The 56,348-nt window shown below is 60.6% G+C and carries 50 protein-coding genes and 1 pseudogene; 21 read left to right on the top strand and 30 right to left on the bottom strand.

Annotated elements, in window-relative coordinates; translation table 11 throughout:
- Positions 1-39 precede the first annotated feature (39 nt).
- Positions 40-2,061, top strand: a complete 2,022-nt coding sequence (locus SYN60AY4M2_RS00840) for an SH3 domain-containing protein (protein ID WP_240527656.1) — start codon at positions 40-42, stop codon at positions 2,059-2,061.
- Between the two features lie 63 nt (positions 2,062-2,124).
- Positions 2,125-3,087 (top strand): CbiQ family ECF transporter T component, encoded by a 963-nt coding sequence (locus tag SYN60AY4M2_RS00835; RefSeq protein ID WP_011430339.1) that lies wholly within the window; start codon positions 2,125-2,127, stop codon positions 3,085-3,087.
- Here the strand turns inward: SYN60AY4M2_RS00835 and SYN60AY4M2_RS00830 are convergent.
- The 4 genes from SYN60AY4M2_RS00830 to SYN60AY4M2_RS00815 all read right to left on the bottom strand — a co-directional run bounded on the left by SYN60AY4M2_RS00830 (position 3,025) and on the right by SYN60AY4M2_RS00815 (position 9,736).
- Positions 3,025-5,952, bottom strand: a complete 2,928-nt coding sequence (locus SYN60AY4M2_RS00830; protein WP_099812101.1) for a GAF domain-containing protein — start codon at positions 5,950-5,952, stop codon at positions 3,025-3,027. The two genes, SYN60AY4M2_RS00835 and SYN60AY4M2_RS00830, sit on opposite strands and share 63 nt — an antisense overlap.
- A gap of 156 nt (positions 5,953-6,108) precedes the next feature.
- Positions 6,109-6,729, bottom strand: a complete 621-nt coding sequence (locus SYN60AY4M2_RS00825; protein WP_240527366.1) for an NADPH-dependent FMN reductase — start codon at positions 6,727-6,729, stop codon at positions 6,109-6,111.
- A 53-nt stretch (positions 6,730-6,782) separates the two neighbouring features.
- A complete protein-coding gene (locus SYN60AY4M2_RS00820; RefSeq protein WP_099812100.1) occupies positions 6,783-9,059 on the bottom strand; it encodes a fused MFS/spermidine synthase in 2,277 nt (758 codons plus the stop codon).
- A gap of 119 nt (positions 9,060-9,178) precedes the next feature.
- Entirely contained in the window at positions 9,179-9,736 is a 558-nt protein-coding gene (locus SYN60AY4M2_RS00815) for a hypothetical protein (RefSeq protein WP_228375204.1), read from the bottom strand.
- A gap of 464 nt (positions 9,737-10,200) precedes the next feature.
- On the opposite strand from SYN60AY4M2_RS00815, the gene fba reads away from it, so the two are divergent.
- Entirely contained in the window at positions 10,201-11,280 is a 1,080-nt protein-coding gene (gene fba / locus SYN60AY4M2_RS00810) for a class II fructose-bisphosphate aldolase (protein ID WP_011430345.1), read from the top strand.
- A gap of 109 nt (positions 11,281-11,389) precedes the next feature.
- Here fba and SYN60AY4M2_RS00805 read toward each other — a convergent pair whose 3' ends face one another.
- From SYN60AY4M2_RS00805 to cobM, 4 genes are all read right to left on the bottom strand, one after another.
- Positions 11,390-11,623 carry a hypothetical protein gene (locus SYN60AY4M2_RS00805; RefSeq protein WP_011430346.1) on the bottom strand — a complete coding sequence of 78 codons (234 nt, stop codon included), beginning with the start codon at positions 11,621-11,623 and terminating at the stop codon, positions 11,390-11,392.
- Positions 11,624-11,663: 40 nt separating this feature from the next.
- Positions 11,664-11,870 (bottom strand): hypothetical protein, encoded by a 207-nt coding sequence (locus tag SYN60AY4M2_RS00800; protein ID WP_099834884.1) that lies wholly within the window; start codon positions 11,868-11,870, stop codon positions 11,664-11,666.
- A gap of 333 nt (positions 11,871-12,203) precedes the next feature.
- Positions 12,204-12,692 carry a Fe-S cluster assembly sulfur transfer protein SufU gene (gene sufU / locus SYN60AY4M2_RS00795; protein WP_011430348.1) on the bottom strand — a complete coding sequence of 163 codons (489 nt, stop codon included), beginning with the start codon at positions 12,690-12,692 and terminating at the stop codon, positions 12,204-12,206.
- Positions 12,693-13,057: 365 nt separating this feature from the next.
- A complete protein-coding gene (cobM, locus tag SYN60AY4M2_RS00790; protein ID WP_099812099.1) occupies positions 13,058-13,852 on the bottom strand; it encodes a precorrin-4 C(11)-methyltransferase in 795 nt (264 codons plus the stop codon).
- 163 nt (positions 13,853-14,015) lie between these two features.
- Between cobM and SYN60AY4M2_RS00785 the strand changes: the two genes are divergently transcribed.
- The gene (locus tag SYN60AY4M2_RS00785; protein ID WP_168173614.1) at positions 14,016-14,528 is read left to right on the top strand and encodes an MATE family efflux transporter; all 513 of its coding nucleotides are present in this window, start codon (positions 14,016-14,018) and stop codon (positions 14,526-14,528) included.
- Positions 14,525-15,436, top strand: coding sequence for an MATE family efflux transporter (locus SYN60AY4M2_RS00780; protein ID WP_041438348.1), 912 nt, complete (start codon positions 14,525-14,527; stop codon positions 15,434-15,436). Before SYN60AY4M2_RS00785 ends, SYN60AY4M2_RS00780 begins: the two co-directional genes overlap by 4 nt.
- Here SYN60AY4M2_RS00780 and ispD read toward each other — a convergent pair.
- The 5 genes from ispD to SYN60AY4M2_RS00755 form a co-directional block, all read right to left on the bottom strand.
- Positions 15,433-16,140, bottom strand: coding sequence for a 2-C-methyl-D-erythritol 4-phosphate cytidylyltransferase (ispD, locus tag SYN60AY4M2_RS00775; RefSeq protein ID WP_099813180.1), 708 nt, complete (start codon positions 16,138-16,140; stop codon positions 15,433-15,435). The genes SYN60AY4M2_RS00780 and ispD overlap by 4 nt on opposite strands.
- A gap of 45 nt (positions 16,141-16,185) precedes the next feature.
- Complete coding sequence (locus SYN60AY4M2_RS00770) at positions 16,186-17,556, bottom strand: ammonium transporter (RefSeq protein WP_240527655.1); 1,371 nt, start codon at positions 17,554-17,556, stop codon at positions 16,186-16,188.
- A 303-nt stretch (positions 17,557-17,859) separates the two neighbouring features.
- Positions 17,860-19,266, bottom strand: a complete 1,407-nt coding sequence (locus SYN60AY4M2_RS00765; RefSeq protein WP_099812096.1) for an ammonium transporter — start codon at positions 19,264-19,266, stop codon at positions 17,860-17,862.
- A gap of 151 nt (positions 19,267-19,417) precedes the next feature.
- On the bottom strand, positions 19,418-19,756 hold the full coding sequence (locus tag SYN60AY4M2_RS00760) for a P-II family nitrogen regulator (protein WP_011430352.1): 339 nt from the start codon (positions 19,754-19,756) through the stop codon (positions 19,418-19,420).
- 151 nt (positions 19,757-19,907) lie between these two features.
- A complete protein-coding gene (locus tag SYN60AY4M2_RS00755; protein ID WP_099812095.1) occupies positions 19,908-21,323 on the bottom strand; it encodes an IctB family putative bicarbonate transporter in 1,416 nt (471 codons plus the stop codon).
- 640 nt (positions 21,324-21,963) lie between these two features.
- On the opposite strand from SYN60AY4M2_RS00755, the gene holA reads away from it, so the two are divergent.
- Complete coding sequence (gene holA, locus SYN60AY4M2_RS00745) at positions 21,964-22,941, top strand: DNA polymerase III subunit delta (protein ID WP_011430355.1); 978 nt, start codon at positions 21,964-21,966, stop codon at positions 22,939-22,941.
- Between the two features lie 86 nt (positions 22,942-23,027).
- Here holA and SYN60AY4M2_RS00740 read toward each other — a convergent pair whose 3' ends face one another.
- The 3 genes from SYN60AY4M2_RS00740 to SYN60AY4M2_RS00730 all read right to left on the bottom strand — a co-directional run bounded on the left by SYN60AY4M2_RS00740 (position 23,028) and on the right by SYN60AY4M2_RS00730 (position 26,498).
- Positions 23,028-23,639 (bottom strand): heme-copper oxidase subunit III, encoded by a 612-nt coding sequence (locus SYN60AY4M2_RS00740; RefSeq protein WP_011430356.1) that lies wholly within the window; start codon positions 23,637-23,639, stop codon positions 23,028-23,030.
- A gap of 116 nt (positions 23,640-23,755) precedes the next feature.
- Complete coding sequence (ctaD, locus tag SYN60AY4M2_RS00735) at positions 23,756-25,465, bottom strand: cytochrome c oxidase subunit I (RefSeq protein ID WP_099812094.1); 1,710 nt, start codon at positions 25,463-25,465, stop codon at positions 23,756-23,758.
- A gap of 19 nt (positions 25,466-25,484) precedes the next feature.
- Positions 25,485-26,498, bottom strand: a complete 1,014-nt coding sequence (locus tag SYN60AY4M2_RS00730) for a cytochrome c oxidase subunit II (RefSeq protein WP_099812093.1) — start codon at positions 26,496-26,498, stop codon at positions 25,485-25,487.
- 546 nt (positions 26,499-27,044) lie between these two features.
- Between SYN60AY4M2_RS00730 and SYN60AY4M2_RS00725 the strand changes: the two genes are divergently transcribed.
- The gene (locus SYN60AY4M2_RS00725; RefSeq protein ID WP_099812092.1) at positions 27,045-27,980 is read left to right on the top strand and encodes a COX15/CtaA family protein; all 936 of its coding nucleotides are present in this window, start codon (positions 27,045-27,047) and stop codon (positions 27,978-27,980) included.
- Between the two features lie 52 nt (positions 27,981-28,032).
- Positions 28,033-29,028, top strand: coding sequence for a heme o synthase (locus tag SYN60AY4M2_RS00720; protein WP_099813179.1), 996 nt, complete (start codon positions 28,033-28,035; stop codon positions 29,026-29,028).
- 463 nt (positions 29,029-29,491) lie between these two features.
- Here the strand turns inward: SYN60AY4M2_RS00720 and SYN60AY4M2_RS14690 are convergent, their stop codons facing one another.
- Positions 29,492-29,707, bottom strand: a complete 216-nt coding sequence (locus SYN60AY4M2_RS14690) for a hypothetical protein (protein ID WP_346426060.1) — start codon at positions 29,705-29,707, stop codon at positions 29,492-29,494.
- A gap of 354 nt (positions 29,708-30,061) precedes the next feature.
- On the opposite strand from SYN60AY4M2_RS14690, the pseudogene SYN60AY4M2_RS00710 reads away from it, so the two are divergent.
- Both SYN60AY4M2_RS00710 and SYN60AY4M2_RS00705 read left to right on the top strand, forming a co-directional pair.
- Positions 30,062-30,194, top strand: a pseudogene (locus tag SYN60AY4M2_RS00710) (IS200/IS605 family transposase); the annotation flags it as partial.
- Between the two features lie 291 nt (positions 30,195-30,485).
- A complete protein-coding gene (locus SYN60AY4M2_RS00705; RefSeq protein ID WP_099812091.1) occupies positions 30,486-32,036 on the top strand; it encodes a TolC family protein in 1,551 nt (516 codons plus the stop codon).
- 242 nt (positions 32,037-32,278) lie between these two features.
- Here SYN60AY4M2_RS00705 and rpsD read toward each other — a convergent pair whose 3' ends face one another.
- The 3 genes from rpsD to SYN60AY4M2_RS00690 form a co-directional block, all read right to left on the bottom strand.
- A complete protein-coding gene (gene rpsD / locus SYN60AY4M2_RS00700) occupies positions 32,279-32,890 on the bottom strand; it encodes a 30S ribosomal protein S4 (protein WP_011430362.1) in 612 nt (203 codons plus the stop codon).
- Between the two features lie 164 nt (positions 32,891-33,054).
- Positions 33,055-34,191: a GDP-mannose 4,6-dehydratase gene (gene gmd / locus SYN60AY4M2_RS00695; RefSeq protein WP_011430363.1), complete on the bottom strand. Its 1,137-nt coding sequence runs from the start codon at positions 34,189-34,191 to the stop codon at positions 33,055-33,057.
- Positions 34,192-34,337: 146 nt separating this feature from the next.
- Entirely contained in the window at positions 34,338-35,699 is a 1,362-nt protein-coding gene (locus SYN60AY4M2_RS00690) for a nicotinate phosphoribosyltransferase (protein WP_011430364.1), read from the bottom strand.
- A gap of 152 nt (positions 35,700-35,851) precedes the next feature.
- Between SYN60AY4M2_RS00690 and SYN60AY4M2_RS00685 the strand changes: the two genes are divergently transcribed.
- Together SYN60AY4M2_RS00685 and SYN60AY4M2_RS00680 are read left to right on the top strand one after the other, a co-directional pair.
- Positions 35,852-36,928: an isochorismatase gene (locus SYN60AY4M2_RS00685; protein WP_099812090.1), complete on the top strand. Its 1,077-nt coding sequence runs from the start codon at positions 35,852-35,854 to the stop codon at positions 36,926-36,928.
- Between the two features lie 53 nt (positions 36,929-36,981).
- Entirely contained in the window at positions 36,982-38,241 is a 1,260-nt protein-coding gene (locus SYN60AY4M2_RS00680) for an ATP phosphoribosyltransferase regulatory subunit (RefSeq protein WP_240527654.1), read from the top strand.
- Here SYN60AY4M2_RS00680 and gyrB read toward each other — a convergent pair.
- From gyrB to SYN60AY4M2_RS00665, 3 genes are all read right to left on the bottom strand, one after another.
- Complete coding sequence (gene gyrB, locus SYN60AY4M2_RS00675) at positions 38,192-40,120, bottom strand: DNA topoisomerase (ATP-hydrolyzing) subunit B (RefSeq protein WP_011430367.1); 1,929 nt, start codon at positions 40,118-40,120, stop codon at positions 38,192-38,194. The two genes, SYN60AY4M2_RS00680 and gyrB, sit on opposite strands and share 50 nt — an antisense overlap.
- Before the next feature lie 181 nt (positions 40,121-40,301).
- Positions 40,302-40,862, bottom strand: a complete 561-nt coding sequence (gene rimM / locus SYN60AY4M2_RS00670; RefSeq protein ID WP_011430368.1) for a ribosome maturation factor RimM — start codon at positions 40,860-40,862, stop codon at positions 40,302-40,304.
- Between the two features lie 11 nt (positions 40,863-40,873).
- Positions 40,874-41,842 carry an SPFH domain-containing protein gene (locus SYN60AY4M2_RS00665; RefSeq protein ID WP_099812089.1) on the bottom strand — a complete coding sequence of 323 codons (969 nt, stop codon included), beginning with the start codon at positions 41,840-41,842 and terminating at the stop codon, positions 40,874-40,876.
- A 204-nt stretch (positions 41,843-42,046) separates the two neighbouring features.
- On the opposite strand from SYN60AY4M2_RS00665, the gene SYN60AY4M2_RS00660 reads away from it, so the two are divergent.
- The 3 genes from SYN60AY4M2_RS00660 to SYN60AY4M2_RS00650 all read left to right on the top strand — a co-directional run bounded on the left by SYN60AY4M2_RS00660 (position 42,047) and on the right by SYN60AY4M2_RS00650 (position 44,945).
- Entirely contained in the window at positions 42,047-43,039 is a 993-nt protein-coding gene (locus SYN60AY4M2_RS00660; protein ID WP_011430371.1) for an NAD(P)/FAD-dependent oxidoreductase, read from the top strand.
- A 79-nt stretch (positions 43,040-43,118) separates the two neighbouring features.
- Positions 43,119-44,207, top strand: a complete 1,089-nt coding sequence (locus SYN60AY4M2_RS00655) for a polysaccharide deacetylase family protein (RefSeq protein ID WP_099813177.1) — start codon at positions 43,119-43,121, stop codon at positions 44,205-44,207.
- A gap of 120 nt (positions 44,208-44,327) precedes the next feature.
- The gene (locus SYN60AY4M2_RS00650; RefSeq protein ID WP_228375208.1) at positions 44,328-44,945 is read left to right on the top strand and encodes a hypothetical protein; all 618 of its coding nucleotides are present in this window, start codon (positions 44,328-44,330) and stop codon (positions 44,943-44,945) included.
- Positions 44,946-45,111: 166 nt separating this feature from the next.
- Here SYN60AY4M2_RS00650 and SYN60AY4M2_RS00645 read toward each other — a convergent pair whose 3' ends face one another.
- Positions 45,112-45,996 (bottom strand): M23 family metallopeptidase, encoded by an 885-nt coding sequence (locus SYN60AY4M2_RS00645; protein ID WP_228375209.1) that lies wholly within the window; start codon positions 45,994-45,996, stop codon positions 45,112-45,114.
- A 253-nt stretch (positions 45,997-46,249) separates the two neighbouring features.
- Here SYN60AY4M2_RS00645 and SYN60AY4M2_RS00640 point away from each other — a divergent pair, with 253 nt between their 5' ends.
- On the top strand, positions 46,250-47,125 hold the full coding sequence (locus SYN60AY4M2_RS00640; protein ID WP_011430375.1) for a carotenoid biosynthesis protein: 876 nt from the start codon (positions 46,250-46,252) through the stop codon (positions 47,123-47,125).
- A gap of 5 nt (positions 47,126-47,130) precedes the next feature.
- Here SYN60AY4M2_RS00640 and lspA read toward each other — a convergent pair whose 3' ends face one another.
- From lspA to cysC, 3 genes are all read right to left on the bottom strand, one after another.
- Complete coding sequence (gene lspA, locus SYN60AY4M2_RS00635; protein ID WP_011430376.1) at positions 47,131-47,601, bottom strand: signal peptidase II; 471 nt, start codon at positions 47,599-47,601, stop codon at positions 47,131-47,133.
- 237 nt (positions 47,602-47,838) lie between these two features.
- Positions 47,839-48,063: a hypothetical protein gene (locus SYN60AY4M2_RS00630; protein ID WP_011430377.1), complete on the bottom strand. Its 225-nt coding sequence runs from the start codon at positions 48,061-48,063 to the stop codon at positions 47,839-47,841.
- A 77-nt stretch (positions 48,064-48,140) separates the two neighbouring features.
- Entirely contained in the window at positions 48,141-48,671 is a 531-nt protein-coding gene (gene cysC, locus SYN60AY4M2_RS00625; RefSeq protein ID WP_011430378.1) for an adenylyl-sulfate kinase, read from the bottom strand.
- Between the two features lie 90 nt (positions 48,672-48,761).
- Between cysC and SYN60AY4M2_RS00620 the strand changes: the two genes are divergently transcribed.
- Positions 48,762-50,018, top strand: a complete 1,257-nt coding sequence (locus tag SYN60AY4M2_RS00620) for an aspartate aminotransferase family protein (RefSeq protein ID WP_099812087.1) — start codon at positions 48,762-48,764, stop codon at positions 50,016-50,018.
- Here SYN60AY4M2_RS00620 and SYN60AY4M2_RS00615 read toward each other — a convergent pair.
- Positions 50,015-50,428: a hypothetical protein gene (locus tag SYN60AY4M2_RS00615; RefSeq protein WP_011430380.1), complete on the bottom strand. Its 414-nt coding sequence runs from the start codon at positions 50,426-50,428 to the stop codon at positions 50,015-50,017. The genes SYN60AY4M2_RS00620 and SYN60AY4M2_RS00615 overlap by 4 nt on opposite strands.
- Positions 50,429-50,579: 151 nt before the next feature.
- On the opposite strand from SYN60AY4M2_RS00615, the gene SYN60AY4M2_RS00610 reads away from it, so the two are divergent.
- Together SYN60AY4M2_RS00610 and SYN60AY4M2_RS00605 are read left to right on the top strand one after the other, a co-directional pair.
- Positions 50,580-51,407 carry a creatininase family protein gene (locus SYN60AY4M2_RS00610; RefSeq protein WP_228375212.1) on the top strand — a complete coding sequence of 276 codons (828 nt, stop codon included), beginning with the start codon at positions 50,580-50,582 and terminating at the stop codon, positions 51,405-51,407.
- Positions 51,408-51,533: 126 nt separating this feature from the next.
- Entirely contained in the window at positions 51,534-52,196 is a 663-nt protein-coding gene (locus tag SYN60AY4M2_RS00605) for a Uma2 family endonuclease (RefSeq protein ID WP_099812086.1), read from the top strand.
- A 5-nt stretch (positions 52,197-52,201) separates the two neighbouring features.
- On the opposite strand, the gene SYN60AY4M2_RS00600 is transcribed toward SYN60AY4M2_RS00605, so the two are convergent.
- The gene (locus tag SYN60AY4M2_RS00600; RefSeq protein WP_099812085.1) at positions 52,202-52,840 is read right to left on the bottom strand and encodes a Crp/Fnr family transcriptional regulator; all 639 of its coding nucleotides are present in this window, start codon (positions 52,838-52,840) and stop codon (positions 52,202-52,204) included.
- 257 nt (positions 52,841-53,097) lie between these two features.
- Between SYN60AY4M2_RS00600 and atpC the strand changes: the two genes are divergently transcribed.
- A complete protein-coding gene (atpC, locus tag SYN60AY4M2_RS00595) occupies positions 53,098-53,505 on the top strand; it encodes an ATP synthase F1 subunit epsilon (RefSeq protein WP_011430385.1) in 408 nt (135 codons plus the stop codon).
- Positions 53,506-53,587: 82 nt separating this feature from the next.
- Positions 53,588-54,094 carry a heavy metal-responsive transcriptional regulator gene (locus SYN60AY4M2_RS00590; protein ID WP_206336901.1) on the top strand — a complete coding sequence of 169 codons (507 nt, stop codon included), beginning with the start codon at positions 53,588-53,590 and terminating at the stop codon, positions 54,092-54,094.
- On the opposite strand, the gene glmS is transcribed toward SYN60AY4M2_RS00590, so the two are convergent.
- Positions 54,055-55,902, bottom strand: coding sequence for a glutamine--fructose-6-phosphate transaminase (isomerizing) (gene glmS, locus SYN60AY4M2_RS00585; RefSeq protein ID WP_099812084.1), 1,848 nt, complete (start codon positions 55,900-55,902; stop codon positions 54,055-54,057). The two genes, SYN60AY4M2_RS00590 and glmS, sit on opposite strands and share 40 nt — an antisense overlap.
- Between the last annotated feature and the right edge of the window lie 446 nt (positions 55,903-56,348).

The raw sequence follows: 56,348 nt of genomic DNA, 5'->3' as shown, positions 1-56,348 counted from the left end.
GCCGAGGAAAAGGACTACAGTTAAGTCGATAGGGGTCAGGTGTCCAAAGACGCCTTGACGCGAGCAGGAAAGCGGACAAAAGCCATGACGGTGCGGGTGCCCCTCGACTACTACCGGGTTTTGATGCTGTCACCACGGGCGGACGAGCATCAGATCGAGCAGGCCTACCGAGAGCGGCTCGATCCTAAGCCGGGCGAGCGCTCTTGGCTGCTGGGGTTTTCGCCGCAGGCCGTGGAAGCTCGCGCTCAGCTTATTCAAGAGGCAGCCTCGGTGTTGCTTAACCCAGAGGCGCGACAAAACTACGACGAACACCTGACACCGGCGGATCCCACCCTGACGGTGGAAGAGCCCCTCTTGCCAGGAGTGCTGTGTTTGTATTGCGAAGTCGGAGAGTACCAAGCGGCCTTAGATTTGGCTCAACAGATGCTGGAGCAGGGCCACCCTGCCCGTTCTGACGCCATTTTGGCGCGGGCCATCGCCCGGTTGGAGCTGGGCCGGGAAGCCTGGCAACAGGGATCCTACGAAGAGGCGGCGCGCTCTCTGCAGGCGGGCCTGGCGGAGCTGGAGGAGTATCAGGCTTTTCCGCAGCTGCAAGCAGAGCTCCGCCTTGATCTGGGCAAGCTGCGTCCCTACCGCATTTTGCAGCTCCTCAGCCTTGAGACTAGCGCCCCCGCCCAAATCGGCAAAGAGGCGCTTGCCGATCCTGTCCTGGCGCGGCAGCAAGGGCTTGCCCTCCTGAAAGCCATGCTGGACGAGCGGGGTGGCATTGAAGGAAGTGGGCAGGATGGCTCTGGCCTCAGCACAGAAGATTTCTTGCGCTTCATCCAGCGGGTGCGCCGTCACCTTACTCTCCAAGAACAGCAGGAGCTGTTTGAGCGAGAGGCCGAGCGTCCCTCGCTGGTGGCCGCCTACTTGGCCGTGCAGGTGTTGCTGGCAGCAGGCTATCTGGAAAAACGTCCGGCCTTGGTGCGGCGTGCCCGCGGCTACTTGGCCCGCCTGGCCCAGCGGCAGGATGTCCATCTGGAGCAGGCCATCTGCAGCCTGTTGCTGGGGCAGACCGAGGAGGCGCTTGACCATCTGCGCTCCAGCCAAGAAACAGAGGCCCTGCAGTTTATCGAAGAACACTCCGCCGGCTCCCCTGACCATCTGCCGGGTCTGTGCCGCTTCACAGAAAGGTGGTTTCAAGAGGAGGTGTTCCCAGAGTTTCGCGGCCTGGAAACTGCCCAAGCAACCTTGCAAGCTTACTTCGACAACCCCCAGGTTCAGGCTTACCTGGACGAGATGCCCAGTCGCGAGAGCTCGCCGGCGGGGACGCTATCTCCCCCATCTTTCCACCCCGCACCCCATTTGCCTGCTATGGTGGGTGGCCCACGCCTAACTGAGCAAACACAAGAATCGCCTCGCCCGCCCGCCCCCTTTCCGCGGGGAGGGACAGCGCCTCCTCCAGAGCCCCCGCGTATGTCCGATTTGCCCGCCTACCGGCGCGGCGAGGGGCCGGCCAAGCCCCCCTTCGAGGAAGGGATCCCACACGCCCACGAGTGGGGATCGCAGGAGGTGGAGCGTTACCGCCGCAGCCGCCTGGGATCCCGCCGTGGTCGGGGTGAGCGCCCTGCCATTCCCCTCGGCATCGGCTTGGCCGGAGTGGTCGGCGTGGGCATCCTCTCCCTGCTGGTGATCTGGCAGATGCTGAGGAGGCTGTTCACGCCGCCAGCGCCGCCGCTGGAGCAGCCCCAGGTGCAACTGGAGCAGCCGCCGGTTGCCATCGACGCTCCGGGCCAGCCAGAACCCACGCCTGAGCCTGAATTGACCGGCCCTCTGGCCGAGTGGCGGGGTGTGCGACAGGTGCGGGTGATTGCCAATGAGGGCATTAACATTCGCCAGCAGCCCAGCCTGACTGGGGCTATCGTCGGGGCCGCCCCGCGCCAAGCTTTGCTGCGGGTGGTAGAGGTGCAGGCTGGCGAAGGACAGGTGCCTGTCTGGTTGCGCGTTGAGCGAGAGGGGGCCCCAGGGGGATGGGTCGCTGCCCAATCCGGCTCAACCCGTCTGGTGGAGCGACTCTAAGCCTTTCCTGCTGCCAGCTTCCGTTCTCCTTTTGGGGGATAACCTGTCTCCCGTTTGCCTGCAGTGGATATTCTGCGCAATGCCCCGCTGGGAATCTACCTGGAAGAGCCGCGCACCTGGCTGCACCGCCTCGATCCGCGCGTGAAGCTGGCCTGGCTGCTCAGCTTTCTGCTCAGCCCAATTTTGGCTGGCAATGGCTGGCGCCTGGCCGTGGTGGCGGTTCTGTTGTTCTTGACGGTGGCAGCCCGCCTGCCGCGTCGGGTCTGGTCGGGCCAGCTCTCGCTGGTGTTAGCCCTCAGCCTGCTCACTTTTGGGATCACCAGCTTCGCTCCCGATGGGTTGGGGGTTTTCCCGCAGCCGCAGCGGCAGGACGCGCAGGTGGTGGGCTATGGGCTCATCCCCGGCTATGACGGGGGGGTGGAAGAGGGATCCCGCGCAGCAGCCAAGCGGGCCTGGCGGGAGCAAACCCGTGCCTGGCCGACTCCCTACCGCTACCGCTTGCTGCAGGTTTCCCTAGGGGAGCGAACCTTTCAGGTGTCCCGCCGTTCCCTGTCGGTGGCTTTGCGGCTGGGCACCCTCATCTTTACGCTGCTCTACGCCACCAATTTGTTTTTGCTGACCACAGCCCCAGAAGAGATCACAGAGGGGATCGGCCACCTGGTGCAGCCTCTAAAACGCTGGGGATGGCCAGTTGCGGAGGTGATCCTCACTCTCACCTTGGCGCTGCGCTTTCTGCCGCTGGTGATGGAGGAGGTGCAAAACCTGGTGCGGGCGGTGCGCACCCGCGATGTCCGCTGGGGATCCCTCAGCTTCCGGGGCGGGATCCAAACCCTGCTGGCTCTGGTGGAGCGCTTTTTTGAAAACCTGCTCCTGCGGGCAGAGCAGACAGCCATGGCCATGCAGGCGCGTGGGCTGACCGGCCCCGACCACCCCTTGCGCTGGCACCGCCTACACCTGCGGCAGCTAGATCGCGGGGCGCTGGCCCTGCTGCCCCTGTTTTGGCTGCTGAGGGCCTTGTCCCCCTGAGGCTACGGCCGGGGGACGCAGTTCCTTGCCAGCCAGCGGCAGGAGCAGCCGGGCAACGGAGCGCCCATCCCCAGAGGAATAGAAGGAGAGCTGCCCTCCCATCCGCTGCAGTAGCCGTTGGCACAGGCCAAGTTCCAGGCCGGGGCTCGCCGAGAGCGGCGATTGGAAGAGGGGATCGGCGTAGATGACCTGTTGCGGATCCCATTGCAAGGCCGTCAGCAGGTGGGGATCGAAGCTGCCCTGATCCACCACCAGCAGCTCTGCATAGCCCTCTGTGGCTTGGCTCCACAGATCCAGCCGCCCCCCCTCCGGGCTGCGCAAGGCAGCGGCCAGCAGCACTTCCCAGAGGATCATCTCCAATCGCCCGACATCGCCCTGGACGACGAGGCTGAGGTCGCCGTGGGCGCGCGGCCACAGCTTGCGTTTTTGGGTCAGGCCCTCCACTCGGCGCAGGCTTTTGCGCACCAAGGTTGCTAGGGGCACCGACAGCAACTGCGGCTGCACCTGCCACGTTTCCGTCTGCAACAGCGGCTCGGCGAAGACGGCCAGATCCCGCAGCTCCCTGCCGATTTCCACCACCTTTTGCCAGCGGGTGGCCTCATCTCCCCGGATGCCCGGCACTTGGCCAAGGCGGCGCAGGCCGTCCAGCAGGGCATTTTGCAGATCCAGCAGGCGGCGGTGCTTGTACCAATTCAACTCGCTGAGCACCTCCTGCCGCTCCTGCAAAGTTTGCACCCAAAGCAAGCGCCGCAGCGTCCAGCCACAGGTTTGGGCCATCAACGTCACAGCCGCCTGCTCCTCTGCCTCCCAGACTCTGTCCGCCTCTGCTCCCAGGATCAAAACCCCCAGGGGCTCCGGCAGCGAGGGATCCGTCTCCCCCAAGGGCACCAGCAGCCAGGATCCCAGGCCCACCGAGTTTAACCAGGCGCGGCTGGCAGCCGGGATCTGGTCTTGGGCAAGCGGGAGGGGACCCCTCGCCTGCAGCGCAGCGGCCAGCAAGGGATCCTGCCGATTGATCTCAGTGGGGCCGCTGGGGCAGAACTCGGGGGCAGCGGCAAAGGGCGGCTGCAAGCAGGCCCGGCTCTCCCCCGGCTGCCAACTGACCACCAGCGCCAAAGGGATCTGGAGGAGTTGGGCCGCCTGTTGGGCGATGGTGGCGTAGAGAGCCTCAGGGGTGGCCAGGTTTTGCAAAGTCAGACAAGTGGCGATCAGGCCGCTGAGCAAGTGCTCTTGCCGTTCCTGCCGTTGCTGAGACCGAAGTTGCCGCAGGAGCAATCCCACTTGTTGGGCAGTCCCGCGCAGCAGTTGCCGTTCTTCTCGGCTCCAAGCCCTTGGCCGCGGGTGGAGCACTAGGATCAGCCCTTCGGGGGTGGCAGTGCCGCTGGCGCCGGTATGAGTCAGCATGAGGGAGCGCACCCCCAAAGGGGCCAGTTCTTGCCGCCAGGAGAGCAGGCGCAGATCCTGGTCGTAGTTTTCCGCCGCCACCACCTCGCTGCGCAGCAGATCCTGCCAGTCTTGCTCGCTTAAGGAGCTGAACTGCGGCGGCAGAGCCTGCTTGCCCTCGCTGCGGTACTCGGAGAAGAGGCGGGGGTTCGGCCTATCGGGATCCACTGTCAGGACGGCCACCGCACTGGCTTGCAGACGCTGGCCCAGGCCGACGACGGCTTGCTGGAGAGCCTGCGGCAGCTCCGCCGGGTTGTAAAGCGAACGGCCCACCTGCTGCACAAACTCTTGCTCGTCGGCCAACTGGCGGATGCGGCGATCCAGATTTTCCAGGGGGGCGGCTAAGGCCAGCCCATTGGCGGCGGCGGCCACCAACTGGCGCTCCACAGCTTGCCAGGTGCGGGGCACATCCGATTGCACCCAAATGAACCCCAGCAGATCTTTCTCCAGCAAGATGGGGGCGGCCAAGGCCGCCTGGGCCCGCAACTGCTGCATCAGCTTGAGGGGGATCTCGGAGCGGGTCGTCCCTGTGCCGCCTACCACCACCTGGCCATCGGCGAGGGTGTAGTACATATCTCCCAACTCCCGCAGCGAAAGGCCGCCATCTCCTGGCGACGCTGCTCCTGCTTTGGCCTCTTTGGACATGGGGGCAGGAGTAGGTGGCTGGCTGGGTCTAGAGGCGCTTCCATGGGGAACAAACCGCCCCCGGCTGCGCTCGTGCCAGTACACCTGGATATGGACGGCGCCCAGGCAAGTCTGCAGCTCCTGCCTCACCAGGCTGACCCGTTCCTGCAGGGATCCCGCCTGGCATATCGCCGTTCCCAGCCTCAGGAGCGAATCCTCAAGGCGTTTTTCGCTCTGCTGCCTCCAGGCATTTTCCAGCTCCTGCAAAGAGGCGGCCAACTGGCCCAGCAAAATCCCCAGGAGCGCTTTCTCTTCCTCGCGGGTGGTAACCCCCCACATCTGGGATCCCAGCATCAGGATCCCCAGGCAGCGCCGCCGCCCTGCTGCTGAAAAGGGGTAGATGAAGCAGCCTTGGATCCCGCCCAGGCGCCTGGCTTCCCGCTGCCAAAGGCCCATGCGCGGCTCCTGGGAAAGATCGGGCACGCTGATGGGCCGCTGCTCGATCACCACCTGCTCCAAGATCTCCCCCGGCTGCAGGGGATGCACCCCTCGCAAGAGAGTTGGCTCCTCCACAAGGCTAAACCCTCCCTGACCCAGCAACTGGTGATTTTGATAGTCATAAAAGGCCAGCCAGATCAGCGGCGCCCCAAACACCGCCTTGACATACTCCAGCGTGAGCTGAATGAGGGCATTGGCATCGCTCTGCTCCCGCATCTGTTGCAAGGTTGCCTGTAGGGCAACTAGGGGAGAGATGGCCCCAGCTCCACTGGAAGAATAGGGGGAAGGAGGTTGAACCATGGCCCGACGTGGGTTATGCAGGTTTCTGCAGAGGGAAAGCGGCCGCAGCTTTCTCTTGGCCCACCTTAGCCATGCCGTTACTTGGGCGTCAGCCCCTCTCCCAGGAAAGGGGAAGCCCCTCTTGAAAATGGGGCTGCTGGGGAACCTAGGCCCTTTTCAAGGAGCTGGGAGCCGGGACCCGCGCAGTTTGGAGGTGTTGGTGACCAAGCTCTGCACAAAGCGTTGCAAGCGCTGGCGTAGGTTTTCGTCCTTGAGGTTGCCCTGCTCATCGAAGGCGCTCCAAGCCCGACCAATGGCAATCTGCTCCGGGATCGCCCAGCCATGCACCCACCGCACAATTAAACGCATCTGGTTGAGGGTATTGCTGTTGCTCTCACCGCCCAAAACGCTGATCAGCCCGAAGACCTTGCCCTCTAAGTGTTCAAAGCTCAAGAGATCGAGAGCATTCTTCAGGCTGCCGCTGATGCCGCCGTGGTACTCAGGGCTAGCCAGGATGATCCCATCGGCCCGCTTCATTGTTGCCCGCAAAACCTCCACGTCGGGATAGTCCGGGTAGGATTCCGAACCATCGGCAAAGGGCAACTTCATTTGCCGCAGGTCGAGGATGTGCAAGAGAAGCCTCAACCTCTCAAACTCGCGCCGCACCACCTCTAGCGCCTGATAAGTCAAAGAATTGGGCCGCAAGCTGCCGCCGATGGCCACGAAACAAGCTCCAGAGGCTTCAGCCATGACGGCTTGCCAATCGACAGTAGGGGCTTGCAGGGTTGAAGGAGACATAAGCCAGGCTCCTGAGCAGACATTAGTTATGCTTCAAACAATCATAACTCATACTAAATCTGCATTGTAAAGATTTCTTTAGCCGTCTTGCTGAATAAGGCTGACGCATTGCCGAAGCGTCGCGCAGCGATAACAGCCGGATTCTGCTTCGGAGCTGGGATCTGGATATCTCCCAGCAGGGGAAGCTGGGGCCAGCGGATTACATGTAGCAGGTTGGAAAAATCATCTCGCCAGAGGGGATCCCCAGCTTGGGGCAAAAGGGGCTGCCAGGGATCCCAGTCTTGCCGGCCACCAGGGCTTTTGGCCATCAGCACCCAGTGGGAAGGGGCTAGCCCTGCCCGGCGCTGGGCGGCGGTGAGCTCTTTATGGGCTTGCTGCCAGGCGGGAAGCCGCAATGCTCTTGCCAAGGCGGCCAGCACTGGCGCCAAGTCCAGGTGGCGGTTGGTGATGTTAAAGAGCAGCCAGCCCTGGGGCTTGAGCTTGCGGAGGTAGAGGGTCAGGGCCTCCTGGGTAAGCAGATGCACCGGCACGGCGTCGGAGCTGAAGGCATCTATCACCATCAGGTCGTAGCTGCCATCGGGGATCCCTTGCAGGCGGAGCCGGGCATCGCCCAAGATCACCCGCACCTGCGCCCGCCGGCTGGCCCAATCGAGATAGGGGAAGTAGCGGCCCGCCCAGTCGGCCACGGTGGGATCCAACTCGAAAAACGTCCACTCATCCCCTGGCTCGGCGTAGGCGGCCAAGGTGCCGATCCCCAGCCCCAGCACCGCCACCTGGGCCGGAGAAGAGGGCGGCTGCGCCCGCCACCGCTGGAACACCTGACCCACCGGCCCCTCGCGGGAAAAATAGGTGAGCGGCTCCAGGGCCTTTTGGGGATCCAGGTTTTGGCTGCCGTGCAGGGTGGTGCCGTGGAGCAGGCTGCGGAAGGATCCGTCCTCAGCGTGGTATTCCACAATCCGGTGGAGGCCAAAGGCGCTGCGCTCCTCGGCCACCACCTGGAGCCCCGGCGGCAGCCAGGTTTGTCCTAGCAGCAACACTAGACCCATCCCTGTTCCCACCCAGCGCCTTCTGCTGCCTTCTCCTACAGACCCCAGAAGGGCCATCCCCAGAGCCAAGCCCCCAGCGGCTCCAAGGCGAAAGAGCGCCTGAGGACGAAAGCCCAACAGCAACAAAGGCAAGAGCAACCCCAGCCCTAGCGACAGGCCCAGCCGCCCTCCCCGTGCCGCTAAGGCCGCCAGCGACACCCCCAAGAGCAGGGGGTACTCCAGTAAGGTCTCAAACATCTGCGGCGCCAGCAAAGCGGAGAACAGCCCTCCCAAGCTGCCTCCCACAGCCAGCCACAGGTAAAACTGCGTCAACTGCTGGGCGGGTGGACGGGATCTGGCCAACTGACTGTGACAGGCCCAGCTCACCAGGCCAAAAGCCCCCAGATGTAGCGGCAACACCCAAAACCAAGGTCTCGCCCAGCCCAGAACCTGGGCCCCTAGCGCTCCACAGGCCAGCAGAGCCGTTGTCCCTAAAGCCAAGTCATTGGGGTAGAGGCCGCCGAAGGCCAGTATGAAGGTCATGAGGTAAAGGCTCAGGGGAACGGCCCACAGCAGGGGCACCGCCGCCACGTCGGTGGTCAAGAGGGTGGTGGCCGCCACCAACAGGCCCGCCGGCAAAAAGGCCCAGCCGGCCCAGCGCCAACGCTCCCGCCAGGAGACGGGGGGGATCTCCTCCACGGGATCTCCCCTCGGGAAAGTCACCTCCCGCCCGTTCAGCATGAGCCCCACCCCACCCAGCAGCACCAGCGCTGCGACCAGAGCGTAGGATCCCGTCCACAGGTGGGTTTGCCCCGACAGAGACAACCGCGGCTCCAAGAGCAGCGGATAGCCCAGCAGCCCCGCTAGGCTGCCGGCATTGCTGGCCACGTAGAGCCCGTAGGGATCCCTTTTCGCCTCTCCCAGCGCCCGCTGCAGCAACGGCGTCGTCCCCGACAGGAGAAGCAAGGGTACTCCCGCCCTTGCTGTCAAGTCAGCCAACAGAGCTAGGGAAGGGAAGACCCCTTCCAGTTGGCCAGGGATCCCAAACTGAAAGGGCAAAAACTTCAGCCCCGCCAGCAGGAGGATCCCGTGCAGCAGCACGCCCCAGCCGGGAGCGAGCCCTCGCCCCAGCCGGTCTGCCCACAGGTAGCCCAGCAGCAAAGCGAGCTGGAAAAAGACCAGGCAGGTATTCCAAACCAGGGGGGATCCCCCCCAGAGCGGCAGCAGCAATTTGCCCACCAACAACTGCCCCCAAAAAAGGCAAAAGGCGCTGCCGAACAACGTGAGGCCAACCAGCAAAACCACAGCCGTGCCCCCAACCCCTGGCTGTCAGTTCTAAGAAGCTTGGATGCCGGTGCTGGATTCAGGGGCGGATCCCAGCAGCCGCGAACCTCCGCCCGCCCAAGGGAAGTTGCAAACCCAGCTCAGCGGCTCATCACCTGTAGGGGAAAGCGTTCGGCCAACTCCCCTTCCACCTTGGGTAGCCATTCTTCTTGGAACACCCACACCTGGCCCTGCTGCACGCGGCCATCCGGGTTTTGTGTTAGCTCCAGCCAATAGACAAACTGATCCCCCCGCAGCACCACGCCTTGGGTGGCCAGGGCAAGACTGTAGCCGGGATTGTTGGCCAAGGCTTCAGGGGCCGGGTAGCGGATCACCTCCACCGCCCGATCCAAATCGGCGGCGATCTCCGGCCCGTAGATCTCGCGAATGGCTTGGAAAAGATCCTCTGCCGTCAGCCCTTGCGGGCGAAAGAAGGTCATGCGCTCCGAGCGAATCGTCTCCCGATCCAGCGGGTTGATGATCCGGCCCGGCGGGGCCACCGAGGCCAAAAAGGTAAATCGGGATCCATCCGGCTCCACGCGGTGAATGTTCAAGGTTTCGCCCGGGCGGGGCCGCAGCACAGGATTATTTCTCACCCAGGCCGCCGCTTGATCCGGCGATTGCCCAGGGATCCCCCATGCCGCCGATGGAAGGCCCACCACTGCCCAGCAGGCTATGGCCAAACCGATTGCGTCAGCGGGACGGAGTCCTTTCGCGTCGTCGGGACGCAGTCTTCTACCCCGGCCCGACAAAGTCCTTCCCCAGCTCGCGCCCAGGATTGGCCACGGATTACAATGCACCTTCTCAATCCTCCGGACAAACAAGACAAAATGCAAAACGAAAGGCGAAAATAATGTCCACAAAAAGCTAGAAGTTAACAGGCGGGCGTAGACAAGGCGACGTTTACCTCGGAGCGCACCCCGCTCTACCCATGTCTAGTGTATCTGGAGAGCGCAGCGGGATCGTTGCGCCTCAGCGCGAGCATTGCGGCCAATAGTGGCAAGGAGGCTTTGGCGAAATCCCCAAATCTCCGGGGTCACATCCCGCAAAACGTAAAAGATACCTTAAGATTAACGGTAAGCAAATCTCACACGCATCAGGTCAGCACCTCAGGAGGTAACCGATGGCTCTCGTTCCCATGCGGATCCTGCTGGATCATGCCGCCGAACATGACTACGGCATTCCGGCTTTCAACGTTAACAACATGGAGCAGATTCAAGCAATCATGCAAGCTGCCCATGAAACCAACAGTCCAGTCATCCTGCAAGCCTCTCGAGGGGCGCGCAAGTATGCGGGCGAGCACTTTTTGCGCCACCTGATCCTGGCGGCAGTGGAAACCTATCCCCACATTCCCGTCGCCATGCACCAAGACCACGGCAACAGCCCCGCCACCTGCTACTCCGCCATCCGCAACGGCTTCACCAGCGTCATGATGGATGGCTCCCTCAAAGAAGACGCCAAAACGCCGGCCAGCTATGAGTACAACGTGGCCGTTACTGCCGAGGTGGTGAAGGTGGCCCACGCTGTCGGCGTGAGCGTGGAAGGAGAACTGGGCTGCCTGGGATCCCTGGAGACAGGCCGCGGGGAAGCAGAAGATGGCCACGGCGCTGAAGGGGCCCTCAGCCACGACCAACTGCTCACCGATCCGGATCAAGCCGTGGACTTTGTGGAGCAAACCCAAGTGGATGCGCTGGCTGTGGCCATCGGCACCAGCCACGGCGCCTACAAGTTCTCCCGCAAGCCCACGGGCGACATTCTCGACATGGAGCGCATCGCCGAGATCCACCGCCGCCTGCCCAACACCCACCTGGTGATGCACGGTTCCTCGTCGGTGCCCAAGGAGCTCATCGACATCATCAACCAGTACGGCGGCTCCATTCCCGAAACCTACGGTGTGCCGCTGGAAGAAATTCAGCGGGGCATCAAAAACGGAGTGCGCAAAGTTAACATCGACACCGACAACCGTCTGGCCATCACGGCTGCGGTGCGCCGCGCCCTGGCCGAGAATCCGAAGGACTTTGATCCCCGCTCTTTCCTCAAGCCTTCTATCAAGGAAATGCAAAAAGTGTGCGCCGAGCGCTACATCGCCTTCGGCTGTGCCGGCCACGGCACCAAAGTCCCGGTGGTTACCCTGGACGAGATGGCGGCCAAGTATGCTTCTGGCGCTTTGGCGGCTCAGGTGAAGAAGACGGTTGCGGTCTAGCCCTCACACCCAGCCGCTGCAGCCCAAAGGTTCTAACTCAATATCGACAGGTGAGGGGATCCTTTGTGGATCCCCTTTTGCTTTGGAGGAACTTGATGCGTTTTGCCGGTCAGGCAGCTTTTGCTACAGAAGGTTTGTCCGCTTCGACTTGCTGGTTCAGCAACGCCAAAGTCAGGCGATCCAGCATTTCCAAGTCGGCCTCAGAGTAGCGCCGCTGAAAGAGCAGCTCGTTGATGAGGTTTTCTTGCTGCAAACTGAGAAAGCCGCTGCGGAAAACTTGCTCCACGATTGCTTCGATACTAAGGGCCGGAGCAACAGGGAGAGAATTCAAAGAGGCATTCATGGTCGTTTCCGTTTGAGAGGGTTCGTTCGAGAGTTCCCGATTACTTGTGCCGAGGAACGAGATAGCGCTGCTCGATCTGCTCCCTCCAGGAACGGGCGACCTCAGTCTGCAGCTTGTCTACAGCAGAAGCATCGTCCTGCCACTTGAGGGAAACCCCCAGTAGCTCCCCCATGGGAAAGTGCTCGCTCAGCAACGCCGCCAAGCGGTAAGTACGGTAATCTAGCGTTAGATCTACACCAGCTTGCATCTGTATTTCCTCCGCATTTCCAACGTTTACGTCCCCATCATAGCCCAAATATCCGTAAAAAAACGGAAAACACCGAGAATCCACGTACGCGATTTCTAGGATTTTTCTACGCCATTTGGCGGATAGCGGCGGGGATCCCACGGAGCTGTGGGGTGAGTTCAGGGATCCCAGCTCAGCAGAGCCGCGGTTGCGGCGGCCAGGGTGGCGGCGTTGAAGGGCTTGCTGGTGAGGTCATTGGCTCCCAGCCGAGCAAAGAGGCAGCCCGGGCATCCCTGATCCCAGGAGTTCTCTGGATTACAGGGATCCCCTCCATTGCCGCCCGGAGGTCGGAACCTAGTCGGCGTCTTCGTTGCTCACAAAACCTGGGTTGTCCGGGGATCCACTGGGTGCGGGCGATTCCAGGGCGTGTTTGAGGGCATGCCAGGCCAGGTTGGCGCACTTGATGCGTACCGGGAACTGGGCAACTCCCTTCATGGCATTGAGGGAGCGGTACTCCCGCGGAAACTCTTCGCCGCCGCGCATCATGGCCTGGAAGCGCTCGACCAACTGCAGCGCTTCGGGGATGGTGCGCCCGCGCACGGCATCGGCCATAAGATCGGCAGAAGCCAGGGCAATGGCGCAGCCCTCTCCCTCAAATTTGATATCGGCAATCCGCTCCTGGCCGGGATCCAATTGCAAGGTGAGGTCGATGGTGTCGCCACAGGAGGGGTTATGGCCGCGTTGGCGACGATGAACCGGATCGACCCTGCCGAAGTTGCGGGGCTTTCTGTAGCGTTCCAGGATGACTTGCTGATAAAGTCCGCGCAGGTTGTCGAGAGGCATTGTCGTTCCCGCTTGGTCGCTGCTTGGGCCAGAGCCCTATCCCCACCCTCCAGGGGCTACGGCTCCTTCCGGCCAATCTGGCTAGGCCCAAGCTAACTAACTTAATCTTAACCCTGTTCTCTGGGCTGCAACGGCGGGGCAAGGCAGGGCCTCCTCATCTCCCAGATCAAGCGGGTGGATTTCGACGGCTGCCCCGCCCAGTTCTGCCGGAACCTGCTCCCTCCACCGGCAGCAGGGTAGGTCTTGGGCGGGGGCTGGCGGCCTTTTTCGCTGACCAGCAGGGCAACACGCCCAGGTGCCCAAAGTAGCTGCGACAGGCCGGGGGCCTCCAAGGCAAGTCCTAAAAAAGCCAGTTGCAGTAGAGTCTAACGGTGCCGTTTGGGACGGAAGAGGTGGGCGTGGTCAGGGCTGTAGAGCCGCGAGCGGGCCGAGCCGGCTCCTGCCAAGCCCCGTAGGGCGGGACTGATGAGGTAGAGCACGGTGCGCTCTAGGCCGGCTTGCCGGGTGAGGGCCGCCATCTCCGCCAGGGATCCCAGCCAGATCCGCTCGTCCGGCCAGCCCAGACGGTAGCAGATGGCCACAGGGGTATCGGCGGGATAGTGGGTCATTAGATCCGCCTGGGCCTGTTCCACATGGCGGGCGCTCAGATACAGACACAAAGAGGCGCGGTGGGCCGCCAGGCTGGCCAGGGCTTCTGCTTCCGGCACGCGCGTCCGACCGCTGGCGCGGGTGAGGATGACCGTCTGCACCAGCTCCGGCACCGTTAGCTCCACCTGCAAACGGGCGGCTGCCAGTTGAAAGGCGCTCACCCCCGGCACGATCTCAAAGGGGATCCCGGCCTCCGCCAGCCGAATCAGCAACTCGTGCAGAGCGCCGTAAAGAGACGGATCCCCATCCTGCAGCCGCACCACCCGCCGCCCCGCCTTAACCCGCTCCACCATCTGGGGCAGCAGCGTTTCCAAGGTGAGGGAGCGCGTGTCGATGGCCTCCACGTCGGGGCGACAATGGGCCAGCAGCCCCTCCGGCATCAAAGAGCCGGTATAGAATACTACATCTGCTTCTGAGAGTACTCTCTGGCCGCGCAGGGTAATCAGCTCGGGATCCCCAGGGCCGGCGCCGACAATGTGCACCGGCCAGTAGGACGAAGTCGGTTGGCTCATCGGGTTTCTTCCCATCCTAGCAGCAGAGGGCTACCCCCGAGGATGGGATCCCCTGCAGGCTCTGTCCCTTGACCTGGCCTGTATTATGTGTAGTACAATAGAATACAGGCTGCCTGGGCAGAGGGTTGCGCGCTTTTGCGTGCCACGGGCGAGCAGGGAGGACATGGGAGTTGTAGCGCAGCGGCTGGATGCCCGCGGGATCCCAGGGGTGGATCATGGGGTTGTGCTGAGGTTGGCGATGCCCTTGGCGCTCAGCGCTGGCATTCAGGCGCTGATGGGCATAACCGACACCTGGTTTATCGGCCAGATCTCCAGCCAAGCCTTGGCCGGGATGAACGCCGCTTGGTTGCCCACCCAAGTGGCCTTGACCCCTTTCATGAGTCTGGGGCGAGCAGTGCAAACCTTGGTGGCGCAAACCTACGCCGGCGGAGATCCGAAGGGGGCCTCTTGCTATGCCTGGTCGGGAGTTGAGCTGGGGTTGGGCCTATTGCCCCTTTGTGGCCTCTTGTCGCTGTTGGGGAGCTTGCTGTATTCAGGGCTGCCCCTGCCGGCGGGGGTGGCGGAGCAAGCGGCAGATTATTGGCAAGTTCGCGTTTGGGGGGGATCCGCTCTCTTGGGCAGCTTTGCCTTGGCGGGTTTTTTTAACGGCATTGGTTGCACCTGGATCACCCTGTGAGTGGCTGGAGCGTGCTGTTCAACGGCATCCTCAATGCCCTGTTCATTTTCGGCCTGGGCTGGGGGATTGCCGGAGCCGCCTGGGGCACGATCCTGTCGGAATACGGGGAGCTGGCCCTTTACCTGCTGCTGTTTCTCTCGGCCTGGATCCAGCGCGACTACGCTACGCGGCAAACCTGGCTTTTGGCTCACAAGTCCCTGCGGCCCTTGCTGCGGCTGGGCCTGCCCATGGGGATCTACGCTTTGGCGGACATGAGCTCTTTCACGGTGTTTCAGTTGCTGCTGGGCCAGTTGGGGGCTGTGGAGGGGGCAACGGCCCACCTGTGTCTGATGTTGTCTCGCTTTGCCTATTTGCCGGCCCTCGGCTTGGAACAGGCGGCAACCGTCCTGGTGGGCCAGGCCGTTGGCGCCGGGCAGCCGGCTTGGGCGATGCGCTTGGGGAATGCGGTGATAGCCTGGACGGTCGGCTACATGGCCGTGATCGGCGGCGGGCTGGCGCTTTTTAGAGAAGCCTTGCTCGGCCTGTTCGTGGCCGGGACAGATGCCAACGCCGCGGCGATTGTGGAGTTGGGGGGGAGGCTTTTGCAGATCATCGCGGTTTCGTTTCTCTTCGATGGCATCAACTTCTCTGCCGCGGGATCCCTGCGCGGCGCGGGAGACGTGCGGGCCCCCATGGCGATCATGCTCGGGATGAGCTGGCTCTTTTTCTTGCCTTTGGCGCAGATGCTGATCTTTTCCCACAGTTGGATCCCCTTCCTGCCGGGGTTGGGATGGGGGGCTGTGGGGGGCTGGTTGGCCATGCTGATCTATGTCGCCGGCTTGGCCGGCCTGTTGCTCAGCCGCTGGCGCAGTCGGGTGTGGCAAAAGGCGGCTCTGCGTCAGGGCCATCGCCATAGTGAGTTGAGCTAGCGCGCCAGCTCAAGGCGCTGCTGGAGAATTTGCTCGGCCAGCACCAGATCCCAGGGGGTGGTTAACTTCAGGTTAGACTCCTCCCCTTCCACGATGTAAACCGGCCAACCCAGCTTCTCGAATAGGGCTGCGTCATCGGTTACCTGCCACCCCTGGGCCAGCGCCTCCCGATGGGCTTGCCACAACAGCGACAGGCGAAACCCCTGCGGCGTTTGGGCTGCCCACAGCCGGCTGCGCTCCGGTGTCGATTGGATTTGGATCCCCTTGGGGCCGGTCTCGGTGACCTTGATCGTGTCCTTGACAGGGATCGCCGCAATCAAGCCGTCCACCTGCTCCAAGGCAGCGCTGCAGCGATCGAACAATTCAGGGGTGGCCAAGCAGCGGGCCCCATCGTGAATCAATACCCGCTCCACCGTTCCCCGCCCATAGAGATACTCCACCCCCCTGTAAACCGACTCCTGCCGCGTCGCCCCCCCTTGCAGAAGCTGCACCGGCGTGGCCAGCTCGATGGACGCCAGGATCTGCTCTATGGCCGGCCAGTCGCCGGGCTGAGAGAGAATGCCGATCCACTCGATGGAACGGGCCCGATCCGCCGCCTGCAACGTCCAAGTCAAGATAGGCTGGCCCAAAAGGGGCAGCAACAGCTTGTTGACCGCCGCCCCCATCCGCTTGCCGCTGCCAGCCGCCGGGATCAACAGGTGCATGGGATCCAAAAGCGCATCCAACCGGATCCCAGTGTACTGCTCAACTCAACCTTCCAACTCTCCCGAAGCAGTGACAAAGTCAGGGTAGGCAATGTTGCCGTGCTCGCCAATATCCAAGCCGGCCAACTCTTCTTCTGCCGAGACGCGCAGACCGATGGTGCCCTTCAAAATCAAAAACAAAGCCAGACAACAGATAAAAGACCATCCTCCCAGGGCAATAACCCCCAGAATCTGTACCGGCAACACCGCCCAAGTCACCCCCGCTTCCGCATGGGCAAACCACGGGATCCCTGCAGCAATGACCCCCCAAGCGCCGCACACCCCATGTACCGACACCGCCCCCACCGGGTCATCCACCTTCAAGGTGCCCTCGATAAACAGCACCGACAACACCACCAACACCCCGGCCACCGAGCCGATAAGGATTGCCCCCAAAGGATGAACAGTGTTGCAAGGAGCAGTAATGCCCACCAGCCCCGCCAGTGTCCCATTGGCTGCAAACGTCATGTCCGGCTTGGTAAAAATGGCCCAGGAAGTACAGAGAGCGCCGATGGCTCCTGCCGCCCCGGCCAAATAGGTATTGAAAGCAATCCAGCCAATATCAGGAATCGCTGCCGTTGTAGAGCCGGCATTAAAGCCAATCCAGCCCAGCCACAGGATCAACGCCCCCAACATGCCCAAGGGTAAGCTATGCCCGGGAATAGCCCGCGGCTCCCCATTGGGACCATACTTGCCCAAGCGCGGCCCCAACACCAAAGTTCCCGCAAAAGCTGCAGCCCCACCCACCAAGTGCACCACCCCCGACCCGGCAAAGTCAATGTAGCCCAGGTTTTCCAGCCAGCCGGCTGTACCACCGTTGTAGTCGGCAAACAGGCCATTCCAGGCCCAGCCCCCGGAAATCGGGTAGATCGCCCCAGAGATGACGATGGAGTAAATCAAATAAGCCAAAAAGCGGGTGCGTTCCGCCATTGCCCCGGAGACAATGGTGGCAGCGGTGGCGGCAAACACCAGTTGGAAACAGAAGAACGTGAAAGGCCAAGCATCGTTTTGACTGCCGGCTTCAGCTCCCTGTTGCCAGTTGAAAAAAAACCAGTTGGTGCCCAAAAAACCGGCCACATGGGATCCGAACATCAGCCCAAACCCCAAAAACCAAAAAGCGCAGGCCCCGAAGCAGAAGTCCATCAGGTTCTTCAGGACAATGTTGGTAGCATTTTTAGCCCGCGTGAAGCCTGCCTCCACCATGGCAAAGCCCGCCTGCATGAAAAACACCAGCGCCCCGGCCACCGTTGTCCAGACGATGTCGGCGTGGTATTGCTGAGTTTTCAGTAAGGTTTGTAGCTCAGCCCAAGCCTCGGGTGGGAGAGCCTGTTCCAGAGCCGTGAGATCCGTCTGGGCCAGAGCAGGCGGGGCAACCAAACTTCCCAACCCCAGCAAAGCTCCAATCCCCAGCAGGACTTTCCCCCCTGTCCTCAAACCCAAAAGGATCCCCTGCCGAAGACGAGAGAAAACAGTCTCACCTATCTGACTTTTCATCTCGATTCCAAGTCCCACACCTCGATTTTGAGCTATTTCTCCCCTCCTACCCGTAACCACCTACACCAATGCCACCAAATACATCAACAAGCCACAAAAGAGAGGGCCAGACCTGACCCCCTCTCTTGATTTTCAGTCCTGTGTCGCTCAGATCCGACAGCCTCCCGTCGAACCGAGCGCAAAAGCTCAAGCTCCCTCCACCTCGGTGGCAGCAGTAACGAAGTCGGGGTAGGCTATGTTGCCGTGCTCGCCCACATCCAAGCCGGCCAGCTCCTCTTCAGCGCTGGTGCGCAGGCCAACGGTTGCCTTGAGGATCAAAAACAGGATCAAGCAGGTGATAAAGGGCCAGAAGAAATAGGCCAAAGCCCCCACCACCTGCACCCCAAATTGCGCCCAGGTCACCCCTGAATCGGCGTGGGCAAACCAAGGGATCCCGGCTGCCAAGAGTCCCCAAATGCCGCAGGTACCGTGTACCGAGATGGCCCCCACCGGGTCGTCAACCTTCAGCACCGTATCCAAAATCACCACCGAAATCACCACCAGAATCCCGGCCACCGAGCCGATGATCAGAGCACCCAAAGGATGGACGCTATCGCAAGGGGCAGTGATCCCCACCAAGCCGGCCAGGACACCGTTGGCGGCAAAGGTCATATCCGGCTTGCCAAAATGAACCCAAGAGGTGAACATCGCCCCAATTGCTCCAGCCGAAGCTGCCAGCAGCGTATTCATGGCAATCCAGCCAATATCGACAGAGGCTGCAGTGGTGGAACCGGCATTAAACCCGATCCAGCCCAAGGCGAGGATAAACACCCCCAACATCCCCAGCGGCAGGTTGTGGCCGGGAATAGCCCGCGGCTCTCCATTGGGGCCGTACTTGCCAATGCGAGGGCCGAGCACAATGGCGCCTGCCAAGGCCGCAGCGCCGCCTACCAAATGCACCACCCCCGATCCAGCGAAATCAATGTAGCCCAGGTTTTCCAACCAGCCCTTGGTGCCGCCGTTGTAGTCGCCGAACAGCCCGTTCCAGGCCCAACCCCCAGAGATGGGGTAGATTAGCCCAGAAATAACGATGGAGTAGATCAAGTAGGCCAAGAACTTGGTGCGCTCTGCCATCGCTCCGGAAACAATGGTGGCGGCGGTAGCGGCAAACACCATCTGGAAGACAAAGAAAGTAAAGGGCCAGCCATCTGCCTCGTAAGCCTGCTGCCAGCCAAAAGCAAACCAGTCAGTGCCGAAGAAGCCAGTACTTTTGCCGAACATGAGGCCAAACCCGATGAACCAGAAGGCGCAACAGCCCATGCAGAAGTCCATCAAGTTCTTCATCATGATGTTGGCGGCGTTCTTGGCGCGGGTAAAGCCCGTCTCCACCATGGCGAACCCCGCCTGCATGAAGAACACCAAGGCTGCTGCCACGATCGTCCAAACAATGTCAGCGTGTTTCTGAACTGCCTCGGCCTCTTGAGCAAAGGCAGTTCCCTGGCCGAATAGAAAGACCAGCGCAGCCATTAGAGCAGCAGTCAGACTCCACCTGGCCGGTCGCCAGAGCCACTGGGGCACCTGGCTCTTGAGCTTTTGGATCATTGTTGTACTCATGCTTTTGGACTCACCTAAAGGGACAGTACTTCTCAAAAGACGTTACCCGGAAAGTGGGGCAAGAACACCTCATCAGAGATACAGCAAAAGAGACATGCAGCAAACCCCCACAAGGCTCAGGACGGGTAGCCCAAACCCCAAAGATCCCTCCTTACAGGGCATCTTGGTTGAGTTCGCCAGTGCGGATGCGGATGGTTTTTTCGACGGGGCTGATGAAAATCTTGCCGTCCCCAATTTCGCCGGTGCGAGCCGCTGCAATCAGCTTCTCCACCACCGTATCCACCAGGTCATCTTCGACCACGATCTCCACTTTCAGCTTTTGTAGGAACTCTACCGTGTACTCGGATCCCCGGTAACGCTCGGTTTGTCCCTTTTGCCGGCCAAAACCCCGTACTTCACTTACGGTCATGCCGACAATCCCGGCATTGACCAAAGCAATTTTGACCTCATCCAACTTAAATGGCCGGATCACCGCCTCGATTTTTTTCATGTGCCTCCTGCACCCTGAACAGTTCCGCTAATTTCTAACACTACCAACACCTGTGAATTGTAAAAACGGATACATTTTTTATCTCCTACTGAAGATGCTTACCACTCTGGGTTGGCTCCCGTCAAGACTGGAAGGTCAAGCTTAAGCTACCCTAACGGGAGGAAGTCTCCGATGGGGTCTCACCAACATCCACGGGCGGCTGAGGGCTAAGAGAGGCCAAGCTGGCTGTAATGAGCGCTACCGCAAGCCACCACAGCATTTGTACCTGGGGACGATACCAGATGGTATCCACCAAGCCGTGGACCATCATGCCGGTGCAAGCAGCCAAGCCCGCTGCCACCCACAGACCCTGGGGATCCCGCAAGTTGAGCAAAGTTTTCCAGCATCTCCAGCCGTGATCCCAGAGCACCAAGAGGAACCAGGCGAAAGTTAAGGAGCCGATGAAGCCAGTCTCCACGGTGAGCTGCAGCGGCACCGAATAGGCTCCGAGGGCGCTGAAGTTGCCTCGTTGGTAGAGGGGATAGACGCGGTTAAAGGCAACATTGCCGGGGCCGATCCCCAAGATGGGAAAGTCGCGGATCATGTCCAAGACCGCCGCCCAGACATTGAGGCGAAAGTTGTTGCTGGTGTCTAGCCGCCCCCAAAAAAGGCTCTGCACCCGCAGCCGCAGGGAGCGTACCGTCAGGATCCCAAGCAACAGAGCAGCCCCCCCTCCACTCAACAGAACCGGCAAGGCCCAACGCCGCCAACGAGCCGGCAAATCGACAGAATGCCACTGTGCCAACAGCACGGCCATCAGGGTGAGCATGGCCAGCCCCCCAATCCAGGCGCCACGACTGTAGGTGAGCAACAGGCAAATCAGGTTCACCGCCGTCGTAAACCCGGCCAGGAGTTTCGCCCCCCAACTGGGCCAAATCCAAGTGGCGGCCAGCCCCAGAGGAATGACCGGGATCAAGTAGCCCCCATACAGATTTGGATTGCGCAGATAGCTGTACACCCGCGTCAGACCCGCCAAACCCGACTCCGGATCCACCCAGGTGGCCAGCTCGGCAGCCCCGTAAAAGTATTGCCGCAGGCCATAGACCCCCATCGCCAAGCTGACCAAAAGCAGGGATCCGACGATCCAATCCCGAAACTGCAGTTGGCGAAGCAGACGCTGCAGCAGCAGATAGCCGGCCAGGTAGAGCGTCAACTTCAGCCAGCCCTCCCGCGCTGCATAGGGAACCGGCGAAAGGATCGTGGCCAGGGTGGCAATTCCCCAAAACAGGCCTAGGGGCAGATGGACGGGCAGCCAAGTTGGGGTTTCCACCAGCCAGCCCAAGACCACAAGCGCCGCCATGGCCAGCAAAATCAGACCTAGGATGCCGGTGGAGCTTTGCGCCGAAAAGACCCAATACAGCAGCACCAGGCCCAAACCGATCCAGTCAGAGGTTTGCACCAGTAGGCTGCTTTTGCCCCAACTCCGCAGGGATCCCGACACTCGGCTTAAAAGGCTGCCCTGCCACCAGGACTCGATAGGAAAATCCCGCAGCAGCAGGCCGCGCCACAGTCGCGTTGCTCGTTCCATGGCTCCTTCCAGCGCCCTGGGCACTTGTGCTTCAGGCCTATCTTCCGAGTTTATCTCCCCAGCGAACAGGGGCAAGGGCGGGAAGGCAAGCGGGATCCCCCTTCTAGAACTCGCAGACTCATTGCTAGAGTTAGCTGCCTCGCCGACCTCGAAGCGCCCTTTAGGCAAACGAGGCTAGCGGGTGGGGCTGGGATTTCCCAACCTCTTCAGAGTTGAAAGGGGAAACCCCTGCTCCCAACTGGCCTGCATTGAAGACTTGGGGATTACAATAATGAATTTGCACACGAATAGGCCGGCCTAAACCCAGAGCAGATCCCAGGCAGCGGGCTAAAACCTGCACCTTGAACTCCAGTTCGCCAATGGTGTCCATACGCTTGCAGCCCTCCCTCCAACCCCGTCTCTAAGCCCAGCTTAGGAGAAGATTGATGATAGTTCTTCAGTGGGAACACAGAATTTGCCAAGCTAGATCATGCAAAGCTGGCGTTTTTTTAGAGAGAAAAGAAGCTGAAACTTGGCCAGGCTTTCTCCGGAAGATCCCGGATAAAGACCCGGAACCTGCCGCTGATTAACGTAAGCAAAATAACGCCTAGAGAAACTACGGAAAAAAGCTGGAGACCAAGCTGAGGGGACTTGGGGGAGTATGCCTGTCTACCTTTACTGGGGAGATGACACCTATCGGCTGATGCAGGCGGTGCACCAGTTGCGGGAGCAAGTGCTGGATCCCGACTGGGCCGCTTTTAACTACGATCGCCTGCCGCCGGAGTCCACACTGGCCGGACTTAACCTGGCCATGACCCCGCCCCTGGGATCCAACGCTCGCCTGGTTTGGCTGGAAGAGACGACGCTCACCCAGGATTGTCCGGAAGAGTGGGTAAGGGAACTGGAGCGGACGTTAGCCTCTTTACCCCCCACCACCCATTTGTTGTTGACCACCCGCAACAAGCCCGATGGACGGCTCAAATCCACCAAGCTCCTCAAGCAAGTGGCCCTTGCCCGCGAGTTTCCCCAACTGGCCCCCTGGGATGAAGAGGGTATCCTGAGGCAGGTATACAGCGAGGCCCGGCAGCGGGATCTCAAGCTCAGCCCAGAGGCAGCCCAGAAGTTGGCGGAAGCCGTGGGCAACGACTCCCGCCGCTTGGCGATGGAACTGGAAAAGCTGGCTTTGTTTACGGTCAACCAACGGGATCCCATCTCCCCTGAGCAAATCGAGGCTTTGGTGCCCGCCAGCGCCTACAACAGCTTTCAACTGGCCGCCTCCCTGCGCCAGGGCAACTTGGATCAGGCCCTGCGCATCCTGGCCCATCTTTTGGATCACAACGAGCCGGCCCTGAAGATCCTGGCGGTGTTGGTGGGGCAATTTCGCACCTGGCTGTGGGTAAAGCTATTGCTGGAGGAGGGAGAACGGGATCCCAAAGTCATCGCCCAAAAAGCAGAGATTGCCAATCCCAACCGGGTTTATTTTCTCCAAAAAGAGGTGGGATCCCTAAAAAGCTCGGCGCTGCTGCAGGTGATGCAGCAACTTTTACAACTGGAGTATCAGCTCAAGCAAGGTCAACCGGAGCGAGAAGTGTTTCAAGAGGCTCTGATCCAGATTGTGGCCATTCTCCAGAAATCCTGAGCCTTTTCGTTCAGGGACAGTTCTAGCAACGGGCAGCCTACCCACCGGGATCAGATCCTTCACCAGGGAGGATCCCTCTTCGGAACTCAGAGTAGGTAGAGCAGGATAAACAGCACAATCCAAACCCCATCCACAAAGTGCCAGTAGATCTCAGCAGCCTCGACGCCAAAGTAGTGTTGGGCGCTGTAGTGACCCGGCTTCAGGGATCGCCAAAGCACCGCCAAAATAAACAGCAGCCCCGCCGCCACATGTAGCCCGTGAAACCCGGTCAAGACATAGAAGGTGCTGGCAAACAAGTTGGTGGTAAGGCCAAACTCCAGGTGGCTGTACTCGTAGAGCTGCCCGGCCAAGAAAATCGCACCCATCAGGGCAGTGAGGGCAAACCACAGCCGTAGCCCCTTGACGTTATTGGCCTGGATGGCGGGCTTGGCCTGGTGGATAACCAAGCTGCTGGCGAGCAAAATCGCCGTGTTGATCCCAGGCAAGAGCAATTCCCGCTCCGGCGTCCCTTCCGGCGGCCAGACGGGGGCCGTGAGGCTGTAAGCCAAGTAAGCCATGAACAGGCCCAAGAATAAGCAGCCTTCCGCCACCAAGAACATCAGCAGACCAAAAATGCGATGATCTGGGTGCTCAGCGTGAGCGGTGTGGGCCTGAGTGTGGCCGGCTATCAAGGCATCAGCAGCAAGGGATCCTTGCATATTCTTCTCCACTCAAAAAATAAACCAATCGAACCTTAGAATTCCTGAGACCGTGTGGCCAGCCCAGCCGGGATCAAGACTGGAATGCCCGGTGAGTAGAAGATGGAGACCCCCTGCTAAGAAGAAGTCGTAGGCTCTGCTTCCGCCAACGCCAGCTCCCGCAAGCTCTGCAACTGGGCGGCAAAGTAATCCAAAGTCTCCTTGCTGTGCAGGCCGTAGTCGTAGGGGCCGGTCAGCAGAATGGGATCCCCGTAGAAGTTGTGGGCAGGCGGCGGGGAAGAAGTCGCCCACTCCAGGGTTAGAGCCTGCCAGGGGTTGTCGCCGGCCTTGGGCCCGGCCACCCAGGAGTAGATGGCGTTCACCAAGAAGGGCAGCGTGGAAATGGCTAGAACAAAAGCCCCCACGGAGCTAATCCAGTTGAGGTCGGCAAATTGCGGGTCGTACTGGGCCACGCGGCGGGGCATGCCCATCAGGCCCAGCTTGTGCATCGGCAAAAAGCACATGTTGAAGCCGACAAAGGTCAACACAAAATGCACCCGCCCCCAGAACTCGTTCAGCAGCCGCCCGGTCATCTTGGGGAACCAGTGGTAGAGGCCGGCATAGATGCCAAAGACGCTGCCGCCAAACAACACGTAGTGTAGGTGGGCCACCACAAAGTAGGTGTCGTGGACGTAGATATCCAGGGGAACTGAAGCGAGGATAATGCCGCTCAACCCCCCAATGACAAACATCGAGATAAAGCCAAGGCTAAACAGCATGGCCGACCGGAAGTGGATTTTGCCGCCCCACAAAGTGGCTAGCCAACTAAACACCTTGATCCCCGTGGGAACAGCAACGGACATAGTAGCAATCATGAAGAACACCCGCATCCAGTCCGGGGTGCCGCTGGTAAACATGTGGTGCGCCCAGACGATCAACCCCAAAAAGCAAATAGCCAAGCTGGAATAGGCGATGGCCTTGTAGGCAAAGATAGGCTTGCGGGCATGCACCGGCAAAATCTCGGAGATGATACCGAAGACCGGCAAGATCATGATGTAAACCGCCGGGTGGGAGTAAAACCAGAACATGTGCTGGTACACCACCGGATCCCCGCCACCGCTGGGGTTAAAAAAGGACGTGCCCGCCAACAGGTCAAAACTCAGCAAGATCAACGCGCCAGCCAAAACCGGTGTTGCAATGAGGGTGAGAACAGACGCTGCTAGCATGGCCCAGCAAAACAGCGGCATGTCCTGCATCCTCATGCCGGGCATGCGCATTTTCAGGATGGTGGTGATGAAGTTAACTGCGCCTAGGATTGAAGACGTCCCCGCCAGCAAGATACTCAGCATCCAGAGCTCTTCCCCCACCTTGCCGCTAACTAAACTCAGAGGCGGGTAGGAAGTCCAGCCAGCAGATGGGGGTTCTAGAAACAAGCTAGCCAAGAGCAAGATCCCAGTAGGCGGAACCAGCCAAAAGGCCACTGCATTGAGCTTGGGAAAGGCCATGTCCCGTGCCCCAATCATCAGCGGCACGAGGTAATTGCCGAAGCCCCCCACCAAAGCCGGCACGATCCACAAAAAGATCATGATCGTGGCGTGCAGGGTAAAAGCGCCATTGTACCGCTCAAAGCCAAGAAAGTCCGCCTCTGGGGTAGCCAGTTCGGCTCGTACTGCTACAGCCAGCGCTCCCCCCACCAAGTAGAAGAAAAAGGTGGTCACCAAATACTGGATCCCGATGACCTTGTGATCCGTAGAGAAGGTCAAGAAGCGCCACCAAGGTTCTGCAGGCGGATCCAGGCTGCCCCTGGGGGCAGCAACGAGGCTAGGATTGCCCTGTAGCTGAGTCATTGCAAAAAAGCTCCTAGTTTCAGCCTGTTCCCGTTCGCGTCAGCAGGACGGAGTCCTTGTGGAGTTTGAGAGAGGTCAAATCCGCAGGCGAGACCCCCAAACGCTGGTGGTGGACTTGGGCAAAAGCCGAAGCAGCCGCAGGGGAATCAGCCGGAGGGTGATGGTGAGTGGGGGGAGAGTCTGCAGCAAGAGCTAGGGCACTGCTATCGCCGCGAGCGGCTAAAAGTTGCTCCTGCTGCCAGCGCTCGAAGTCTTCTGGTCTTTCCACAATCAATTGCGTAGCCATCACCCCGTGGTAGGGGCCGCACAGCTCCGCGCAGATGATGGGGTAAGTCCCCAACTGGGTAGGCACAAACTCCAGGTGGGTCTCTCGGCCTGGAATGAGATCCTGCTTTAGGCGAAATTGCGGCACCCAGAAGGCATGGTTGACATCAAGGGCCGTCATATTCAAGCGCACCCGCCTGTTGAGGGGAAGGTGCAGCTCACTAGTCACCAAGCCCGATTCATAGGTAAACAGCCAACCGTATTGCATGCCCTGCACCTGAACGACCAGATCCGGCTGGCCCATCTCTTTCCCAGGTAGCACCACAGGGGTATAGGCATAGCCCGGCTCCCCTGCCTTGGCTTCCTCGGAAGAGCCCATCCCCATGGCCGCGTGCATATGCCCGCCCACATTGGTGCCTCCGTAAATAGCCTGGTAGACATCTATGCTGGCTAGGCCCAACCAAAGGATGATCAGAGCCGGCACTGCTGTCCACACGATCTCCAACAGCACATTGCCGTGACTGGGATCCCCGTCGCCGTGCTCCCCCCGTCGCTTGCGGTAGCGGATGACACAGTAGAGGAGCACCCCTTCCACCACTAGAAAGATGCCGGTGGCGATGGTGATGGTGCTGTTGAAGAGGCTATCGAAGAGGGGAGCTGAGTTGGCTGCCGCTTCGGGGAGGAGATGGTGATTCTGGCCATACCAGAGGCTGGCCAGGGTCAGCAGAACCCCAATACCCACCAAAATGATGTTACTGAGCGCACTCACGACTGCTCTTCCCCACTGCAAATGCAAGGCACGCCCGCCCTAGACAAAATCTGCTCTGCGAACAGAGCCGAAGCGGGCCACACCCATCCTTCATATCCATTTAGGTCACGGGAGCTGGAGAGGATTGCCCAGGCTTAGGGATCTCTTCAGAATCTTCATCGCTGGGAATTGGTAGAGGGGAGCGGCTTGATTGGCAGGATCGACAGAGCTTCTGGAAGATGAACGATGCATGCAGAGGAGGCGTGGCTCAGCACAAAGAAATTCTTAAAAAGCCTTCGCCAGCCGCAAGTCTGCATTTAGGATCCGTTACAGGGGAGTCAGTCTCCTTGTCTGCCTATAGCTAGATGCTGAGCCAGTTAGACCTCAAAGACCTATTGAATTAAGTTCGCTAACTGAAATGGATAGCTTAAGTATCGATCTCGATTATTTTTTATGCAGATTATTCCGAGCTTGGATTGACTTGCAATAACTTTTTCAACGGCGATGGACTCTTCGATTTCCCAATCTCACGCTCATCCCTTGCCGTCTAGGGAGCTTTCCCTGCGCATGGGGCAAGCCTTGCTGGGTTTAGCAGCGGCCACTTGGCTGTTGATGGGACTGGGCAGTGCCACTCGAGTCATGAATGCTGGCTTATCCTGTCCAGATTGGCCCCTCTGCTATGGAGAGCTTGTCCCCACTGAGCAGATGAACCTGCAGGTGTTTCTGGAGTGGTTTCACCGCCTGGTGGCTGCTGGGGTGGGCTTGGCCACCCTGCTGCTAACGGGGTTTGCCTGGCTGAAGCGCAAGGCCTTGCCCGCTTGGCTGCCCTGGGGCCTGAGCTGGGCTTTTGTCTTGGTCGTGGGCCAAGGGATCCTGGGCGGGCTGACGGTAACGGAGCTGTTGCGCTTTGACATTGTGACGGCTCACCTGGGCACGGGCCTGCTGTTTTTTGCCACGCTGCTCACCTTGGGATTGCTGGCCCTGCCAAGCGTCGCTCCTTCGGAGGAGGGGAGAGCTTCTGTTGGCTACTTGCCCTGGCTCGGCTTGGGGGCAGTGCTGCTGGTGTACGTCCAGAGCCTTCTCGGAGCTTTGGTGGCTTCCCAATGGGCGTTGCACCAGTGCTTAGCTGCTGGCGAGCTGTGCGGGGTGATGAACGGTCACTTGCTGGGGGTGGCTCCGGCCACACTGGCGGTGTTGGTGGTGGCGGTGGCCACAAGTTGGCGACGCCGGCAGCTCCCGCGGATTCTCAAGCTGCTGGGCCATGGTTCGGTGGGCCTTTTGCTGGCGCAAGTAGGGGTTGGCGTTCTTACCTATCGCTACCGGCTGCAGGTGGAGCCCTTGACGGTAGCCCACCAGATGATTGGGGCAGCTTTGCTGGGGTGCTTGCTGGGCTTTACGGTGCTGGCCTGGCGTACGAGCAACAGCCTTGAAAGCCAGGAGGAAGGAAGCTCTCCCCGGAGCCCTCGGAGGGTAGCCGCGGCCGCAGAAATCAACGGCAAGTAGTTCCATGGCAGATATCCTTCAAACCTACCGTCCAGATCCTTGTCAGAACACGGTGACAGGGATCCCTTTTGGCCATCACCAAAGTCTTGCGCAGGTTTTGCGCAGCTATAGCCAGTTGGTGAAGCCGAAGATCATCGCCCTCTTGCTGATGACCACGGCTGGAGCCATGTGGATGGCGGGCAATACGGATCCTTTCAAGTTTGGCGTCACCCTCTTGGGGGGGGGGATGGCGGCGGCAGCAGCCAATGTCATCAACATGGTGTACGACGCCGATATTGATCGGATGATGGAGCGAACCCGCCATCGTCCTTTGCCTTCTGGCCGCATTCGGGCACGCCATGCCCTGAGGTTTGCCGGGATCCTGGCTGTGATGTCCTTTGGCTTGCTGGCCTGTTTTACCAATTTGCTGGCTGCCAGCTTGGCCATGGCGGGGATCCTGGTGTATGTAGGGGTCTATACCCACTGGCTGAAGCGTTCCAGCCCCCAGAACATCGTCATCGGCGGAGCAGCGGGGGCGATCCCCCCTTTAGTGGGCTGGGCAGCGGCTACGGGCGAGCTGAGCTGGGCTGCTTGGGTGATGTTTGCCCTCATCTTTTTGTGGACCCCGCCCCACTTCTGGGCCCTAGCGATTTTAAAGCGAGAAGACTATGCCCGCGCCGGGGTGCCGATGCTGCCGGTGGTGGCCGGAGAAAGGCCGACTGCCGCCCAGATTCTTCTCTACGCCCTGTTGCTGGTGCCGGTCAGTCTACTGCTGGTTTACCCTTTGCACGTGCTGGGATCCTTTTACTTGAGCGCGGCGACCCTGCTGGGATCCCTTCTAATTTGGAAGGCGGTGCAGTTGCTCCAGGAGCCGCACAGCCGGGAGCGGGCAGCCTCCCTCTTCACCTTTGCCAACCTCTACTTGCTGCTGTTGTGCGGTGCCATGGGGTTGGACAGGTGGTCGCTGACCCACACCCTTTGGGATCAAGCCCTTGCCTCTCTCCAGGGTGTCTATGCCAGCCTGGGGGCGCTGGCCAACCACCTTGGGGCAATGGGATCCCTGGGTTGACGACTTAACCAATTGACATCCTCCCCGGCCTGAAGGCGGGGGATTCTTACACGGTCGTCGCAAAGGCGTTGTCAAAGCGCCTCTAGACAGTTCCTGAAGGCAAAGCCCCAAGGTTCTGCTGACTTTCTTAAGCAGGTTGGCGGCAGCATTCGCCTCAGCGTTGACCAACCACCCCTTTGCCGTTTGGTACAGGCCCCGCTTGACACGCTTTCCAGAGGGTCTCCACCCGTCGGGTTTTTCACCATAATTAGGTAGCTCATCTCCATCTAGGAAGCTTGCCTGAGAGCTGTACGCTTCCTCTACCTCAATAAACTCCATGCCATAATGCCGACATAATTGCGCAATACGCTCCTTGAACCGACCTGTTGGAATGAAAACAAAGTTTTGGTTATTGACCTTCCCTAAACCGCATTCTTTGTTCCAACCAAAGACTATTCTCCCAATTGAGTGGTGCAAACAGAAGTCAATGATCTTGCCCGCAGCTTTGTGGATTGCATTCTCCGGTTTCCGTAATTCGACGAAGCTTTTGCAACCAAAACCCCCGCAGCTTGTGAGTCTTGAGCCTAGCCAGCTCCTTGTTGTACCCCTGGTTAAAGGACTTGACTTTGCGGCCACCAATGATGAAGCTATGTCCTAAGTTGCTAACGCACGTAAGCCAGTTGTTGACTCCGTGGTCAATTGCTAGAGCTTTTCTCGGATCCAGCGATTTGGGCTGGGCAGGCTTGGCATAGACCCACTCCAGCTACAGACTTACAGGTCTGTTGTGCGGCGGAGACATACATTGCGATGAAGTGCTTGTTTTGGGTTCTCACCATCTCAGCGCAAAGCGCACCATAGCTTGCCCATCGCTTCGTTTTGAAATAGACTTGTCTCGCATAGTACAAAGCACAGTTGTACACCTTATTAGACTGTTGACACAAGTACTCTGGTAGGGGGACTAGCTTCCTGTTCCTGACTCGAACCTGCTGACAGCCGTACTCCATCATTGTTGGCAAGCGGCATGACAACCGCAGTCTGACATGGGCAAGCGATAATGCGAGAGGAAAGTCAACGGTACAATCACTACAACCATGGTGTGGGGCTAGCGGTTGTTTATCTTATTTTTTGGCCAAAGAGTAAGGAAAGAGGTCTTGGTAGGAGAAGTCAGGGACAGGTTGTTTGAGCTATGAAACTATATCAACGACCCCCATCATGGGTAAGCGACCAAAGTCGCTAGCGGGCTTTTCCGGCGCGCACTCAAGTGCGGGGCTACCAAGCTATCCTTTTGTGTCTCGAGACCTGTTGGGGCTGGTAAAGAGGGGCCCTGATGGCGCAGAAGATTTTCCTGCGGGCTGTCTGAAGGTTCGGCTTCCTGCCACCGGCCCAAACAGAGCGGCAATCAAGCCTGTGGAAAACCGTCTTATCTTCGTCCCTTCCTTTGCGATACTGCTAGAGGTGATGTTGAGAGTGATAACGCGATGGCGATGCAGCATCTAGCCAGGGGCCAGCTTCGACGTCCTCAACGACAGCCAAGCTCGGCGGGATCCCGGTCGTCCCTTAGCCGGTTTGCCCCCTGCGGCCTCCTGTTCAGCCTGCTCTGGGCTGTGCCTGCCTTTGCCCAAGAAACGAAAGCGCCTGATCCTGCCGCCTTGGTTCTCCCAGATAGCCGAGCCATCCGCACCCCCAACCTGCCTCCCACCCTGTCGATCCCGCCCGAGGCCCGCCCTGCCACTCCTGCCCCGGTCTCGCAGGGGGCTGCTAGGGCCGAAGAACTGGTGGTGCCTCAATCCCCTTTGGAGGTGCGCATCGAGCGGACGGAGGGCTTGTCCTTACAAGAAGCCCTGGAGATTGCTGTTGCCCAAAACCCAGCGGTGCAGCAGGCAAGGCTGGCTGTAGAACGGGCTGAGGCTGGGGTTGCCCTGGCGCAGGCAGCTTTTGCCCCCACCCTCTCCACTCGAGCCAGTTACCAATACAGCGAACCTCCCTCGCCTGGTGGCAGGCCAAGCCGCGAAGTTCACACTCTCTCAGCTAGCGTGGTGCGGGTGGACTACACCGCTTTCGACAACGGGATCAGAGAACAAAACCTAAGACTGGCCCAAGAAGCTCTGCGCGTCGCCCAACTGCAACTGGAGCAAACCCTGCAGACAGTGAAACAAGCTGTGGCCAACGCCTACTACGATCTGCAGAGCGCCGATGCCCGAGTGGCCATCAGCCAGGCTGCCGTTGCAAGTTCTGAAGCCACCCTGCGGGATGCCCAAGCCCGAGAGCGGGCTGGGGTGGGTACCCGCTTCGAGATTCTCCAGGCGGAGACCGAATTGGCCAACAATCGACAAACCCTACTGGTGGCCCAAAACACCCAACAACTGAGCCGCCGCCGCCTGGCCGAGCTGCTGAACTTTCCCAGTCCCACTGATGTGCTGGCCAGGGATCCCATCGAGCCTGTGGGAGAGTGGGACCTGAGCCTAGAAGAGACTATTGTTGCCGCTTTTGCCCAAAGGCAAGAGCTGGAGCGCCAACGCCGAGAGTTGGAACAAGCCCAAGCTCGTGTGCGCCTGGCGCAAGCCAGCAACGGTCCCCAGATTGGTTTGTTCGCCACCCTCGATGCGGTTAACGATTTCAAGGCCAGCCGCGACAGCTTCGATATCGGCTACTCGGTCGGCGCCAATTTCAGTTTGACTTGGCTGGACGGGGGTAAGGCGGCCGCCCAGGCTCGCCAAGCCGAGATCGACGGGCAGGTGGCCGTGAACAATTTCATCGGCAGCCGTAACGAAATCCGGCGCAGTGTGGAAGAGGCTTTCCTCACGCTCAGCTCCAGCCGCGAACAGATCGACTCAGCCAAGGTAGCGATTGCCTCGGCAGAGGAGAGCCTGCGCCTGGCGCGGCTGCGCCTTCAGGCCGGGGTGGGCACGCAAACAGAGGTGATCAACGCCGAAACTGCCCTCACCACCGTCCGTGGCAACCTCTCCAATGCTGTAATCGCCTACAACCGCGCCCTGGTACAACTGCAGCGGGCCGTCGGCAGGCTTTGATCTCTGCTCGGTTCTTTCTCCCTCACCCCCAACCCCTCTCCCTCTGGGAGAGGGGAGCTAGGGCAGCTCGTTCGCGACAGCGTTGCGTAGTAATAAGGATGTGGAGAAACGTTTCGAAATAGCCATGGTGCCAAGTACCGCTGGCGCCAGCAGAAGAAACGCGACGAACTGAGAAAAATCGCCCCCTCTGGGCTTAGCCCCTGAGGTTTCCTCACGATCCGCAATGACGGCAAAAGAGAGGCCTAGAGTTTACGGGAATAGAACTCGACAACCAGCAGCTCGTTCACTGGTGCGCAGATCTGCTCTCGGGGAGGCAGTTCTTTGATACGCCCGCGCAGCTTCTCTTTGTCAAATTCCAGGTAATCGGGCAGGAACAGCCCCGGATACTCAGCGTAGGCGGCCACCAATTTGCGAGAAGACTCCTTGTTCCTTACCGTGATCACATCCCCAACTTTGCAGCCATAGCTGGGGATGGTGACTTTGCGGCCGTTGACTTCGATGTGGCCGTGGCTTACCAACTGCCGAGCCGCCGGAATGGTTGGAGCCATGCCGAGGCGAAAGACGATGCAATCCAGCCGCATCTCCAGCATTTGCAGCAAGGCTAGCCCGGTGGATCCCTTGGAGCGCCGCGCCTTGCGCATGTAGCGGAGCATCTGGCGCTCGCTCACCCCGTAGTTGAGGCGCACCTTCTGCTTCTCTTCTAGGCGGATGGCATACTCGGATTTTTTCTTGCGCTCGGCCCCGTGCATACCAGGTGGATTGGTATTTTTGGGGCGCTTGCGCGTCAAACCGGGCAGATCAAGTCCCCCGAAGCGACGAATGATCTTGAGGCGGGGACCTGTGTAGCGGGACATGCGGGCGTTTCTCCGAAATCGGCAAAGATACTCAGCAGAAGAGCACAGGCGAAAACATTGGCCGTGCGCCAAAAGAATTGGCGATCTCCTATATTAAGGTCTTAGCCCGGCCTTTAAGCAAGGGGTGAGAGCCGTTTTTTAGCTGACTTTGGGGAGCGGTGCCATTAGTCGTAGCGAACCCCCAGTTGGGTGCGGATGAAGGCGCGATCCTCGCTCAGCAGGCCGTTGAGGGTGCGCCGCTCCCCCAGGATGGGATCCGGGTCCAAGCCGATGGCCTCCAGATCCGCCAGCACCATCAGCTCCACCAGTTGGGCAAAGGTCACCTTGGGCTGCCACCCCAGTACCCGCTTGGCCTTGGAGGCGTCCCCCAAGAGCAGATCCACCTCCGTGGGGCGGTAGTAGCGGGGATCGATCTCGATCAGCACGCGATCTTTGTAGAGTCCCTGTTCTTCCAGTCCGGATCCCCGCCAGGTAATGGGCATGCCCACCAAAGCAAAAGCGCGTTCGGCAAACTCCCGCACGCTGTGGGTTTCGCCAGTAGCCAGCACGTAGTCGTCCGGCTGGGGTTGTTGCAGCATCATCCACATCCCCTCGACGTAGTCCTTGGCGTAGCCCCAGTCCCGCTTGGCATCCAGGTTGCCCAGGTAGAGCTTGTCCTGCTTGCCGGCCACGATGCGGCTGACGGCGCGGGTGATCTTGCGGGTAACAAAGGTTTCTCCTCGCCGTGGGCTCTCGTGGTTGAACAAAATGCCGTTGCAGGCAAAGAGGTTGTAGGCTTCGCGGTAGTTGACTGTTTGCCAGTAGGCGTACACCTTGGCGCAGGCGTAGGGGCTGCGGGGGTAGAAGGGGGTGGTCTCCTTTTGCGGGATCTCCTGCACCAGGCCGAACATCTCCGAGGATCCCGCCTGGTAAAACTTCACCCGGATCCCCGTGCGCTGCTGGTAGTCGCGGATGGCCTCCAGGAGGCGTAGGGTGCCCATAGCCACCGCATCGACGGTGTATTCTGGCGCCTCAAAGCTGACCCGCACGTGGGATTGGGCCCCCAGGTTATACACCTCCGTCGGCTGCACCTGTTCCAGGATCTTGCGCAGGGTGGTGCCATCGGTGAGATCCCCATAGTGGAGAAACAGCCGGGCGTTGGGATCGTGGGCATCCACATAGATGTGGTCGATGCGGTCGGTATTGAAGGTGCTGGCGCGGCGGACAATGCCGTGGACTTCATAGTTTTTTTGCAACAGCAGCTCGGCCAGGTAAGAGCCATCCTGGCCGGTGATGCCGGTAATTAAGGCACGTTGGGTCATAGAGCTGGAGGCGAAAACAAGCACTTGTAAGACTTCAGCCAGAGCGGGGACTTCAGCGCCTTGCCAAGCACAAACTCGCAAAGCTGAAACCCCAAAGCCAGAATATTATAGAGCAGCGGGAACCCCTTCTCTGGGGTTCTGCTTGCTTAGGAAGAGCCCAGGTGACGATCCTTAACCTGCTGCAGGGCAGGGGTCAGGGCCATAGGCCAGGGAGCCGGCTGGCGCAGTTGCCGCACTGCCTGGGGCAGGCGCAGGACCGAGGCACGGCTGGTGCGGGCAATCGCCTCCAGATCCGGCAGGGGCTCCAACAGCACACCCTTGCGCAGGATCGGGCGCAGCAGCGGCTGGTAGCCAGGGGGCGGGCTCTCGTCGGCCTGGCCGAGCAAGTCCCCTGTGGGACCGCGGAAGATCTGCTTGCGCCCCGGCAGGGTGGCTTTGGCAAAGGAGGCCTTGGCCACTGGGATCCCGTTAATCTCCACCAATTTGTACACTCCGTTCACGCCCTCGCCGGTCACCAGCCGCGTCCCCACTCCATAGCCGCTGATAGGGGCTTGGGAGCGGTGCAGCCGTTCGATCTCGTACTCGTCCAAATCGCCGCTGACAAAGACCGGCGCCCCCTGGGGCAGGATGGCCTTGACCTGGTGGGAGAGGGCCTCCAGGTCCCCGGAGTCGATGCGCACGCCGCCGATCTCGCCTTGGGATCCCAGTTGATCCGGATGGGTGGCTGCAAAGAGCTGGGCCGCTGTGCGCGCTCCCTGGATGGGATCGTAGGTATCGATGAGCAGAACCGCCTGGGGAAAGTAGCGCCGGAAGGCTTGAAAAGCGCGGGTCTCATCGCCGGAGAGGGCGGCAATGGCCATCACCAGAGAATGGGCCATCGTGCCTGCCGGCTTGCGCCCCAGCTTGAGAGCTGCCAAGACGTTGGAGGTGGCGTTGAACCCCGCCGCCAGCGCTGCCCGCGCTGCCCACAGGCCCGCCTGGGGGCTAAAGGCTCGCCGCGTGCCGAACTCCAACAAAATGGCCTCATCCCCGGCAGCATCCCGCATGCGGGCCGCCTTGGTGGCAATCAGGGTTTGGTAGTTGAAGGTGGTCAGCAAGTAGGTTTCCACCAGTTGCGCCTGCCACAGAGGAGCCTCTACCCGCAGCAGCGGCTCGTTGGCGAAAACGGCCGTTCCTTCCGGCACTGCCCACACATCCCCCTCGAAGCGGCAGCTAGCCAGCAGCTCCCAGAAGCGTTGCGGTGCCTCGGCAAAAATGCCCGTCTCCCGCAGCGCCTGCAAGGCTTGCGGCGGAAAGTGCAACTGCTGCAGGTATTCCACCGCTTGGGCCAGCCCCATGGCGATGAGGTAGCCATAGTCGCTAGGCAAGCGCCGCACAAACAGCTCAAAGGCCGCCGGCTGATTCTCCAGCCCCTCCCCCACATAGCAGGCAGCCATTGTGAACTGGTAGAGATCCGTCAACAGGCCGTAGTCCTGGGGCTGCAGGGAGGAGAAGTCTGAATTCACCATGGAAACCTCAAGGGACAAGCCGCTGAAAAGCTAGGGGAGCGGGCAAAGAAGTCCTTGCCAAAGTTGGAGCTACTATGGTAACAGGTTTGGCCTGCCAGGGATCCCGGCGAGGTGGCCCCAGCGATAAGAGCTTGACTGCACTCTAAAAAGCCATGAACACCACTGTCCAGGGAGTAACGACTCAAGCTCCGCCGACACTTCCCTTGCCTGTTCATTTTGATCCCGAGCGGGTGGGGGAGATTTGGCGGGTGCCCTACCAACAGCGGGCCCTAGAGGCGGAGCAGTGGGCCCAAGAGCACCGCATCCCATCGGCAGAATCCGACCAGGTGCGGGTAGGCTTGTTGCTCATCGATGTGCAAAATACCTTCTGCATTCCTGGCTTTGAGCTGTTTGTGGGTGGTTCTAGCGGCCTGGGGGCGGTGGAGGATAACCGGCGTCTGTGTCAATTTATCTACCGCCACCTCGCCCACATCACCCAGATCGTGGCTACCCTGGACACCCACACCGCCATGCAGATCTTCCACCCCATCTTCTGGGTGGACGCCCAGGGATCCCATCCCGAGCCAGCTACAGCCATTTCTGCCGCCGAGATCCGCTCCGGGCGCTGGCGGGTCAACCCCGCGGTGGCCGCCAACCTCACCCAAGGGGATCTGACGCGGCTGCAGGTCTACGCCCTCCACTATGCCGAGCAATTGGAGAAAGGGGGGAAATATCCTCTCATTGTCTGGCCCTACCATTCCATGCTAGGTGGGATTGGCCATGCCCTGGTGCCGGCGGTGGAGGAGGCGATCTTCTTCCACACCATTGCCCGCTGCAGCCAGCCCAGCTTGCAGCTCAAGGGGGCCAACCCCCTGACGGAAAACTACTCCGCCCTCAGCCCGGAAGTCTTGACCGGCCCGGAAGGGGATCCCATCGACGAGAAAAATGAATCCCTTATCGGCCACCTACTGGAATTCGATGCCCTGATCGTGGCTGGCCAAGCCAAAAGCCACTGCGTCGCCTGGACGGTAAGCGACCTGCTGCAGGAGATCCAGTCCAGGGATCCCGCCCTGGCCAAGAAGATTTACCTTCTGGAAGATTGCACCTCGCCGGTGGTGATCCCCGGCGTAGTCGATTTTAGCGAGCAGGCGGAGGCGGCCTTTGCCCGCTTTGCCGCCGCGGGGATGCACCGGGTGCGCTCCACCGATCCCCTCTGGACGTGGCCTGGCTTTCCGTGGCGGAAGACTTGATCTCCTCTACCCCAGTGCTAGGATGCGGCAGGACAGGCTGTGGGAGTTTGCCTGTGGACGATCGTCCTGGCGGTGCAGATTTGCTTTGGGAAACCAGTTCCCTGCGCTCTCCCACTGGCGCCCGCGACTTTTTGCCGCGGGAAGTCCAGCGGCGGGAAAGGCTAGAGGCGCAGCTAACCCAGGTTTTTCGCCGTTACGGCTACCAACGTATCATCACGCCCACCCTGGAACGGCTGGAGACGCTACTGGCTGGGGGATCCATCCGCGCCGAGGCAGTGCTGCAGTTGCGGGACGGGGAAGGGACAATGCTGGGGTTGCGCCCGGAATTCACCGCTTCCATCGTGCGGGCAGCAGCCACGCGTCTGGCCAGCGGGCCCCTGCCGCTGCGGCTTTACTACCACGGCAACGTGTTCCGCAATAGCCGGCGGGAGGAGGGCTCCTACAGCAGCCAGGAGTTTTTCCAGTCAGGGGTGGAGCTCATCGGCGCGGGCGGATGGCTAGCCGACGCTGAGATCTTGCTGCTTTTAGCCGATTGCGTGCGCGCTGTTGGCCTCAGCAACTGGACATTGCTGTTGGGAGATGTGAGCCTGACTGAGAGCCTGCTTAACTCTGTTACTCCCAAGGCCCAGGCGGCGGTGCGCCGTGCCATTGCCCAGCTTGACTACGTTTACCTAGAAGCGGCTCCGCTGCCAGAGGCGGCCCGCCAGATTGGCCTGCAGATTCTGGGATTGCGTGGCCAGCCGGAACAGGTTCTACCTCAGCTGGCCCAGCTTCCTGTGTCGCCGGAGCGGCTGCGAGATCTGCGGCAGTTGTGCCAGATCCTAGAGGCCCATCAGGTGCGGGTGGTGCTGGATCTTAGCTTGCTGCAGACTCTAGCCTACTACACCGGCATTGTCTTCCAAGCAGTGGTGGGGGGAGAAATCATCGCCTTAGGCGGGCGCTACGACCGGCTCTATGCCCTCTATAGCCCACAGCAACTGGAGCAGCCAGGGATCGGCTTTACCCTCCTGCCGGATACCCTGCTGCGGCTTTTGCCCCCCACTCCCCAGGACGAGGCAACGGGGTGCAAGCGGTTGGTGGTGCCGCTGGTGCCGGCAGGGATCCCGGCAGCCCTAGCCTTGGCTGCCCGCTGGCGGGAGTCAGAGGCGGTGGAGCTGGAATTGCTGGACCGCTCCCCCGAAGAGATCGAGGCCTACGCCCGCCAGTGCCGGATCCCCGAGATTGCCTGGGTGCAGGCCGATGGCAGCTACCACATCTCCCCCGTCAAATATCCAGAGCCGCCAGATCCAACTGGGCACTGTGGGCCTCGATGAACTCCCGACGCGGCCCGACGGCATCCCCCATCAGGATGGTGAAAATGCGATCGGCTTCGGCTGCGTCTTCGATGGTGATCTGCTTGAGGACGCGCGTTGCCGGGTTCATGGTGGTTTCCCAAAGCTGCTCCGGCATCATTTCCCCCAAGCCCTTGAAGCGCTGGATGGTGTACTTGGTGTTGGCCGGCAGGCTGCGCAGGACTTGCTCTTTCTCGGCCTCGTTGTAGCAGTAGCGCACGTTGTTGCGGCCCCACTCGATCTTGTAAAGCGGCGGACAGGCAATGTAGACGTAGCCCTGCTCCAAAAGCGCCTTCTGATAGCGGTAAAAGAAGGTGAGCAGCAGGGTGCGGATGTGGCTGCCGTCCACGTCGGCGTCGGTCATGAGGATGATGCGGTGGTAGCGCAGTTGGCTGGGATCGAACTCCTCGCCCTTGACCCCCAGGCCCAGCGCTGTGATCATGGCCTGAATCTCGGCGTTTTTGTAGATCTTGGCGGGATCCGCCTTCTCGATGTTGAGGATCTTGCCCCGCAAAGGCAGCACCGCCTGAAACTGGCGATCCCGTCCCTGCTTGGCGCTGCCCCCTGCCGAGTCGCCCTCCACCAAGTACACCTCCGACTCCGCCGGATCCCGGCAACTGCAGTCGGCCAGTTTCCCCGGCAGGGTGGAAGATTCCAGGGCAGACTTACGGCGCACCAGCTCCCGGGCCCGACGGGCCGCCTCGGCCGCGTTGAAGGACTGGATGGCCTTCTCGACGATCCCCCTGGCCACGTTGGGGTTGAACTCTAGGTATTCTGTAAGGGCTTCCGAGACAAGGGTCTGGACAATGCCCCGCACCTCGGTGTTGCCCAGCTTGGTTTTGGTCTGCCCCTCAAACTCAGGGTTGGGCACCTTGACTGCAAGGATGGCGGTCAGCCCCTCCCGCACATTTTCTCCCGCCAGGTTGCTGTCGGAGTCCTTGAGTTTGTTGAGCTTGCGGGCTTGGCTGTTGATGGTGAGGGTAAGGGCGGTCTTCAATCCCTCCAAGTGGGTGCCCCCCTCAGTGGTGCGGATGTTGTTGGCAAAGCCAATCAAGGTATCGGTGTAGACATCCGCGCACCACTGCAATGCCGCTTCTACCTCGACGCCATCCCGCTCCCCGCGCACATAGATAATATCGGGGTGGATGGGGGTTTTTTCGTGGTTGATGAAGGCCACATATTCCTTAATGCCGCCGGCAAATTGATAGACTTCGCGGTGAGGCGGATCCCGCCGCAGATCGCTGAAGATGATTTTCAAGCCGGCATTGAGGTAGGCCAGCTCGCGCAAGCGGGCCGCCAACAGGCTGTAGTCAAACTCCCGCTCCGGGAAGATGAGCTCATCCGGCTTAAAGCGCACCTCCGTGCCCCGCCGCTGGGCACCGGCAGGCTGCGGCTCGGACTGAAGGGATCCCACCACCGCCCCTCGCTCGAAGCGCTGGAAGTAAACCTTGCCCTCCCGCCAGACTCTGGCCTCCAACCACTCGGAGAGGGCATTCACCACCGATACCCCAACGCCGTGCAGCCCCCCGGAGACCTTGTAGCCGCCGCCGCCGAATTTGCCGCCAGCGTGCAACACAGTCATGACCGTCACCAGCGCCGACTGCCCGGTCTTGGGGTGGATGTCTACCGGGATGCCGCGGCCATTGTCCAGCACCGATACCGAGCCATCGGGGTGGAGAGTAACCTCAATTTCGTTGCAGTAGCCAGCCAGAGCTTCATCGACGGAGTTGTCCACCACCTCGTACACCAGGTGGTGCAATCCCTTCGGCCCAGTGGAGCCAATGTACATGCCAGGCCGCCTGCGCACAGCCTCCAAGCCTTCCAAAACTTGGATCTGCTCTGCACCGTAGTTCTCCGTCATTCGTAACTCCAATCCCGAAGAGAGATCCCGGCCCCCGCCGACCTAAACCCAGAGAAATTGACGCCAGAAGCCAGAGATAATCCAAATGCCAAAAACCTGCCCCCATAATAACACAAAAGGCTAAAACGGCCACACAGCCGCTTCTGAGGGCAAACTTTGGCAGGGGATGCAGGGATGGAGATCAGTTTCTTGCCCGATCCTGGCCGAGAAAGCTCTCCACCAATCCCGGTGGCGGCTGCACCTGCAGCTCACCTTTTTCCAAATCCACAACCGGCACCAGAGCCTTCACAAAGGGGATCAACACCTGCCGCTTGTCGGGGGTGGCGATCTCCAGCACATCTTGGCCAGCGGCCCAGATGGCCGAGACATGCCCCAGCAGCCGCCCTTGATGGTAAACGGCCAGGCCGATGAGATCGGAGTAGTGGTACTCCTCCGGCTCGAGGGGCAGGCGCTGGGAAGCCGGCACCAACACCTTAGCTCCCACCCAAGCCTCTGCCGCCGTCCGATCGGGAATTCCTTCCAGCCGCACCAGGTATAGGCCCTTGGCGGGAAAAAACTGCCCCTCGATCAAAGGATGCAACAGAGGCTCCGGATCGCTATCCCGCTGCAGCCAGCGCGGCCCTGGCTCGGTAAGGCGCTCCGGAAAATCCGACCAGCACTTAACCCGCAGCCAGCCCCGCAGTCCATGAGCAGCCACCACCTGCCCCACCAGCAGCCAAGCGGTATCCCTTGAAGCTACCATAGCTGTCGCTGCTAGTCGAGCTGAGGAAAGTTCACCTCGGTCGGGAAAGCCGTGGAGCTGCCCAACTTTTGGGAAGCCCCGGAAGCGCGGGATCCCTGTTCTCCCTTGGCCACATCCACCATAGAGAGCAACCCTTGCAGAGTAGCGGGGATGGAATTGGGATCCATAAAGATCACCTTCGAGCTGGGGCTACTGCCCACCTTGAGACCCATATCGATGTAGTTTTGCGCCATCAAGTATTGCAGCGCGTTGGCTGCCTCTGGGTTTTCCTGCAAAGTGGCGGCAATGGTTTTGATGGCCTCAGCCGTGCCCTCGGCTAGGAGCAGCCGCTCGCGCTTCTCAGCTTCTGCTCGCAACAACTGCGCCTTGGCAGCCCCCGCCGCTTGGTTGATGCTGGCCTGCTGCTCCCCCTCGGATTTGAGAATGGCCGCTCGCTTCTCCCGCTCGGCAGCCATCTGCTTTTCCATCGAGTCCTGCACGGTTTTGGAGGGCTGAATATCTCGAACTTCCACGCGGGTGATCTTGATCCCCCAGGGATCGGTGGCCTCGTCCAGTTCTGTCAAAAGGCGGGCGTTGATCTCGGCGCGGGAGGAGAAGGTCTGATCTAGATCCATGCGGCCAATTTCGGCCCGCAGGGCCGTCAGCACCAAGTTCACCAAAGCCCGCTGTACATCCTCTACTGCATAGCGAGCCTTGATTATATCCGTAATGCGCCAATAGACCACCGCATCCGCCATCAAAGAAACGTTGTCGCTGGTGATGCACTGCTGCGGCGGCACGTCCAACACCTTCTCGCGAATGGTTTCCTGGAACACAATCCTGTCGATGGGAGGAAAAATGACGTGCAGCCCGGGTGTTAGCTTGCGGTGAAACCGGCCCAGACGTTCTACCAGCGCCTCATAGCCCTGGCTGATGATCTTGACGGAGTTAAACAGGTAACCGAGGAAGATCAGGGCGATTGCCGCTAAGATGCCTGGCATAAGACGTCTCTCCTGAGTGGAAGCTTTGCCTCTTATCTTAGACGATTGTTCTCTGGGCTTGTCGGCCTTGACCTCGAGGCCCCTGAAGGCGGAGACTCTTTCTGGCTTTTTCCTAAAATTTTAAGGTTTGATGTCTTGACCCATACCTCATTGACCGGTGGGGGCAACCGGAAAGACTGAAAAGCACCTAAAGGGAGTCTGTCTATGAAACTAAACAGCAAGAACCTAGAAGTTGGCTTGAACAAAACCTACGACGTCATTGTCGCCGGTGGCGGCGCAGGGGGGCTGTCGGCGGCAATCTATCTGGCTCGCTATGGCTTGAGTTGTCTGGTGGTGGAAAAAGGCAAAGGCCGATCTTTTTGGATGCAGGATCTGCGCAATTATCTGGGCCTGCCGCCAAACACGCCAGGACGAGAGCTGTTGCGACAGGGAAGGGAGCACGCCCTCAGCTTGGGGGTGGACTATCTATGGGGCTATGTGGAAAATGTGAAGGATGAGGGAGACCTTTTTGCCGTCAAGGTCAAGGTGGGAAAAGTCAACAGCCTCTACCCCGTTTTTCGCAGCAAGTATTTGATCGCGGCAACAGGCATCATCGATCATCTGCCGCAATTGCCGGACATGCAAAATGTTTACGACTATGCCGGCTATTCATTGCATGTCTGTATGATTTGCGATGGCTACGAAATGCGGGATCAAAAGGCAGTTTTAATCGTCGGCTCAGAGGCTCAAATCAACACTGCCTTTGTCCTCAACTGGTTTACGCCTTATATCTCGGTGTTGACTCACGGCCTCTGCTCGGTCGGCCCTGAAATGCGCCAAAAACTGGCCGAGCACGGCTATCCCCTTTACGAATCTCCCATCCGCCGCTTTCTGGGCGAGAACCACCAGATGCGCGGTGTAGAGCTCGCGGATGGCACCTACATCGAGGCAACTACCGGCCTGGTGGCCATGGGAGCCAAGTACCACAACGACTATTTGAAAGGGATCCCCAACTTGCAGTGGCAGGGCGAAAACCTCGTGACCGACGAGTGGTGCCGCACCACCCATCCGCGGCTGTTCGCGGTAGGAGATTTGAAGCAAGGCCTCAATCAGGTGGCGATTGCGGTTGCTGACGGAGCGCTGGCGGCCACAGCCATTTGGCGGGACATCCGCCGAGCCTCCCCTGCTCGTCAATGGGAAGAGCGCCTGCGCTCTTAGTTTGGGCTCATTCCGCCCTCTTGAGGGAGCTGGGATGGCCCTTTGCCCTATGATTGTTGCGAAGCCCCGAGAAACTCCCATGCGTTCTCTGAAAGCGGCGATCTTTTTTTTGGTTTTCCTATTGGTGGGGCTGCAGTACTGCGCGGTGGAGGCCCAGTCTTTTTTTGATCTAAAGCTGACTCTAACCTCAGAATACGATCCTGTTCTCCCGATCGAGAGCGTTCGGGTTGTGCGCGGCAGCCCTCCCCAAGACCTGCTGGTTTACCTATCGGCTCCTTCTGCTGCCTGGGTTTACCAAGAGCGGGTAAATGGGCATTACTTGATCGATATTCCCTATGCGGTGATTACGCCCTCGACCGCTGTTGAGGTTCCTAGGGAGCTGCCCTACCGGCTGAGCTGGGGCAACCGAGACGAACAGACTGGGCGCCTGCTGATCACCCCTGCACCTGCCCAGGTAGAGGTCTTTTTGCAGCATGGCTGGACAGCGGATCCCACTTTGCTCGATCCGCTGGAAAATAGCCGGCCTTTGCAACTGCCTTTAGAAGAGGCGCTCGGGCCTTTGTTGGAAGTGCCACCTCGCTCTGCCTTTCTCACCATTGACGATGGACCTTGGCCGCAGTCCACCCCTCGCCTTTTAGAGGTTTTGGATCAGCTACAGATTCCGGCCACCTTCTTTCTCATCGGCAATCACGTTTCTCGCTTTCCAGAGTTGGCCAAAGCCATTCAAACCCACGACCACACTATAGCCAACCACACGTTTACTCACGACTATCGACGCCTCTATAGCAGCGACGAGATATTCTATGCCGAGGTGGATCAGACAACCCAACTGCTCAAGACGTTGGGCTTGGATCCCCAACTGGTGGTTCGCCCACCGGGCGGTTTTCGCTTAGACTCTGCTTTGCGTCGCGCTTTGGAACAGGCAGGGTATCAGGTTCTCTACTGGAACCTTAGTCCTGAGGATGCCTATGCCAGCCAAACAGTAGACCAGCTTTTGCAGCGGGTTCGATCCCAGTTGTCGGTGATGAAAGCCTCTGAACAACCCCTGGTTTTGCTGCTGCACGACCGCTGGCCCCATACTGCAGAAGCTTTGCCGGAGATCGTTGCTGCCGTTGAAGAGGCGGGCTATCGCTTTTTGCCCTGGCCCACTTCTAGAGATTCTGCTTGAGGGAACTGCCAACTGTCTCTTAAGCAAAACCGGGCAATCTCTTAAAATCTTAGGGTCGAGGAGTGGGGAAGTATGCGAAAGCCCTTGGATTTCTGGGGTCGGATAAGTTGGGGAGCAGCCTTGGCTCTGGCGCTACCCCTTGCTGTTAACTCTGCCCACCCCCAGCCGCTGCTTCCGCTGTTGCCGGCTGTTTCTGAGGGAGGCACCGCGCGCGAGGGAGTAGTTGCCCTCTTTCGTCAATCCATCTGGTGGGAGTTCATCCGCGGCAATCGCGGCCAAAACCTGCGCCTGTTTGCGGCCAGCCTCACCGCTTCCGATCGGCAGGATGTGGTGGCCGTGTTTGAAATCCAGCGGCAGCCGACAGTGGAGCCGGTGGTGCGCGTTCTCAGCTTCGCCCATCAGGGAGGATACGATTTTCGCCTGCTCCATGCGGCTGAGCCGATCCCCGGACGGCTGGTGGAGGCGCACCTGCGCACCGACATTACCTCCAGCGCCCAGCCCAAGCTGGTACTGCTCACCGAGCGAGGGGGAATCAGCCTGCTGCGGTCTGTCTTGATCTTGGAACACCAGCCGGAGGGGTTTGTGCCGCTGCTGAGCGTAACCGATTTAAGCAATGCCAGCTTGCGGGTCAGCTCCCAAGGGCTCCTGGTCATCTCCAGCGTGCCGGGATCCAACCGCGACTCGCGCGCCACCCTCTACCAGTGGGAGGGAGATGGCTTTGTCCGCCGCGATCTGTAACATCCCAAGTCTTCCGATTGGCGACGAGACAATAGACCGCTGGGATTCGTTCCAAATTGCCACAAAGCAGTCCCTTGCAACTCCCCTCTCCCACTGGGAGAGGGGTCGGGGGTGAGGGGAGACTCCCACTGGGAGAGGGGTCGGGGCTGCGGGAAATGTCTCTAGTCTATTGAGGAGGGCCAGAGAGCTGTTGAGCCTGCCAGCAGGCGCCTAGGCTGGGCGCTTGGCCCACCTGCCAGAGAAACAGGCTTTCGGCTCCCAGGGGATGCAGGCTCCAGGGATCCAGGCCAGGCCCAAACCAGCCGTAGGGATCGACGGGGGCGGGTTGGCCGGAGTTGGTTGGGTTGAGACGGCGCACCTCGAAATGGAGATGGGGCCCGCTGGCACAGCCGCTGTCGCCCGACAGGCCGATCACCTCCCCGGCGGCTACCCTCTGTCCCTCCTGCACCTGGATTTGGCTGAGGTGGGCGTAGAGGGTTTCCAAGCCAGCTGGCTCGTGCAGAATGCGCACCCGCAACCCCCTGACCGGGCGACCCAAGGCAGGGCAGAAAAACGCTGGCTCCGGACGCGCTACGGTAACCCGTCCTGGGGCGGCGGCCAGGATGGGGGTGCCCACCGGCATGGCCCAGTCATAGCCGGCATGGCCATCGCTTTTGCCGCAGGGGTGCAGCGGGCCAGGGATCCAGACTTGGCCTTGCCCACTGACAAACCGTCCGTTGCCATCCTCCTCCCCCAAGGGCAAGTCGTGGTCGAAGAGGTTGGTGACGGGAAATTCCCCGACAAAGGGCTTGTGCAAAAACGGCCACTGGGGCGGCGGCGGATCCCCATTAGAAGAGCGATGGCTCTCCAGCGCCAACCGATAGTGCTCCAGATCCTGACGCTGGGCGGGATCTGGGGACCGCTGCAGCAGAAGATCCACCAGGCGCAAGGCCTGAGCCCAGTCCCGGCGCTCCACAGCCCGCCTCAACTGAGCGTACACTCCCCTCAGGGATCCCTCTGACCAAGAGGAGCTCTGCGGAAAACCAGGCAGGATGTTTACGAATTGATACAATAGGCAGCAAAATATCAGCAGGCCTACCCTGGTCAGGCCAGGCAGTTTGCTTTGGCCATCCGCTTTTCTCCTCAGCCGCTGCTCAAGCGGTGGGGTAGCGAGGCGGCTCTGATCAACCACCCTACGGGAGCTTCTCATGCGTTGGCTGTTCTCCTCGTTATCCTCTGGTGTCCTTGTTAGCCTGCCTTTCCGGTTTTCTGATAGGCGAGGTGTTCTCCTTGGGTTTGGGTCAATCTGGCAGCGGTTGGAGGCTTTGGCGCTGGGCTTGCACATTCTCTCCTTGCTCTTCGGGCTGGTGGGCCTACTGTGGGTAGTACCGCATCCCGAGTGGGTGGCCAGTTTACCCCCCATTGGTCTGCAGGCCTTCTCTTGGAGCATGGGCAATGGCGGCGTGGCCTACATGGTGTCTGGAGCGCTGGCGGCGGCTTTGATGGGATCCCGGCTGTTGGGGGTGCGGCGCCTGTTGATGTTTTTGATCCCGGCGGTGGGCATTTCCTTGGCCAGCGAGCTGCTGGGCACCAGCACCGGGATCCCTTTTGGCGACTACGGCTACCTGAGCGGGCTGGGCTACAAGATCGCCGGACTGGTTCCCTTCACGATCCCTTTGTCTTGGTTTTACGTGGGGCTGTCGTCCTACCTGTTGGCGCGGGTGGCGTTGCAAGCGGGGCGCCATTGGCTGATCCACTGCGAGGCCATCCTGTTGGGGGCGCTGCTGCTCACCGCCTGGGACTTCGTGCTGGATCCGGCCATGACCCGCGGCCTGATCCCCTTTTGGACGTGGTTCCAGCCGGGGCCCTTTTTCGGCATGCCGCTGCAAAACTTCGGCGGTTGGATGCTCACCGGAGCTGCCTTTATGACCGCGGCCAACCTCCTTTGGGGGAAAGATCAGCCGGTCTTGAACCGCCGCCAGTTGCTGGGGCCGCTGCTGCTCTATGTAGCCAATTTTGCCTTTGCCCTGCTGATGAGCGTAGGATCCGGCATTGTCGCGCCAGCAGGGCTGGGGCTCTTGCTGGGATTGGGGCCAGCTGTGGGGTTGTGGTGGAGCGCTCCGCCGGATCCTGAGGCTCCCTCGCAGCCTGAGTTGGCCGCGCAAGAAGCTGGGGATCGCCAGTGGGCGGGGGCGAAGTAGGTCGCCTAGGGTCTCGGCGCCGTTTTTTTCGGGCTGCCCTGCCACAGGCCAACCAACAAGCAGGCCACCCCCACGTTGATGGCCACGTCCGCCACGTTAAAGACGGGGAAGCCAATCCAGACGAAGTTGAAAAAATCCACCACATAGCCGTTGAGAAAGCGGTCGATGCCGTTCCCCATCGCTCCTGCCCAGACCAAGCCGTAGCCCACCTGTTCCCAACGGCCCAGGCTGCTGCCGCGAATCGCCAGCAGCGCCAGCGCCACCGCTACCCCCAGCGAGACCCACTTGAGGAACTCTGCCGAATCGGCAAATAGGCTCCAAGCGGCGCCGGTATTTTCCACATAGGTAAGGTGAAACACCCCTGGCCACAGCTCGATTTCCGGCCCCGGCAGCAGCCGCTCCACCGCCCAGCGCTTGCTCGCCTGATCCAGGAGCAACCCCAGGATCCCGGCCAGCCAAAAGCCCGTGTTTTTCATGCTTTTTCACCTCACTACGTCCACCGGCAAGAGCGCTCAGAGGAGCACTTTTCCCATCCTGACATCCTCTCTTCTTTTGTGAGCGGCAAACCGCAGGAGCAAGGTTGGGGAGGGTGGAATAGAAAGCCAGGGAGCCTCAGGCCAGCAATTGTCTGCCTGGAGGGCAAAACAAAGAAAAGCGTCCGGCTAGCTGAGCCGGACGGGGATCCTACAGTCTAGAGGAGAGGAAAAGAGCAGCTACCGCCCCCGCTGCTCCAGGGATCGGCGCAACTCGCTGGCCATCTGTATAAACTCTTGCGGATTGCCCGCCTTGCCGTAGGAGGAGCGATCTTGAACCTTTTTGCCGCTACCTTGGCGGGTGCGGGTGTTGATCAGAGAGCTGGCCATTTCCAGAAACTTGGCAGGGTTCCCTTCGCTGCTGCCCCGCATCACAAAGGTTCGTCCGGCACGAGTCACTGCCATAGCTACCTTGATTCTCAGAAACGAAATGCTTGTTCACATCTTCCCACAAGGATCCCAAACCCGCCAGGCCCAGCGCCCTATTGGAGATAGCCGTGGCTTCTCAGGCTTTGCATCACCAAGTCGATACATTCAGAGATGCTTTGCTCGGCGGTTTTGCAGACCACCTCTGGATATTCTGGCGGCTCGTAGGGGTCGTCGATGCCGGTGAAGTGCCGGATGAGGCCTGCCCGCGCTTTGCGGTAGAGGCCTTTCACATCGCGCTGTTCACAAACTTCCAGGGGGGCGTCCACAAAGACTTCGATGAAGTTGCCGATCTGCTGCCGCACCTCCTGCCGGGTGGCGCGATAGGGGGAGATGGCCGACACCAGCACGATCACCCCGTGGCGGGTCAGCATCTCTGCCACAAAGCCGATGCGACGAACGTTCTCATCCCGATCCGCCCTGCTGAAGCCCAGTTCCTTGCTGAGGTGTTGCCGCACCAGGTCTCCATCGAGCACTTCCACCGGCAACCCCAAAGCCTGTAACTGCTGGGCGACACCGCAGCTCAGGGTGGTTTTGCCCGCGCCGCTGAGCCCCGTAAACCAGACCGTTACCCCCCGCCGCCCCATGGGTGTAGATCCCTTCTCCTTGGGCTTTGCCAGAATATCATCCCCCGCCCAGAGTGATACACTCGAGACATTGTCCATTCTCCCTCTGCCATGCCGCCGCTAAGCGCTTCTCTTGTCGACTTGGGCTCCGGGACAACCGCCGAGCTGTTCGACCGGCATGTGATGTCCACCTACGCTCGCTATCCTTTGACCCTGGTGCGGGGGGAAGGCTGCCGGGTTTGGGACGAAGAAGGGCGCGAGTACCTGGATTTTGTGGCTGGCATTGCCACCTGCACGCTGGGCCATGCCCACCCCGCTTGGATCCAGGCGCTGACTCAGCAAGCGCAACAGTTGCACCATGTTTCCAACCTCTACTACAACCGGCCCCAGGCGCAACTGGCCCAATGGCTGACCCAGCACTCCTGTGCCGATAAGGTTTTTTTCTGCAACTCAGGGGCAGAGGCCAACGAAGGCGCCATCAAGCTGGCCCGCAAATATGCCCATACGGTGCGCGGGATCCAAGATCCGGTGATCCTCACCGCCCAGGCTAGCTTTCATGGACGCACCCTGGCTGCCCTCACCGCTACCGGCCAGCCGAAATACCAAAAAGACTTTGCCCCGCTGGTGCCCGGCTTCGACTACGTTCCCTACAACGATATCGAGGGTACGGCGGCAGTGCTGGAGCGTTGGGGCGAGCGGGTGTGTGCCGTGCTGCTGGAGCCGCTGCAGGGAGAAGGAGGGGTTGTGCCCGGGGATCCCGCCTACTTTCAGTGGCTGCGCCGGGTCTGTAGCGAGCGGGGCATCTTGCTGATGTTGGACGAGGTACAGGTGGGGCTGGGCCGCACCGGCAGGCTCTGGGGCTACTGCAACCTGGGGATAGAGCCGGATGTGTTTACCCTGGCCAAGGGCCTGGCGGGCGGGATCCCAATTGGCGCCCTCCTGGCCAAAGACTTTTGCGCCGTGTTCCAGCCGGGGGATCACGCCAGCACCTTCGGCGGCAACCCCCTGGCCTGTGCGGTTGGCCTGGCGGTCTGCCACACCCTGATGGTCGAGAGCCTGGTTTGGAATGCCCAGCAGACAGGAGCCCATCTGCGCCAGGGTCTATCTCGCTTGGCCAAGCAGTTCCCGCAGCTTGTGCAGGAGGTGCGCGGCTGGGGCCTGATCCAGGGCCTGGTGATGCGGATCCCGGCGGCTGAGGTGGTCAGGGCGGCCCTGGAGCGAGGGCTGTTGCTGGTGCCGGCGGGATCCCAGGTGGTGCGCTTGGTGCCCCCCTTGATCGTCACGCCTGCGGAAATTGACGAGGCGCTGGCGCGGCTGGAATCGGCTCTGCAGAGCTTGGCCCTTGGCAATAGCGGGACGGAGTCCTAGCCCTGGCAGACCTGCTGCAAAAAGGCTTGCAGCCGCTGGCGGGCCTCCTGGGGCAGGGGATCCCCGGCCTGCTCCAGCAGCGGCAGCACCTCCTCGGCGTAGGCCGGGACAAAGCCGGCAGCCGGCCAGAGCAAATCCGAGGTGGATCGCAGGTTCCAAACTTGGGATCCCTGCTTGAGCAACAGGGGTCGCACCCAAAGCAGAGCTGGGGATCCCGCCTCAAGATTGTGAAGAGAAACCTGAATCAGCTCCACGTAGAGGGTGGCCTGCGACCCCGGCAAGGCTAGGATGGGGCGGGGTGAGGTGAGGACACTCCCTACTTCCGTCCTCCCAGCAGGCAGAGGACGTCCCCTAATGGGGAGATCCTCACCAGAGCCACATTGAGCGGGCAGACAGGGCCACAGGGTCATGGAACGGCTGGCTTCCGCTTAGGAAAGTTGAGACCAACTACACCTGATCTTAAGGGATGCCTTCTCAGGTTCTGCGAGGGGATCCCAGATTGCCCATGGTGCTAGTCTTGCAGGCAAGGCTCCTCCAAATTCCTGGAAACCGGATCCCGCCATGATGCACACCTTTATCCCGCCCCACCGTTTCTTTCCCTACCTGACCTGGACGGAGATCCAGGCCATGCCCGACAAAGAGAACGTAGTCATCATCCAGCCGGTGGCCTCAATCGAGCAGCACGGTCCCCATTTGCCCCTGGTGGTAGATGCCTGCATCGGCACGGCAATCATCGGGCGGGCCATGGAAAAACTAGAGCCGGAGATCCCGGCCTATGTCCTGCCCACCCAGTGCTACGGCAAGGCCAACGAGCACTGGCATTTCCCCGGCACCATCACCCTCTCGGCGCAAACCCTGATGGCGGTGTTGACCGAAGTGGCCGAAAGCATTTACCGGGCTGGGTTTCGCAAGCTGGTGTTCCTCAACTCCCACGGCGGCCAGCCCGAGGTGCTGCAGATTGTGGCCCGCGACCTGCACCAGAAGTACGAAGATTTCCTGCTCTTCCCGGTGTCCGTCTGGCGCGTTCCCCACCAAGGCCAGGAGCTGATGACCGCAAAAGAGCAGGAATTGGGCATTCACGCCGGAGACGGCGAGACCAGCATGTTGATGTACCTGTTGCCCGAGACGGTGCGCACCGACCGCTTGGTCTGCGAGTACCCCTCGGATCTGCCGCAAGATAGCTTGCTCAGCCTGGAAGGGCGGATCTCGTTTGCCTGGACAACCCGCGACCTCAGCCGGAGCGGCGTCCTGGGGGATGCCACCGCCGCCACGCCCGAAAAAGGCAAGCTCCTGGTCGAGTCGATGGCCGACGGCTGGGTGCGGCTGATCCGAGATCTGCACAAGTTCCAACAGCCCCAGGCCTGGCGCAAAGCCCCGCTGTCGGTCTAGGGATCCCGGCAGGTTTCCTGACCTTTTGAGGCTTCTGGCCGGCCCTAGCCTGCTTCTCTGGAGCGGGAGGAGCGACTTCTCGAGGGCTGATGATAGGCTTGAGGGAAACCCCCTGAGGGAAGAGCGATGGTTCTTGCCTCAAAGCCAGCCACCCCCCCTGTCCTTGAGCGGCACGACGCCACTTGGCAGGACTATGTGGCCATTCGCAGCCATCCTGACCTGGAGTGGCAAAAACTCTCCTTTCATCGGGGTTGGTTGTGGGTCAACATGGGCAAAGAAGGGCCGGAACACGCCTCCGTCAGCGATTTCATCACCATCATTTTCGGGTTTTGGGCCTTTTTGCACCCGGATGTGCCGCTGCAGTCCTATGGTCGCTGTCTGATTGAGTACCCAGAAACCCACGCCTGCGCCCCTGACCTAGTGCTCTACAAAGGGGAGAACATCCCCAAATACCAAGCCGGCGAGCCGCGGCGGATTGATTTGCGTTTCCAAAGACCTCCCGACCTGGTGGGCGAAATTGCCGACACCACCCTGGCTCTTGACCTGGACGAGCAGAAGCAGCTTTATGCCAGTCTGGGCATTCGCGAGTACTGGGTCATCGATGTCAAGGGGCGGCGTGTTTTTACCTTTGCCCTGGCCAAGGACAGGCGCTATCGGGCCATTGCCCAGTCAGAGGTGCTGGCAGGCTTGCCGATAGCCCTGCTTGAACAGGCTCTGGAACGCCTGGCCAGCCAGACCAACACTGCTGCCGCCAACTGGCTCCTCCAACAGCTCCAACGCCAGGCTTAAAGCCGTCAGGGCGTTTGGGCCAGCTTGATGATGAGATGGCGGTTTTTGTCCACCGCGATCCAGCCCTGCTGGCGGAAACGGTTCAAAAGACGGGTGATGGTGACGCGGGTAGTGCCGATGGCATTGGCCAAGTCTTGGTGGGTGAGGCGCACCTGCAGGCGCACCCCCGTCGCCATTAGGGATCCCAACTCCACCGCCAATAGGGAGAGCAACTGGCGCAGCCGATCCTCCACCCGCCGCCGCCCGGCCAAGGCCAGCAGCGCTTCGGTTTGGCGCAACCGCCGCACCAACTGCTTGAGCAGCCCCTGGCTCAGGGTTGCTGAGGCTTCCACCTCGGCTGCCGGCAGCCGCAACACGTCAACCGCCGTCAACGCCTTGGCTTGGTAGGGATCCAACATTGTCAGCGGGGATCCCAGGGGCATGGAGGGGCCAGCAAATCCCAACAGCGCCTCGCCGCCATTGGGATAGAGGGTAGTCAATTGCACCACACCCCGACAGACGATCACCCACTCCTCGGGAAACAAAGGGATGACCTGGCCGGGACTGTAGGGAGATAAACTGCGGCCTCGGTAGAGGTCTTCTAGCAATTGCCGCTCCCGTGTAGGCAGGCCGGCAGCAAAATGGCCGGGCATCGTTTCAGGCATAGGCTAGCTCCGCTAGGGCAAACTGGGCACACTGGTCGTTGGGCTTTCCCCTACCAATAACAGCATGGGGTTGGCTTCGCGGCTGAGTTGGGGTAGAGGACAAGTGTTCCCGACAACACCTTACCGCTTGCCTCTTCGACGGAAGTAAAGGAGAGGTTATGCCCAGGTTAAGTCTCGCCACGCAGAGGGGCAGAACCGAGAGCAACCGCGATCCGGTAGGATAGAAGTGCCAAGCTCAACCCTTCAGGAGACCTGCTGTGACGCTGATGGTTCGCGTGATCACCCCCGACCGCACGGTTTGGGATGCCCCCGCCGAGGAAGTGATCCTCCCGGCTACCTCAGGTCAGTTGGGCATCCTCACCAACCACGCCCCTCTCTTGACGGCCATCGGCAACGGCGTGATGCGGGTCAAGGCCGGTGGCAAGTGGTCGGCCATTGCCGTGATGGGCGGGTTTGCGGAAGTGGAAAATAACGAGGTAACCGTTCTGGTCAACCGCGCCGAGCGGGGAGAAAAAGTGGATAAGGCCGCAGCTCAGGCCCTCTTGGACAAAGCGAGCCAAGTTTTGAACACCAGCAGCGACAAGCAAGAGCGCCTGCAGGCCAAGTTGGATCAACAGCGGGCCAGGGCCTTGATCCAAGCCGCCGAGATGGGCCACAAAAGCTGAGGGATCCCCGCTTTTCTTGGCAGGGGATCCGGCTGCGGGGCTGGCTTTGTTAAGCTGAAGCTCTTGGGGAGCTGGTGGTGCTATGTTCAGTCCTGCAGTTGCCGATGGCGCATTGGGCAGCTTGAGAATTAGCCAGGTGGCGGCGGCGGCGGGGTTGCCGGTGCGCACGGTGCGCTACTACGAGTCGCTGGGCCTGCTGAAGCCAACGGTGCAGCGGTCGGAGTCCAGCTATCGCCTCTTCCATCCGGCAGTGCTGGGGCGGCTGGCTTTCATTCGCCGCTGCCAAAGCCTGGGCCTGAGCTTGGAGGAAATTCGCCAGATCCTGCAGTTGTACGACCGGGGGGAGCAGCCCTGCCCAGAAATCCGCCAACACCTGCAGGAGAAGCTGTGGCAAATCGAAGAGCGCATGGCCGAATTGCAAACTCTAAAAGGCCAAATTGAAAGCCTCCTTTCCGATTGGCGGATCCCAGCGGAACCGACGGCCCAGGAGGACGTGATCTGCCCGATTTTGCAAAAGCCAGAGGCCGGCGGTGACAAGGTTGGCAGACGCTACTCGACGGTTACCGACTTGGCCAGGTTGCGGGGCTGATCCACATCGGCCCCGCGGCGCAGCGCCATGGCGTAGGCAAACAGCTGCAGGGGGATGACGTTCAAAACCGCCGACAGCAGAGGTGTGGTGCTGGGCACCTCGATGACGTGGTCGGCTTTTTCCCGGACCTGGGTATCTTCCGGATTGATCAGGGCAATGACTCGCCCGCCCCGCGCCCGCACCTGCTCGATGTTGGAGAGCATTTTTTCGTAGACGGGATCGCGGGTGGCAATACACACCACCGGCATGCGCTCGTCGATGAGGGCAATGGGGCCATGCTTCATCTCCCCTGCTGGGTAGCCCTCGGCGTGGATGTAGCTGACCTCTTTCATTTTTAAGGCCCCCTCCAGGGCTATGGGGGCGTTGACCCAGCGGCCCAGGTAGAGCATGTCGGTGACGTGGTGGTACTGCTCCGCCAACTGCTCGTAGAGGGCGGCGTCTTTCAACAACAGGCTGATCTTGCCCGGCAGCTCGATTAAAGCTTGCAGGTGGGATCGGATCTGGGCCGGGCTGAGGATCCCTTTGGCCTGGGCCAGTTGCAGGGCCAGCAGGTATCCTGCCACCAGCATGCCGGTAAACACCTTGGTGGAGGCGACGGCGATCTCCGGCCCGGCGTGGATGTAGATCACCCCGGAATCCGCCAGACGAGTGGCCTGGGATCCGATGGCGTTGACGATGGCCAGGGTGGGGATCCCCTGAGTGCGGGCCTCGCTCATGGCCGCCAGCGTATCCACCGTCTCACCGGACTGGGTGAGGGCCACCAGCAGGCTGTGGGGGCGCAGCACCGGCTGGCGGTAGCGAAACTCGGAAGCATAGTCCACCTGCACCGGGATGCGGGCCAGGCTCTCGATGAAATACTTGAGCACCAGGCAGGCGTGCCAGGCGGTGCCGCAGGCCACGGCGTGGATCTGCTCTATCTGGGCCAGTTGCGCTTCTGTTAGCGCCAGCCCCTCCAGCGTCACCCGCCCCCCTTCCAGATCCACCCGCCCCCGCAGCGTATCGGTGGTGGTGCGCGGCTGCTCGTAGATCTCCTTTTGCATGAAGTGCTTGTAGCCCCCCTTGGCCGCCGAGACGGGATCCCAGGCTACGGTGATGGGAGTCTTGCGCAGCTCTTCGCCGGTAATGCGCAGGTAGCGCACGCTGGAGTCGGTGAGGATGGCCATCTCCCCATCTTCCAGAAACACCACCCTGCGGGTGTGGCGGACGATGGCGGGCAGATCCGAGGCCACAAAATTTTCCCCTTCCCCTTCGCCAATCACCACAGCCCCGGCATTGCCCAGGCGGGCGGCAATCAGACGATCCGGCGCCTCCCGATCCAAGGCCACCACGGCATTGCCTCCCCGCAGTTGTCCCATGACTTTGGCAAAAGCTGCCTCAAAGCAGCCCAGCTCCTCCGTGTACAGGCCCAGCAGGTGGGCGATCACCTCGGTATCGGTTTGGGAGCGAAAAGGGATCCCGCGCTGCAGCAGGTGCTCCTTCAGCTCCAGGTAGTTCTCCACAATGCCGTTTTGGATGACCACGATGCGCCCGCGCGCGTCGCAGTGGGGGTGGGCATTTTCTTCGCTGATACCGCCGTGGGTGGCCCAGCGGGTGTGGCCAATCCCCACCTTGGCCGTGGGCATGTTGGCCGTGAGCTTCACCAGCAGGTTGTGCAGCTTGCCGGTGGCCCGCACAATCCTCAAGCCCTCTTCTGGATCCACGGTGGCAATGCCGGCGGAATCGTAGCCGCGATACTCCAGGGTGCGCAGGCCCTCCAAGAGGATGGGAGCTGCCCACTGAAAGCCCACATAGCCGACAATGCCGCACATTCCTCACACCTCAACCCGAATATCCGCAAAGCCTACCCCAGCTTCCGGATCCCTTCAATGGTTTTTGCCGCCGCTGCGGGAGTAGACCTCGGCAGGGATCCTGGCTTCCTACTCAGGAACGGGCTGCTGCTGCCGGAGCTCAGGGGCCAGAGCAAAAGAAACCGGCGCGAAGTGACATCCTCTCCCGCTAAGCCCTGACGGGCTGTAGACGGGAGCTTCCGAGAATCACTTCCCGGAGTTGCTGCTTCAACGGACTGGTAAACCAGGATCCTCCACAGCCAGAGAGCGGCAGTCCCACCGCCCCCCTACATCCCCCCGTATACGGGGGGACCTGAGTCCACGCTTCAAAATCTCGATAGCAGCGTTCAAGTCTCTGTCCCACGACCCGCAACGAGGGCAATCATGCACCCGTTCCGACAAGGTCTTGGGGACATGCTCCTCACAAA

Origin of the sequence: Synechococcus sp. 60AY4M2, assembly GCF_002760375.1 — a bacterium.
Classification (GTDB): domain Bacteria; phylum Cyanobacteriota; class Cyanobacteriia; order Thermostichales; family Thermostichaceae; genus Thermostichus.
The sequence above is the reverse complement of the archived record's forward strand: the minus strand, read 5'-3'. Positions and strand labels throughout refer to the sequence as shown.

Coding starts and splice junctions, on each gene's coding strand:
- SYN60AY4M2_RS00800 (WP_099834884.1), bottom strand. CDS start 11,870: ATGCAAGCTGGTGTAGATCTAACGCTAGATTACCGTACTTACCGCTTG.
- SYN60AY4M2_RS00765 (WP_099812096.1), bottom strand. CDS start 19,266: ATGAGTACAACAATGATCCAAAAGCTCAAGAGCCAGGTGCCCCAGTGG.
- SYN60AY4M2_RS00610 (WP_228375212.1), top strand. CDS start 50,580: ATGATGCACACCTTTATCCCGCCCCACCGTTTCTTTCCCTACCTGACC.
- SYN60AY4M2_RS00760 (WP_011430352.1), bottom strand. CDS start 19,756: ATGAAAAAAATCGAGGCGGTGATCCGGCCATTTAAGTTGGATGAGGTC.
- SYN60AY4M2_RS00740 (WP_011430356.1), bottom strand. CDS start 23,639: ATGCAAGGATCCCTTGCTGCTGATGCCTTGATAGCCGGCCACACTCAG.
- SYN60AY4M2_RS00830 (WP_099812101.1), bottom strand. CDS start 5,952: ATGGTTCAACCTCCTTCCCCCTATTCTTCCAGTGGAGCTGGGGCCATC.
- holA (WP_011430355.1), top strand. CDS start 21,964: ATGCCTGTCTACCTTTACTGGGGAGATGACACCTATCGGCTGATGCAG.
- SYN60AY4M2_RS00665 (WP_099812089.1), bottom strand. CDS start 41,842: ATGCCAGGCATCTTAGCGGCAATCGCCCTGATCTTCCTCGGTTACCTG.
- sufU (WP_011430348.1), bottom strand. CDS start 12,692: ATGCCTCTCGACAACCTGCGCGGACTTTATCAGCAAGTCATCCTGGAA.
- SYN60AY4M2_RS00600 (WP_099812085.1), bottom strand. CDS start 52,840: ATGCCTGAAACGATGCCCGGCCATTTTGCTGCCGGCCTGCCTACACGG.
- SYN60AY4M2_RS00620 (WP_099812087.1), top strand. CDS start 48,762: ATGCCGCCGCTAAGCGCTTCTCTTGTCGACTTGGGCTCCGGGACAACC.
- SYN60AY4M2_RS00805 (WP_011430346.1), bottom strand. CDS start 11,623: ATGAATGCCTCTTTGAATTCTCTCCCTGTTGCTCCGGCCCTTAGTATC.
- gmd (WP_011430363.1), bottom strand. CDS start 34,191: ATGACCCAACGTGCCTTAATTACCGGCATCACCGGCCAGGATGGCTCT.
- ctaD (WP_099812094.1), bottom strand. CDS start 25,465: ATGACTCAGCTACAGGGCAATCCTAGCCTCGTTGCTGCCCCCAGGGGC.
- SYN60AY4M2_RS00690 (WP_011430364.1), bottom strand. CDS start 35,699: ATGGTGAATTCAGACTTCTCCTCCCTGCAGCCCCAGGACTACGGCCTG.
- fba (WP_011430345.1), top strand. CDS start 10,201: ATGGCTCTCGTTCCCATGCGGATCCTGCTGGATCATGCCGCCGAACAT.
- SYN60AY4M2_RS00660 (WP_011430371.1), top strand. CDS start 42,047: ATGAAACTAAACAGCAAGAACCTAGAAGTTGGCTTGAACAAAACCTAC.
- rimM (WP_011430368.1), bottom strand. CDS start 40,862: ATGGTAGCTTCAAGGGATACCGCTTGGCTGCTGGTGGGGCAGGTGGTG.
- SYN60AY4M2_RS00605 (WP_099812086.1), top strand. CDS start 51,534: ATGGTTCTTGCCTCAAAGCCAGCCACCCCCCCTGTCCTTGAGCGGCAC.
- SYN60AY4M2_RS00705 (WP_099812091.1), top strand. CDS start 30,486: ATGGCGATGCAGCATCTAGCCAGGGGCCAGCTTCGACGTCCTCAACGA.
- SYN60AY4M2_RS00590 (WP_206336901.1), top strand. CDS start 53,588: ATGTTCAGTCCTGCAGTTGCCGATGGCGCATTGGGCAGCTTGAGAATT.
- ispD (WP_099813180.1), bottom strand. CDS start 16,140: ATGCACCTGTTGATCCCGGCGGCTGGCAGCGGCAAGCGGATGGGGGCG.
- gyrB (WP_011430367.1), bottom strand. CDS start 40,120: ATGACGGAGAACTACGGTGCAGAGCAGATCCAAGTTTTGGAAGGCTTG.
- lspA (WP_011430376.1), bottom strand. CDS start 47,601: ATGAAAAACACGGGCTTTTGGCTGGCCGGGATCCTGGGGTTGCTCCTG.
- SYN60AY4M2_RS00755 (WP_099812095.1), bottom strand. CDS start 21,323: ATGGAACGAGCAACGCGACTGTGGCGCGGCCTGCTGCTGCGGGATTTT.
- cobM (WP_099812099.1), bottom strand. CDS start 13,852: ATGAGCCAACCGACTTCGTCCTACTGGCCGGTGCACATTGTCGGCGCC.
- rpsD (WP_011430362.1), bottom strand. CDS start 32,890: ATGTCCCGCTACACAGGTCCCCGCCTCAAGATCATTCGTCGCTTCGGG.
- SYN60AY4M2_RS00615 (WP_011430380.1), bottom strand. CDS start 50,428: ATGACCCTGTGGCCCTGTCTGCCCGCTCAATGTGGCTCTGGTGAGGAT.
- glmS (WP_099812084.1), bottom strand. CDS start 55,902: ATGTGCGGCATTGTCGGCTATGTGGGCTTTCAGTGGGCAGCTCCCATC.
- SYN60AY4M2_RS00825 (WP_240527366.1), bottom strand. CDS start 6,729: ATGTCTCCTTCAACCCTGCAAGCCCCTACTGTCGATTGGCAAGCCGTC.
- SYN60AY4M2_RS00725 (WP_099812092.1), top strand. CDS start 27,045: ATGGGGCAAGCCTTGCTGGGTTTAGCAGCGGCCACTTGGCTGTTGATG.
- cysC (WP_011430378.1), bottom strand. CDS start 48,671: ATGGGGCGGCGGGGGGTAACGGTCTGGTTTACGGGGCTCAGCGGCGCG.
- SYN60AY4M2_RS00630 (WP_011430377.1), bottom strand. CDS start 48,063: ATGGCAGTGACTCGTGCCGGACGAACCTTTGTGATGCGGGGCAGCAGC.
- SYN60AY4M2_RS00785 (WP_168173614.1), top strand. CDS start 14,016: ATGGGAGTTGTAGCGCAGCGGCTGGATGCCCGCGGGATCCCAGGGGTG.
- SYN60AY4M2_RS00685 (WP_099812090.1), top strand. CDS start 35,852: ATGAACACCACTGTCCAGGGAGTAACGACTCAAGCTCCGCCGACACTT.
- SYN60AY4M2_RS00655 (WP_099813177.1), top strand. CDS start 43,119: ATGCGTTCTCTGAAAGCGGCGATCTTTTTTTTGGTTTTCCTATTGGTG.